This is a genomic window from Streptomyces celluloflavus, from assembly GCA_000720995.1.
In the GTDB taxonomy this organism is placed as follows: Bacteria; Actinomycetota; Actinomycetes; order Streptomycetales; family Streptomycetaceae; genus Streptomyces; species Streptomyces celluloflavus.
The window spans coordinates 284,346-341,848 of the sequence record JOEL01000004.1 but is presented as its reverse complement, the minus strand read 5'-3'; the positions used below and the strand labels follow the sequence as shown (position 1 = coordinate 341,848).

At 72.3% G+C, this 57,503-nt stretch carries 50 protein-coding genes and 1 riboswitch (2 of these 51 cut by a window edge); of the genes, 33 read left to right on the top strand and 17 right to left on the bottom strand.

Annotated elements, in window-relative coordinates; genetic code table 11:
• A protein-coding gene (locus tag IH09_RS06590) for an anthranilate synthase family protein (protein ID WP_052854989.1) crosses the window boundary here: on the bottom strand, window positions 1-75 show its beginning. It extends 1,887 nt beyond the left edge of the window; the window shows 75 of its 1,962 coding nt (coding positions 1-75); the start codon lies at window positions 73-75; its stop codon lies beyond the left edge, outside the window.
• A gap of 167 nt (window positions 76-242) precedes the next feature.
• Window positions 243-1,088, bottom strand: a complete 846-nt coding sequence (locus tag IH09_RS06585) for an alpha/beta fold hydrolase (RefSeq protein ID WP_240151075.1) — start codon at window positions 1,086-1,088, stop codon at window positions 243-245.
• A gap of 191 nt (window positions 1,089-1,279) precedes the next feature.
• On the opposite strand from IH09_RS06585, the gene IH09_RS06580 reads away from it, so the two are divergent.
• From IH09_RS06580 to IH09_RS39650, 3 genes are all read left to right on the top strand, one after another.
• Window positions 1,280-2,737: an aminotransferase-like domain-containing protein gene (locus IH09_RS06580; RefSeq protein ID WP_052854985.1), complete on the top strand. Its 1,458-nt coding sequence runs from the start codon at window positions 1,280-1,282 to the stop codon at window positions 2,735-2,737.
• A gap of 219 nt (window positions 2,738-2,956) precedes the next feature.
• Window positions 2,957-4,306: a class II 3-deoxy-7-phosphoheptulonate synthase gene (locus tag IH09_RS06575; protein ID WP_052854984.1), complete on the top strand. Its 1,350-nt coding sequence runs from the start codon at window positions 2,957-2,959 to the stop codon at window positions 4,304-4,306.
• 164 nt (window positions 4,307-4,470) lie between these two features.
• On the top strand, window positions 4,471-4,767 hold the full coding sequence (locus IH09_RS39650; RefSeq protein ID WP_052854981.1) for a (2Fe-2S)-binding protein: 297 nt from the start codon (window positions 4,471-4,473) through the stop codon (window positions 4,765-4,767).
• A 31-nt stretch (window positions 4,768-4,798) separates the two neighbouring features.
• Here IH09_RS39650 and bfr read toward each other — a convergent pair whose 3' ends face one another.
• On the bottom strand, window positions 4,799-5,275 hold the full coding sequence (gene bfr, locus IH09_RS06565) for a bacterioferritin (protein ID WP_052854979.1): 477 nt from the start codon (window positions 5,273-5,275) through the stop codon (window positions 4,799-4,801).
• Between the two features lie 146 nt (window positions 5,276-5,421).
• Here bfr and IH09_RS06560 point away from each other — a divergent pair, with 146 nt between their 5' ends.
• The gene (locus IH09_RS06560; RefSeq protein ID WP_052854977.1) at window positions 5,422-6,054 is read left to right on the top strand and encodes a sulfite oxidase-like oxidoreductase; all 633 of its coding nucleotides are present in this window, start codon (window positions 5,422-5,424) and stop codon (window positions 6,052-6,054) included.
• 52 nt (window positions 6,055-6,106) lie between these two features.
• On the opposite strand, the gene IH09_RS06555 is transcribed toward IH09_RS06560, so the two are convergent.
• The 5 genes from IH09_RS06555 to thiO all read right to left on the bottom strand — a co-directional run bounded on the left by IH09_RS06555 (window position 6,107) and on the right by thiO (window position 11,508).
• Window positions 6,107-7,006 carry a deoxyribonuclease IV gene (locus IH09_RS06555; protein WP_052854976.1) on the bottom strand — a complete coding sequence of 300 codons (900 nt, stop codon included), beginning with the start codon at window positions 7,004-7,006 and terminating at the stop codon, window positions 6,107-6,109.
• 30 nt (window positions 7,007-7,036) lie between these two features.
• The gene (pknB, locus tag IH09_RS06550) at window positions 7,037-9,016 is read right to left on the bottom strand and encodes a Stk1 family PASTA domain-containing Ser/Thr kinase (RefSeq protein ID WP_052854973.1); all 1,980 of its coding nucleotides are present in this window, start codon (window positions 9,014-9,016) and stop codon (window positions 7,037-7,039) included.
• A 219-nt stretch (window positions 9,017-9,235) separates the two neighbouring features.
• Window positions 9,236-10,030 carry a thiazole synthase gene (locus tag IH09_RS06545; protein WP_052854970.1) on the bottom strand — a complete coding sequence of 265 codons (795 nt, stop codon included), beginning with the start codon at window positions 10,028-10,030 and terminating at the stop codon, window positions 9,236-9,238.
• Between the two features lie 9 nt (window positions 10,031-10,039).
• Window positions 10,040-10,255 carry a sulfur carrier protein ThiS gene (gene thiS / locus IH09_RS06540; protein ID WP_052854966.1) on the bottom strand — a complete coding sequence of 72 codons (216 nt, stop codon included), beginning with the start codon at window positions 10,253-10,255 and terminating at the stop codon, window positions 10,040-10,042.
• Entirely contained in the window at window positions 10,252-11,508 is a 1,257-nt protein-coding gene (gene thiO / locus IH09_RS06535) for a glycine oxidase ThiO (RefSeq protein ID WP_190233215.1), read from the bottom strand. The genes thiS and thiO overlap by 4 nt, the downstream gene beginning before the upstream one ends.
• A riboswitch (TPP riboswitch) is annotated at window positions 11,506-11,617 on the bottom strand. It overlaps the preceding gene by 3 nt.
• A gap of 154 nt (window positions 11,618-11,771) precedes the next feature.
• Here thiO and IH09_RS06530 point away from each other — a divergent pair.
• The 5 genes from IH09_RS06530 (at window position 11,772) to IH09_RS06510 (ending at window position 16,674) form a co-directional block, all read left to right on the top strand.
• Entirely contained in the window at window positions 11,772-13,013 is a 1,242-nt protein-coding gene (locus IH09_RS06530; protein WP_052854962.1) for an FAD-dependent oxidoreductase, read from the top strand.
• A gap of 157 nt (window positions 13,014-13,170) precedes the next feature.
• Window positions 13,171-13,536, top strand: coding sequence for an Rv2175c family DNA-binding protein (locus IH09_RS06525; protein WP_052854959.1), 366 nt, complete (start codon window positions 13,171-13,173; stop codon window positions 13,534-13,536).
• Between the two features lie 125 nt (window positions 13,537-13,661).
• Window positions 13,662-14,312, top strand: a complete 651-nt coding sequence (gene thiE, locus IH09_RS06520) for a thiamine phosphate synthase (protein WP_052854957.1) — start codon at window positions 13,662-13,664, stop codon at window positions 14,310-14,312.
• Between the two features lie 262 nt (window positions 14,313-14,574).
• Entirely contained in the window at window positions 14,575-15,492 is a 918-nt protein-coding gene (metF, locus tag IH09_RS06515; protein WP_052854955.1) for a methylenetetrahydrofolate reductase [NAD(P)H], read from the top strand.
• 36 nt (window positions 15,493-15,528) lie between these two features.
• Entirely contained in the window at window positions 15,529-16,674 is a 1,146-nt protein-coding gene (locus IH09_RS06510) for a hypothetical protein (RefSeq protein ID WP_052854953.1), read from the top strand.
• A gap of 157 nt (window positions 16,675-16,831) precedes the next feature.
• On the opposite strand, the gene IH09_RS06505 is transcribed toward IH09_RS06510, so the two are convergent.
• The 3 genes from IH09_RS06505 to IH09_RS06495 all read right to left on the bottom strand — a co-directional run bounded on the left by IH09_RS06505 (window position 16,832) and on the right by IH09_RS06495 (window position 20,039).
• On the bottom strand, window positions 16,832-18,370 hold the full coding sequence (locus tag IH09_RS06505; RefSeq protein ID WP_190233214.1) for a phytoene desaturase family protein: 1,539 nt from the start codon (window positions 18,368-18,370) through the stop codon (window positions 16,832-16,834).
• A 50-nt stretch (window positions 18,371-18,420) separates the two neighbouring features.
• Entirely contained in the window at window positions 18,421-19,041 is a 621-nt protein-coding gene (locus IH09_RS06500; protein ID WP_052854951.1) for a DUF4126 domain-containing protein, read from the bottom strand.
• A 383-nt stretch (window positions 19,042-19,424) separates the two neighbouring features.
• Window positions 19,425-20,039, bottom strand: a complete 615-nt coding sequence (locus IH09_RS06495) for a TetR/AcrR family transcriptional regulator (protein ID WP_052854949.1) — start codon at window positions 20,037-20,039, stop codon at window positions 19,425-19,427.
• A gap of 315 nt (window positions 20,040-20,354) precedes the next feature.
• Here IH09_RS06495 and IH09_RS06490 point away from each other — a divergent pair, with 315 nt between their 5' ends.
• The 3 genes from IH09_RS06490 to IH09_RS06480 all read left to right on the top strand — a co-directional run bounded on the left by IH09_RS06490 (window position 20,355) and on the right by IH09_RS06480 (window position 22,551).
• Window positions 20,355-20,840 carry an SAV_6107 family HEPN domain-containing protein gene (locus tag IH09_RS06490; RefSeq protein ID WP_052854947.1) on the top strand — a complete coding sequence of 162 codons (486 nt, stop codon included), beginning with the start codon at window positions 20,355-20,357 and terminating at the stop codon, window positions 20,838-20,840.
• Window positions 20,841-21,127: 287 nt separating this feature from the next.
• Window positions 21,128-21,883 (top strand): methyltransferase, encoded by a 756-nt coding sequence (locus IH09_RS06485; RefSeq protein ID WP_052854945.1) that lies wholly within the window; start codon window positions 21,128-21,130, stop codon window positions 21,881-21,883.
• 257 nt (window positions 21,884-22,140) lie between these two features.
• Window positions 22,141-22,551: a DUF3040 domain-containing protein gene (locus IH09_RS06480; RefSeq protein ID WP_052854943.1), complete on the top strand. Its 411-nt coding sequence runs from the start codon at window positions 22,141-22,143 to the stop codon at window positions 22,549-22,551.
• Between the two features lie 515 nt (window positions 22,552-23,066).
• Here IH09_RS06480 and IH09_RS06475 read toward each other — a convergent pair.
• The 4 genes from IH09_RS06475 to IH09_RS06460 form a co-directional block, all read right to left on the bottom strand.
• A complete protein-coding gene (locus IH09_RS06475) occupies window positions 23,067-25,502 on the bottom strand; it encodes a transglutaminaseTgpA domain-containing protein (protein ID WP_052854940.1) in 2,436 nt (811 codons plus the stop codon).
• Between the two features lie 181 nt (window positions 25,503-25,683).
• Window positions 25,684-27,102 (bottom strand): DUF58 domain-containing protein, encoded by a 1,419-nt coding sequence (locus IH09_RS06470; protein ID WP_110952107.1) that lies wholly within the window; start codon window positions 27,100-27,102, stop codon window positions 25,684-25,686.
• A complete protein-coding gene (locus IH09_RS06465; RefSeq protein WP_052854939.1) occupies window positions 27,102-28,124 on the bottom strand; it encodes an AAA family ATPase in 1,023 nt (340 codons plus the stop codon). The genes IH09_RS06470 and IH09_RS06465 overlap by 1 nt, the downstream gene beginning before the upstream one ends.
• Before the next feature lie 288 nt (window positions 28,125-28,412).
• Window positions 28,413-28,973: a beta-class carbonic anhydrase gene (locus IH09_RS06460; RefSeq protein WP_052854936.1), complete on the bottom strand. Its 561-nt coding sequence runs from the start codon at window positions 28,971-28,973 to the stop codon at window positions 28,413-28,415.
• Window positions 28,974-29,469: 496 nt separating this feature from the next.
• Between IH09_RS06460 and rsmH the strand changes: the two genes are divergently transcribed.
• The 16 genes from rsmH (at window position 29,470) to IH09_RS06380 (ending at window position 47,404) form a co-directional block, all read left to right on the top strand.
• Complete coding sequence (rsmH, locus tag IH09_RS06455; RefSeq protein WP_052854934.1) at window positions 29,470-30,429, top strand: 16S rRNA (cytosine(1402)-N(4))-methyltransferase RsmH; 960 nt, start codon at window positions 29,470-29,472, stop codon at window positions 30,427-30,429.
• A complete protein-coding gene (locus IH09_RS06450; protein WP_052854933.1) occupies window positions 30,426-30,911 on the top strand; it encodes a septum formation initiator family protein in 486 nt (161 codons plus the stop codon). Before rsmH ends, IH09_RS06450 begins: the two co-directional genes overlap by 4 nt.
• 117 nt (window positions 30,912-31,028) lie before the next feature.
• Window positions 31,029-33,050 carry a peptidoglycan D,D-transpeptidase FtsI family protein gene (locus IH09_RS06445; protein ID WP_052854931.1) on the top strand — a complete coding sequence of 674 codons (2,022 nt, stop codon included), beginning with the start codon at window positions 31,029-31,031 and terminating at the stop codon, window positions 33,048-33,050.
• An 18-nt stretch (window positions 33,051-33,068) separates the two neighbouring features.
• Complete coding sequence (locus tag IH09_RS06440) at window positions 33,069-34,787, top strand: UDP-N-acetylmuramoyl-L-alanyl-D-glutamate--2,6-diaminopimelate ligase (RefSeq protein ID WP_052854929.1); 1,719 nt, start codon at window positions 33,069-33,071, stop codon at window positions 34,785-34,787.
• Window positions 34,788-34,849: 62 nt separating this feature from the next.
• Window positions 34,850-36,283 (top strand): UDP-N-acetylmuramoyl-tripeptide--D-alanyl-D-alanine ligase, encoded by a 1,434-nt coding sequence (locus tag IH09_RS06435; RefSeq protein ID WP_052854928.1) that lies wholly within the window; start codon window positions 34,850-34,852, stop codon window positions 36,281-36,283.
• Window positions 36,284-36,288: 5 nt separating this feature from the next.
• Window positions 36,289-37,353 carry a phospho-N-acetylmuramoyl-pentapeptide-transferase gene (mraY, locus tag IH09_RS06430; RefSeq protein ID WP_052854925.1) on the top strand — a complete coding sequence of 355 codons (1,065 nt, stop codon included), beginning with the start codon at window positions 36,289-36,291 and terminating at the stop codon, window positions 37,351-37,353.
• Between the two features lie 20 nt (window positions 37,354-37,373).
• Window positions 37,374-38,768 carry a UDP-N-acetylmuramoyl-L-alanine--D-glutamate ligase gene (gene murD, locus IH09_RS06425; protein WP_052855122.1) on the top strand — a complete coding sequence of 465 codons (1,395 nt, stop codon included), beginning with the start codon at window positions 37,374-37,376 and terminating at the stop codon, window positions 38,766-38,768.
• A 58-nt stretch (window positions 38,769-38,826) separates the two neighbouring features.
• Entirely contained in the window at window positions 38,827-40,167 is a 1,341-nt protein-coding gene (gene ftsW, locus IH09_RS06420; RefSeq protein ID WP_052854923.1) for a putative lipid II flippase FtsW, read from the top strand.
• A 6-nt stretch (window positions 40,168-40,173) separates the two neighbouring features.
• Entirely contained in the window at window positions 40,174-41,262 is a 1,089-nt protein-coding gene (murG, locus tag IH09_RS06415; protein WP_052854921.1) for an undecaprenyldiphospho-muramoylpentapeptide beta-N-acetylglucosaminyltransferase, read from the top strand.
• Between the two features lie 22 nt (window positions 41,263-41,284).
• Entirely contained in the window at window positions 41,285-42,112 is an 828-nt protein-coding gene (locus IH09_RS06410; protein WP_052854919.1) for an FtsQ-type POTRA domain-containing protein, read from the top strand.
• A gap of 283 nt (window positions 42,113-42,395) precedes the next feature.
• The gene (ftsZ, locus tag IH09_RS06405) at window positions 42,396-43,649 is read left to right on the top strand and encodes a cell division protein FtsZ (RefSeq protein ID WP_052854917.1); all 1,254 of its coding nucleotides are present in this window, start codon (window positions 42,396-42,398) and stop codon (window positions 43,647-43,649) included.
• A gap of 13 nt (window positions 43,650-43,662) precedes the next feature.
• On the top strand, window positions 43,663-44,439 hold the full coding sequence (gene pgeF / locus IH09_RS06400) for a peptidoglycan editing factor PgeF (protein ID WP_110952099.1): 777 nt from the start codon (window positions 43,663-43,665) through the stop codon (window positions 44,437-44,439).
• The gene (locus IH09_RS06395; RefSeq protein ID WP_052854912.1) at window positions 44,420-45,139 is read left to right on the top strand and encodes a YggS family pyridoxal phosphate-dependent enzyme; all 720 of its coding nucleotides are present in this window, start codon (window positions 44,420-44,422) and stop codon (window positions 45,137-45,139) included. Before pgeF ends, IH09_RS06395 begins: the two co-directional genes overlap by 20 nt.
• Before the next feature lie 123 nt (window positions 45,140-45,262).
• Complete coding sequence (locus IH09_RS06390; RefSeq protein ID WP_052854910.1) at window positions 45,263-45,883, top strand: cell division protein SepF; 621 nt, start codon at window positions 45,263-45,265, stop codon at window positions 45,881-45,883.
• 71 nt (window positions 45,884-45,954) lie between these two features.
• Window positions 45,955-46,248 (top strand): YggT family protein, encoded by a 294-nt coding sequence (locus IH09_RS06385; protein WP_052854907.1) that lies wholly within the window; start codon window positions 45,955-45,957, stop codon window positions 46,246-46,248.
• Window positions 46,249-46,297: 49 nt separating this feature from the next.
• Entirely contained in the window at window positions 46,298-47,404 is a 1,107-nt protein-coding gene (locus IH09_RS06380; protein WP_052854905.1) for a DivIVA domain-containing protein, read from the top strand.
• A 259-nt stretch (window positions 47,405-47,663) separates the two neighbouring features.
• Here IH09_RS06380 and ileS read toward each other — a convergent pair whose 3' ends face one another.
• On the bottom strand, window positions 47,664-50,816 hold the full coding sequence (ileS, locus tag IH09_RS06375; RefSeq protein WP_052854903.1) for an isoleucine--tRNA ligase: 3,153 nt from the start codon (window positions 50,814-50,816) through the stop codon (window positions 47,664-47,666).
• A gap of 599 nt (window positions 50,817-51,415) precedes the next feature.
• On the opposite strand from ileS, the gene IH09_RS06370 reads away from it, so the two are divergent.
• The 5 genes from IH09_RS06370 (at window position 51,416) to IH09_RS06350 (ending at window position 56,537) form a co-directional block, all read left to right on the top strand.
• Window positions 51,416-52,390 (top strand): TraR/DksA family transcriptional regulator, encoded by a 975-nt coding sequence (locus IH09_RS06370; RefSeq protein ID WP_052854901.1) that lies wholly within the window; start codon window positions 51,416-51,418, stop codon window positions 52,388-52,390.
• Between the two features lie 118 nt (window positions 52,391-52,508).
• Entirely contained in the window at window positions 52,509-53,117 is a 609-nt protein-coding gene (gene lspA, locus IH09_RS06365; RefSeq protein ID WP_052854899.1) for a signal peptidase II, read from the top strand.
• Window positions 53,118-53,208: 91 nt separating this feature from the next.
• Entirely contained in the window at window positions 53,209-54,150 is a 942-nt protein-coding gene (locus IH09_RS06360; RefSeq protein WP_052854897.1) for an RluA family pseudouridine synthase, read from the top strand.
• Between the two features lie 120 nt (window positions 54,151-54,270).
• The gene (locus IH09_RS06355) at window positions 54,271-55,866 is read left to right on the top strand and encodes a Na+/H+ antiporter (protein WP_052854895.1); all 1,596 of its coding nucleotides are present in this window, start codon (window positions 54,271-54,273) and stop codon (window positions 55,864-55,866) included.
• Between the two features lie 59 nt (window positions 55,867-55,925).
• On the top strand, window positions 55,926-56,537 hold the full coding sequence (locus tag IH09_RS06350; protein ID WP_172451258.1) for a dienelactone hydrolase family protein: 612 nt from the start codon (window positions 55,926-55,928) through the stop codon (window positions 56,535-56,537).
• A gap of 135 nt (window positions 56,538-56,672) precedes the next feature.
• Here the strand turns inward: IH09_RS06350 and IH09_RS06345 are convergent, their stop codons facing one another.
• Window positions 56,673-57,503 carry the 3' portion of a thioredoxin domain-containing protein gene (locus IH09_RS06345; protein ID WP_052854889.1) on the bottom strand. 111 nt of this gene lie beyond the right edge of the window, so 831 of the gene's 942 nt are visible here — the last part of the coding sequence; the start codon falls outside the window, past its right edge — the gene reads right to left on this strand; its stop codon occupies window positions 56,673-56,675.

Here is a 57,503-nt window from a genome sequence, read left to right as displayed (position 1 = left end):
GGGATCGAGCAGGCGCTGGACGAGGGCGGCGGTATCGGTGCGGGGGACGGCGGGAGCGGCGGGTGCGCGGTGCATGGCAGGTTCCTTCCGGGAGGGGAGGAACGGCCGCCGTACGACAGAAGGCCGCCCCTCGGGGCGGCCTTCGCGATGTCAGTGGTGCGCGCGCGAATCAGTGGGCCGCCGGATGAGCGGTCCACCACCAGTTCATGCTCATGACCGGTTGCGCGTACATGAGCGGAACTTTACCCGACGCCCGGCGCCGGGGCGGGGGACGGACGCAGACCGGCCAGAAAATCGGCCAGTACCGCGTCGAAGGCGGTGGGCTGTTCGAGGTTGGGCAGATGGGCGGCGTCCTCGATGACCGCGAGCGCGGCACCCGGGATGCGCCGGTGCAGGAATTCCGCGTCGGCGACCGGTGTGTAGGTGTCGTCCCGCCCGACCACCACCAGCGTCGGCACCACGATCCGCCCCAACAGCCCGGTGTAGTCGGGGCGTTCGGCCCGGCCGCGGAGCGCGGCGGCGGCGCCCTCGGGCGGGGCGGCGAGCATCATGCGGCGGACGTGCCCGGCGACCTCCGGCTGCCGCGCGATGTTCTCCGGCGCGACCATCTTGTCCAGTACCTCGTCGGTGTAGCCGCCCATGCCCTCGCGCAGCAGCCGGTCGGCGAGGGCGTTGCGCCGCGCCTTGCCCTCGGCGCTCTCGCCCTGCGCGAAGGTGTCGGCGAGGACCAGTCCGCGCAGCCGCTCCGGGAAGAGCCGGGCGAACTCCAGGGCGATCTGGCCGCCCATCGACAGCCCGCCGAGCACGATCCGTTCGGCCCCGAGGCCCAGTACGTCCAGCAGCCCGGCGATATCGCGGGCGAACGTCTCCAGCGGTGTGACGCCGGGGACGACGGTCGACGCGCCGTACCCCCGCAGATCAGGCACGATCACCCGCCATCCGGAACCCGGTCGCGCCGCGCCGAACGCCGCGGTCTGCGGCGCCCACATCGTCCGGTCGAAGGGATGCCCGTGGACGAGCACCAGCGGTGCCCCGGTGCCCCGGTCCTCGTACCCGACGGTGATTCCCCCGACGGCAGCCGTGCTCAACGCAACTCGCCTCATTCGCCTGGTTGTTGACGACGGCGCCGGAGGCCGGCGCCGTCGTGTGGCCCTTGACGTCCGATGCTAGGAGGCGCACACTCTCGGTGCAATAAAAACATTGCTCTCGGAGCAATGTGGGGGCAATGGGCGGGACCGGGCGGAACGCGAGAAGGACCCGGAAGGAAGAGGGGCGGATCATGAGCGCGGAGGACTACCGGCGCATCGCCGACGCCGTCGCGGCGGACATCACCGCCGGACGGCTGCGCCCCGGCGACCGCCTCCCCACCCAGCGCGCCTTCGCCCGCGCGCACCGCATCGCCAACTCCACCGCCACCCGGGTCTACCGCGAGCTCGCCCGCCGCGGCCTGACCGTCGGCGAGGTCGGCCGCGGTACGTATGTGCGCGCCGCCCGGCACGCACCGGGCCCCGCGCTCGCCGAACCGGCGCCCGCGGGCACCGTCCCCGTCAACCTCGAACTCAACTACCCCGTCGTCCCCGAACAGTCCGCCCTGCTCGCCGCCGGCCTCGCGCCCCTGCTGCGGCCCGACGCCCTCGGCGCGGCCCTGCGCCCGCTCGCCCCGGCCGGCACCCCCGCCGCCCGCACCGCCGCCGCGGCGCTGCTGAGCGGCCCGGCCCTGCGCCCGGACCCCGACCACCTCCGCTTCGCCGGCAACGGCCGGCAGGCGATGGCCGGCGCGCTCGCCTCCCTCGTCCCGCCGGGGGGACGCCTCGGCGTCGAGGCGCTCACCTACCCGATGGTCAAGGGCATCGCCGCGCGGCTCGGCATCACCCTCGTCCCGCTGGCCACCGACGCGGACGGACTGCGCCCGGACGCGGTCCGCGCCGCCCACCGCGCCGCCCCGCTGCGCGCCCTCTACGTCCAGCCCACCCTGCACAACCCGCTCGGCGTGACGATGTCCGCCGGGCGCCGCGCCGAGCTCGCCGCCACCCTCGGCGAGCTGGACCTGTGGGCCGTGGAGGACGCGGTGTGGGCCTTCCTGCACCCGGACGGCGCGGCGGACGGGGGCGGGACGGCGGGCGGGGACCGTACGGGCCCGGGTGACACGGCCGGTCCGGACGCCACCACCGCCACCGCCCGCCCGCCGCTCGCCGCGCTCGCCCCCGACCGGACGATCCTCATCGACAGCCTGTCCAAACGGCTCGCCCCGGGCCTGACCGTCGGCCTCGCCCTGGCGCCCCCGGCGCACACCGACCGGCTCTCCGCCGCCCTGCGCTCCGGCGGCTGGACCGCGACCGGCTTCGCCCTGGAGGCGGTCACCCGCTGGCTGACCGACGGCAGCCTGGAGCGGATCGTCGCCGCCAAACGCCGGGACGCCGCCGTCCGCCAGGCGCTGCTCCGCGAGCGGCTGGCCGGCTTCCGCGTACACGCCGACCCGCGCGCCTACTTCGCCTGGTGGGAGCTGCCCGCCCGGTGGCGCGCCGAGACCTTCCTGGCGGCCGCCGCGCGCCACGGGATCGCCGTCACCCCGGCCGCCGCCTTCGCCGTCGCGGCGGAGGGTGCCCAGGGCGCGGGCCCGGCGCCGAACGCCGTCCGGCTCGCGCTCGCCGGGCCCGCCCATAAGCAGCTCGACCAGGCGCTGGCCACCCTCGCCGCGCTCGCCCACGGGACGCCCGACGACTCCCTCCCGGACTGACCGGGGCGGGACCGGCCGACGGAGCCGGGCGGACCGGCGGCGCAGGAACGGGCCGATGAGGCGTGCGGGACAGAAGAGGCTCCGGAGGCCGGGAACCCCGCGGTCCGGGGCCGTACGGAGCGCGGGCGGCGCCGAGGAGGCGGGTCCCGCCGAGTGGGCTGTGTCTCAAAGTCCGGGCGGAGAAAGGGCGGCTCCCGAGAACCCCGTAATGTTGGTCATGTGACCGTGAACGCTGAAATCCACGCCGGTGGCCACACCTGGCGAGACCTGCCCGCGGCGCAGCAGCCCGACTGGCCGGACCACGAGGCTCTGCGCGATGTGATCGCGGAGCTCGAGTCCTATCCGCCGCTCGTCTTCGCGGGCGAGTGCGACCAGCTGCGCGAGCGCCTGGGCGCGGTCGCACGGGGTGAGGCGTTCCTGCTTCAGGGCGGCGACTGCGCGGAGGCTTTCGACGCCGTATCCGCCGAGCACATCCGGAACAAGCTCAAGACGCTGCTCCAGATGGGCGCCGTGCTGACCTACGCCGGGTCCGTCCCGGTGGTCAAGGTCGGCCGGATCGCCGGCCAGTACAGCAAGCCGCGCTCCAAATCGACCGAGACCCGCGACGGCGTGACCCTGCCGACCTACCGCGGCGACTCCGTCAACGGCTTCGAGTTCACCGAGGCGGCCCGGATCCCGGACCCGCAGCGGCTGAAGCGGATGTACCACGCCTCCGCGGCGACCCTCAACCTCGTCCGCGCCTTCACCACCGGCGGCTACGCCGACCTGCGCCAGGTGCACGCCTGGAACCAGGACTTCGTGAAGTCCTCGCCCTCCGGACAGCGCTACGAGGCGCTGGCCCGCGAGATCGACCGCGCGATGAACTTCATGAAGGCGTGCGGGGTGGAGCCCGAGGAGTTCCGCACCGTCGAGTTCTTCTCCTCGCACGAGGCGCTGATCCTGGACTACGAGTCGGCGCTCACCCGCACCGACTCGCGCACCGGCAACCTCTACGACGTCTCGGGCCACATGGTCTGGATCGGCGAGCGCACCCGCCAGCTGGACGGCGCGCATCTCGAATTCGCCTCCCGGATCCGCAACCCGATCGGCGTCAAGCTCGGCCCGACCACCACGCCGCAGGAGGCGCTCACCCTCGTCGAGCGCCTCGACCCGGACCGCGAGCCGGGCCGGCTGACCTTCATCACCCGGATGGGCGCGGACAAGGTCCGCGACAAGCTGCCCGAGCTGGTGGAGAAGGTCACCGCCTCCGGTGCCAAGGTCGCGTGGATCACCGACCCGATGCACGGCAACACCTTCGAGGCCGCCTCGGGTCACAAGACCCGGCGCTTCGACGATGTGCTGGACGAGGTCAAGGGCTTCTTCGAGGTCCACAAGAGCCTCGGTACGCACCCCGGCGGCATCCACGTCGAGCTGACCGGCGACGACGTCACGGAGTGCGTGGGCGGCGGCGACGAGATCTTCGTCGACGATCTGCACCAGCGCTACGAGACCGCCTGCGACCCGCGGCTCAACCGCAGCCAGTCGCTGGACCTGGCGTTCCTGGTGGCGGAGATGTACCGCGATCAGTGAGGCCGTCCGGCGCTGACGGCGGCCGGTGACACACACGTGGGGCGCGGATCCTGTGATCCGCGCCCCACCGCGTTGTGGAGCACTCCGCGCGACAGGTAAGGTAAGGGTTACCTCACTCGCGATCATCCCGATCGGCGAGCCCAGTTCCTCCGGGGGTGAACCGCGTGTACGTCTGCTCCTGCTTCGGGATCACCGAGCAGCAGGTCCGTGACCACGCGGATACCGGCGCCTGTACGCCGCGCCAGATCGCCTCCGCCTGCAAGGCCGGGACCGACTGCGGCGGCTGCGTACGCCGCATCCAGGCGCTGCTCGGCCGTGGTGCGTGCCCCCGGCGCGAGCTCATCGAATCGGGTGCGTCCGAACCGCTGGGCGCCCAGCCGCCGGCCGTGGAGTTGCCGGTTGTGGCGGTGGCCGAAGTGGTGGCGGAAGCGGCGCCGGTGGGGCTTCCGGAAGCCGCCTAGGGCGTGTGCGGCCGGCCCGGCCGCTCTGTGATCAGCTCGGCTGCTCGATGACCTGGGCGATGTAGAGCGCTTCCCCGAGCTTCTCGATCAGTTCCAGCTGGGTGTCGAGATAGTCGATGTGGTGCTCCTCGTCCGCGAGGATGTCCTCGAAGATGTTCGCCGAGGTGATGTCCGCCTTGGCGCGCATGACCTCGATACCGCGCTTGAGCCGGTCGATCGCCTCGGCCTCGATCTGCCGGTCGGCCTGGAACATCTCGGTGACGGTCTGGCCGACGCGGACATGGAACAGGCGCTGGTAGTTCGGCAGCCCTTCGAGGAAGAGAATGCGGTCCGTCAGGATCTCCGCATGCTTCATCTCGTCGAACGACTCGGCGCGGGTGTATTTCGCGAGCTTCGTCCAGCCGAAGTTCTCCTGCATCTTCGCGTGCAGGAAGTACTGGTTGATCGCGGTCAGCTCGGCAGTCAGCTGCTCGTTGAGGAATTCGATGACCTCGGGGTCGCCCTGCATGGCAGCGGGCTCCTTCCGCGCGAGAACTGGGCAGGTGCCGCGCATCCTCGCACCGCCCCGGCGGACCGTCCAGTAAGTGCACACTTAGTACGAGTTGTCCCAATACCTTCCGCCCTGGTAACGGGCACCCCTTCCGGTCTGACAACATGGAGGACATGGGTCAGCCGGAAAGCCGCGAAGAGGAGCATCCTCAGCTGCCCCCGGGGCAGCGTCTTCAGCGAGGCTGGCCGGTCACGCATTACGGGCCGGTGCCGAAGTTCCGCCCCGACCGCTGGGAGTTCCGGGCGTTCGGCGCCACCGCGGACGGCGACAAACACTGCTGGACGCACGAGGAATTCACCGCGCTGCCCTATACGACGGTCGTCGCGGATATGCACTGCGTCACGAAATTCAGCATGCTGGGCGCCGAATGGGGCGGAGTGCGCACCCGCACCATCCTCGATCTCGCACCGCCCGCGCCCGATGTCACCCATGTGATGGTGTGGGCCGAGTACGGATTCAGCTCGAATCTGCGGCTGGCGGATTTCGCCGCGGAGAAGTGCCTCTTCGCCACCCACCGCTCCGGCGAACTGCTCACCGCCGAGCACGGTTTCCCGGTCCGGCTGATCGTGCCGCATCTCTACGCCTGGAAGGGCCCCAAATGGGTCCGCGGCATCGAGTACATGACGGCGGACCGCCGCGGCTTCTGGGAGGAGCGCGGCTACCACAATCTCGGCGACCCGTGGCAGGAACAGCGCTACTCCTACCAGGAGGAGCCGGGCGAGGGCCCGGAGCTCTGAACCCCGGGCCCGGCCCCCCGCCGGGAGACCGCCGCCCTCCGCGCGGCTCCGCTCAGCGCCCGCGCAACTCCTTCAGGCGCGCCACGTCCGCCGCGTGCCCCTCCTTGCCGCCCGGTGTCTCGATCACCAGCGGCACCCCCTCGGTCGCCGGGTGGACGAACAGCTCGCGGAACGGCTCCGCGCCGATGTGGCCGGCGCCGATGTTCGCGTGCCGGTCCTTGTGGGCGCCGGTCACGTCCTGGGAGTCGTTGGCGTGGATCAGCCGCAGCCGGCCCTCGCCCGCGACCTCCACCACCTCGTCCAGCAGCGCCTTCATCCCGCCCGGGGCCGCCATGTCGTGACCGGCCGCGAAGGCGTGGCAGGTGTCGAGGCAGATCCCGAGCCGGGGGTGCCGGTCCAGCGCGTCGAAGTACGGCCCGAGATCCTCGGCCCGTGCGCACAGCGACGCCCCCTGGCCGGCCGTCGGCTCCAGCAGCAGCCACGGGTCGTCGTCCCGCGTCAGCTCGTCGAGCAGTGGCCGCATCCGCTCCCCGACCTGTGCCAGCGCCTCCGCACGCGGCCGGCCGCCGGTCGCCGAGCCGGTGTGCACCACCACGCCGAGCGCGCCGATCTCCCGCCCGCGCCGCAGCGAGTGGCGCAGCGACTCGACGGACCTGTCCACGGTCGCCTCGGTGTGCGAGCCGAAATTGATCAGATACGGCGCGTGGACATACGCCGGAACGCCCTCCCGCGCACAGCCCGCCCGGAACGCCTCGTCCTGCTCGGGGCTGCCGGGCGGCGTCGCCCAGCCGCGCGGATTGGCCACGAAGACCTGTACGGTCTCGCCGCCCATCTCGCGGGCGTACGCGAGGCCGACCTTGGCCAGGCCGCCGGCCACCGGCACATGGCCGCCGACCGGATTACGGGTACGGGCGCGCGGCTCGGCGCGCTGCGGGGAGGGGGAAGTGCTCACCCTTTCAGGGTGCCAGGCGCCCCGCGGCCGCTACAGCGCGCCCTTGAGCTTGATGGTGATCTTGCTGCCCTTGGGGGCCTGGTCACCGCCGCCGACCGACTGCGTATCGACGGAGTCCTGCGGGAACAGGAGCGGCTTCTGCACCTCGACCTCGAAGCCGAGGTCCGTGAGCTGCCGCTTCGCGTCGTCGGTGCTCTTGCCGGTGACATCCGGGACGGTGATCATCTCCGGCCCCTTGGAGAGCGTGAGGGTGATCGTGTCGCCCTTGCCGAGCTTTTCGCCCTTGCCGGGGGACTGCTGGGCGACGGTGTCCTTCGCCTGCGGCGCGTAGACGGGCTCGTCCGCGAACTTCACCTGGAGACCGGCACCGGTCAGCGCCGACTCGGCGTCCGCGCGGGCCGCGCCCACCACATCGGGCACGTCCACCGGGGCGCCGCGGCTGATCGTCAGCGCCACCGCCGTGTCCGGCCGCCGCTTGCTGCCCGCGGCCGGGTCCGTACGGATCACCGACCCCTTGGCGACCTCGTCGCTGAACTCCCGGGCCTCGGTGCCCGGCGTCAGCCCGCGGTCCCGTAGTTCGCGCCGGGCGTCCGCGACCGGTGTGCCCGCCAGATCCGGGATCGCGACGACCTCCGGGCCGCGCGAGACGGTGAGGGTGACGGTGCCCGTCCCGCGGATGCGCTTGCCGTTCTCCGGGTCCGTGGCCATGACGTGGCCGCGCTCCACATTGGGGCTGTAACCGCGCACCACCTTCACCCGCAGCCCCTCGTCGCGCAGCGTCTGCTCGGCCTTGGCCTGCGGCAGGTCCAGAACAGCGGGGACGGTCGTGAACTGGCCGGCGTTTATGTACCAGACGCCCGCGCCGAGCCCGAGGACCAGCAGTACGGCGGCGATGAGGGTGGCGGTCCGGCGCTGCCGGAAGAGGCCGGTACGCGGCGCCGCGGCGGGCGCCGGGTGCAGCCGGGTGGTCCGCTCGGCGGGCGACGCCGCGGCGGCCGCCGGGAGCTCCAGCCTGGCGGTGCGGTTCAGCTCCGCGTCGGCGGGGGCCCCGGGCAGCCGGAGCTGCTCGGCACCGGTCCGCGGCAGCACACTGGTCCGCTCGGTGTCGTCCCCGTCCGCCGGGACGTCCTTCGCGTGCGGTGGCACGAGGTCGAGCTGCGCGTCGGTGAGCGCCGCGCGGGCGCCGCGGGCCCGGGACAGCAGCGCCACCGCGTCCTGCGGCCGCCGGGCCGGCTCCCGGGCGGTGGCCAGCGCCACCAGGCCGTCCAGCTCCGCCGCCAGACCGGGCACGGACTCCGACGGCGGCCGCACGTCCTCGTGCAGATGCTGGTAGAGGACCTGCGCCGCGGAGCCGCCGGTGTGCGGTTTGCCGCCGGTCAGCATCTCGTAGAGCACCACGCCGCAGGCGTAGACGTCCACGCGGGCGTCCGCGGTGCCGTTCTCGATCTGCTCGGGCGCCAGATAGGAGACGGTCCCCAGGACGGTGCCGGTGGTCGCGGTGGTGTTGTTGTCCACCGCGCGCACCAGACCGAAGTCGGCGACCTTGACCCGGCCGTCGTCGCCTATCAGGACGTTCTCCGGCTTCATGTCGCGGTGCACCAGCCCGGCGCGGTGCGCGGCGCCCAGGGCGGCGAGGATCGGCTCCAGGATGTCCAGCGCGGCCCGCGGCTGGAGCGCGCCCCGCTCGCGCAGTACGTCGCGCAGCGTGCACCCCGCGACGTACTCCATCGCCAGATAGACGTACGTACCGTCCGTGCCCTGGTCGAACACGCCCACCACGTTGGGGTGGGACAGCCGCGCGACCGACTTCGCCTCGCGGATGAACCGGTCGACGAACGCCCCGTCCACGGCGAGGGCCGGAAGCATCACCTTCAGGGCGAGCTCCCGGTCGAGCCGGGTGTCCACGGCCCGGTAGACCGTGGCCATACCGCCGGCGGCGATGCGGGCCTGGACGCGGTAGCGGCCGTCGAGCAGCCGGCCGACGAGCGGGTCCTGAAGGGTCGTATCCACGGCAGACGAGTCTACGAGGACCCGCCGGATCCCCGCCCGCCCGGCCACCGCCCCGCCCGTACTGAAGCCGAACGGTGACCGGAACACGACACGGGGCGCATGGACGGGGCGCCCGCCCGAGGGGGGCCGGGGCCGCTGTGACCTGCGGAACTCCGGTGGGAACTCCGGCAGGGCACGCGCCTCCGGGCCGGGGATTCCCCTGGCGACGGCCCGCCCTCCCTAGAACGCCGGGCGTTCCGGGTCCAGCTCCGCCACGCCCTCCGTCGGCGAGGACGCCCGCGCGAAATGGCGGCGCGGGATGCGGCCCGCGCGGTACGCCAGCCGGCCGGCCTCGACCGCGTGCCGCATCGCCCCGGCCATCAGCTCGGGCTCCTGGGCACGGGTCACCGCGGACGCCAGCATCACCGCCGCGCACCCCAGCTCCATGGCCAGCGCGGCGTCCGAGGCGGTACCGGCGCCCGCGTCCAGCACGACCGGGACGCCCGCCCGCTCCGTGATCAGCTCGAAGTTGTGCGGATTGCGGATGCCCAGCCCGGACCCGATCGGCGAGCCCAGCGGCATGATCGCGGCGCAGCCCACGTCCTCCAGCTTGCGGGCCAGTACCGGATCGTCGTTCGTGTAGGGCAGCACGGTGAAACCGTCGTCCACCAGGGTCTCGGCGGCGTCCAGCAGCTCGACCGGGTCCGGCAGCAGGGTGCGCTCGTCGGCGACGACCTCCAGCTTGACCCAGTCCGTGCCGAGCGCCTCCCGGGCGAGCCGGGCGGTGAGCACCGCCTCGCCCGCGGTGAAGCAGCCCGCGGTGTTCGGCAGCACCCGGATCGCGTGCCGCGCCAGCAGGGAAAGCACCGAGCCCTGTACGGCCGGATGCAGCCGCCGCATGGCGACCGTCGTCAGTTCCGTACCGGAGGCGAGCAGCGCGCGTTCCAGGACGCCGAGGCTGGGCGCACCACCGGTCCCCATGATCAGACGGGACCGGAAGGTGCGGCCGGCGAGAGTGAGGAGATCATCCGTCATGGCGGCGGATCAGCCTCCCTGGACCGCGGTGAGCACCTCGACGCGGTCGCCTTCGCCGAGCGGGGTGTCGGACCACCGGGTGCGCGGCACCACGGTCTCGTTGACCGCGGCGGCCACCCCGCCGGACGCCCGGGACAGCGTCGCGACCAGCCGGTCGAGGGTGAGGCCGCCGGGGATCTCGCGCACCTCGCCGTTGACGGAGACGGACACGGTGGGGGCGCTCATACGGACTCCTCCAGGACGCGGGTGCGCTGCGGCACCGGGGCGGGCACGGCGGAGAAGCGCGTGGGGGAGAACGGGCGGGCCGCCGCCGGGAGCTCTCCGGTGGTCAGCGCATCGGCCATCACGTCACCGGTGACCGGCGTCAGCAGCACACCGTTGCGGAAGTGGCCGGTGGCCAGCTGGAGACCGGGCAGCGCGGTCGGGCCGAGCAGCGGCGCGTTGTCGGGGGAGGTGGGACGCAGCCCCGCGCAGGTCTCGGCCAGCGGCAGTTCGGTGATGCCGGGGAGCAGTTCGTGCGCGTCCCGCAGCAGTTCGTAGACGCCGCCCGCGGTCACGGTGGTGTCCCAGCCCAGTTCCTCGCTGGTGGCGCCGAGGACCAGCTCGCCGTTCTCCCGCGGCACCAGATAGAGCGGGCCGCCGCGCACCACGGCCCGTACGGTGCGGGACAGGAAGGCGGCGCCGCCGGCCGGCGGCGCCGGCATCCGCAGCCGCAGTACCTGCCCCTTGACCGGGCGCACCGGCGGCAGCACCGCGTCGGGGACCCCGGCCAGCTGCCCGCTGCGGCTGCCCGCGGCCAGGACGACCTGACCGGCCGACAGCCGCGTCCCGTCGGCGAGTTCGGCGCCCGAGGCGCGTCCCCGGGCGACCGTCAGCCGCTCGGCCGAGGCGCGGTGGAAGACCACCCCGGCCCGCTCGCAGGCGATGAGCAGCGCGCCCGCCAGCCGGCGCGGATCGACCTGATGGTCGCCGTCCACCCGCAGACCGCCGCGGACACCGGGCGCCAGCATCGGCTCCAGCCGGCGGCACTCGCGCCCCGTCAGCCACTCCGAATCCAGCCCCGACCGGAGTTGCAGGGCGTGCAGTTCGCGCAGCAGGGCGCGGTCGTCGGCGTCCAGCGCGACGGCCAGCGTGCCGCACCGCCGGTAGCCGATGCGCCGCCCGCTCGCCTCCTCCAGCTCGGCGGTGAAGTCCGGATAGCGCCGCGCCGAGGCGAGGTTGAGACCCAGCAGGGTCTGCTCGCCGTAGTGGAGTTCGGTGACGGCGGCCAGCATGCCGGCCGCGATATGGGCGGCGCCGCCGCCCGGCGCCGGATCGACGACGGCCGTCCTCAGCCCCCGGCCGGCCGCCCGCCAGGCCGTGACCAGGCCGATGATGCCGCCCCCGATGACGAGCACATCGGCGTGCTGCCCGCCCGGGGGCGGTGGCGCGGCCGATGTCGATGATGTGGCGGTGGACGGTGTGACGGATGAATGCATGGGCGTCCAGCCCCTCCCTTCGCCGGCATGACCCGGATCAGGTTCGTACGGTCGGAGGCCGCCAGCCTCCCTCTCAGCCCGGTGCGTCCGGGCTCCCGCGAGTGCGTGTATCCCTCACCCTAATACGGGCCCGCGAGGCGCCGTAAGGGCGCGCCCGGCGGGCCCCGGCCGCGCGGCTCCGCGGTGACCGACGGTGACGCTGTGTCAGAGATCTCCTTGCGCGCTGCTGCTGGCGGCGAGACACACCGTCTTACAGTGATCGGGTGAGCGAGCAGAGCACGTCCTCCCAGGCCCCTGACCGCACGCCCCGCGTCGTGATCGTCGGCGCCGGAATCGCCGGTGTGCAGACCGCGGTCGCCCTGCGCGAACAGGGCTGGCGCGGCGCGATCACCCTGCTCGGCGGCGAGCCGCACCAGCCCTACGACCGCCCCCCGCTGTCCAAGGCGGTGCTGCTCGGCAAGGCCGAGGGCTCCACCTTCGACATCGACTTCGGCGCGCTCGGCATCGAGCTGCATCTGAGCCGGCCGGTCACCGCCCTGGTTCCCGGCGCCCGCACCGTCGAGACGGCCGAGGGCCCGGTCCCGTACGACTACGCGGTCCTCGCGACCGGCGCCGACCCGGTCCTGCTGCCCGGCAGCGCGGGGCTGCCCGGCGTCCACCTGCTGCGCACCCTCGACGACGCCGAGCGGCTGCGGCCCGTGCTGGCCGCCCGCCACGAGATCGTGGTCGTCGGGGCGGGCTGGATCGGCGCGGAGTTCGCGACCGCCGCGCGCGAGGCGGGCTGCGCGGTCACCGTCGTCGAGGCCGCCGACCGCCCGCTGGCCGGCGCCCTGCCCGCCGAGGTCGCCGCCCATATGACCGACTGGTACGCGGACGCCGGCGCCGACCTGCGCACCGGCGCCCGGGTCGCGGCCGTCGAGGCGGGCGCGGTCACCCTCGCGGACGGCACGACGCTGCCCGCCGACGCCGTGGTCGTGGGGATCGGCGCCCGGCCCGCCACCGGCTGGCTGGCCGGCTCGGACGTCGCGCTCTCGCCGCGGGACGGCTCCGTCCTGGCCGACGAATGGCTGCGCACCTCCGTCCCCGATGTGTACGCGGTCGGCGACTGCGCCTCCTTCCCGTCCGCCCGCTACGGCACCCGTCTGCTGGTCCACCACTGGGACAACGCCCTCCAGGGCCCCCGTACGGTCGCCGAGAACATCCTGCGCGGTGCGGCGGAGGGCATGGTCTACGACCCGGTCCCGTACTTCTGGTCCGAGCAGTTCGGCCGGTTCGTGCAGTACGCGGGCCACCACGGGGACGCCGACGAGCTGGTCTGGCGCGGTGACCCGGCCGGCGCCGCCTGGTCGGTGCTGTGGCTGCGGGGCGACCGGCTGGTCGCGCTGCTCGCCGTGGGCCGCCCGCGTGACCTGGCACAGGGGCGCAAGCTGATCGAGCGCGGCGCGGCCCTCGACCGGGAGCGGGCCGCGGACGCGTCCGTACCGCTGAAGACGGCGGCGCTTTAGGGCCTGTCGTCCGCACGGGCACGAGGTACGGGATGGCCTGCGGGGCGCCGCCGTGGCGCGGCGGATGGCACCGCGGGTGTCACCCGCCGGTGTGCCTCGGGCCGTCGACGGCGGTGCCCGGCTACCGGCTGTCAGTGCGAGATGGCACGCTTGTCCTGTGACCGAGATTGACGCAAACATCGATGGACTCGTCCCCGCCTGGCTCACCCTCCCCGACATCGCCGAAGAGATCGGCGTCGAGGTGACACGCGTCCGGCAGCTGGTCAAGGAGGGCCAGCTGATCGCGGTGCGCCGCGGCGAGAACAGGGCACTGCACGTGCCGGCCGATTTCATCAAGGACGGCAAGGTCGTCAAGGGCCTCGTCGGAACCTTGACCCTCCTGCGCGACGACGGCTTCGCCGACGAGGAGATGCTGGAGTGGCTCTTCACCACGGATGACACCCTGCCCGGCACCCCGGCGCAGGCGCTGCGCGAGAACCGCGGCACGGAGGTGAAGCGCCGGGCTCAGGCGCTCGCCGTCTGACCCGCACGGCGCGAGCGCGCCCTCAACAGCAACCGCATCAGCATCCGTAACCGCATTCGCATCCGAGGGGCGTACGGGCCGGAAGGCCCGGCCCGTACGCCGCCGACCTGGGGGGAAGCAGCCCGATGAGCACCGCACGACAGGCCCTGGCCGAGGCCCGGCTGTATCTGTGCACGGACGCCCGCAAGCGGCAGGGCGACCTCCCGCAGTTCCTGGACGCGGTGCTCGCCTCGGGCGTGGACATCGTGCAGCTCCGCGACAAGACCATGGAGGCGGCGGAGGAGCTCGCCCACCTCGAAGTCTTCGCGGACGCCTGCCGGCGGCACGGCAAGCTGCTGGCGGTCAACGACCGCGCGGACGTCGCCCACGCGGCCGGCGCCCCGGTGCTGCATCTGGGACAGGGCGACCTGCCGGTCCCGGCCGCCCGCGCCCTCCTCGGCCCGGAGGTCCTGATAGGCCGCTCCACCCACGCCGAGGCCGAGGTGGACGCCGCGGCCGCCGAAGCGGGGGTGGACTACTTCTGCACGGGACCGTGCTGGCCGACGCCCACCAAACCGGGTCGCCACGCCCCGGGCCTCGACCTGGTCCGCTACACCGCCTCGCGCGCCCCGCAGCGCCCCTGGTTCGCGATCGGCGGGATCGACGCCGGCAATGTGGACGAGGTGCTGGCCGCGGGCGCCCGCCGGATCGTGGTCGTCCGCGCCCTCACCGAGGCGGACGATCCGGGCGCGGCGGCGGCGGATCTGGCGCGGCGGGTCCGCGCCTCGGCGGAGTGAGCGGCGCATCCGGTGGCGGGACCTCCGGGCGTCCGGTGCGCCGGGCATCCACCTGGGCACCCTCCGCACGGGCACCCTCCGCACAAGCAGTGAAGGGACAATCCCGGCATCCGGGTCCTTGATCGCCGGCAGGGCTCGCATTCCGTCCTCGAATGACCAAGTGGTGATCCGGGCGTGTCCAACCCGTGGACACGAATCGGCCATACCAGGCATAACGCCGGTGCCGGTTTGAGTGTGCCCGGCCGGTGGTTAACCTGCCCATATGGCCCTAGGTACAGCTTCCACCAGGACTGATCACGCGCCGACCGTGCGCGAGCTGCTGGCTTCCGGCAAGCAGTCATACTCGTTCGAGTTCGCCGCCCCGAAGACCGAGAAGGGCGAGCGGACCCTGTGGAACGCCATCCGCCGGATCGAGGCCGTCTCCCCGACCTTCGTCTCCGTGACGTACGGAGCCGGCGGATCCTCCCGTGAGGGAACGGTGCGCGCCACCGAGCGCATCGCCACCGACACCACGCTCACCCCGGTCGCCCACCTCACCGCGGTGAACCACTCCACCGCCGAACTGCGCAACGTCATCGGCCAGTACGCCGACGCCGGTATCCGCAACATGCTCGCGGTGCGCGGCGACCCGCCCGGCGACCCGATGGGCGAGTGGGTGCGGCACCCCGAGGGCGTCACCTACGCGGCCGACCTGGTCCGGCTGATCAAGGAGTCCGGCGACTTCTGCGTCGGCGTGGCGGCCTTCCCCGAGATGCATCCGCGCTCCACGGACTGGGACGCCGACGTGGCGCACTTCGTCGCCAAGTGCCGGGCCGGCGCGGACTTCGCCATCACGCAGATGTTCTTCTATCCGGAGGACTATCTGCGGCTGCGCGACCGGGTCGCGGCGGTGGGTTGTTCGACGCCGATCATTCCGGAGATCATGCCGGTCACGAACGTGCGCCAGATCGAACGGTTCGCGCAGCTCAGCAACGCGGCCTTCCCGCCCGAGCTGGCGGAGCGCATCCTCGCGGTCAAGGACGACCCGGCGGCTGTACGCTCCATTGGCATCGAGTACGCGACCGAACTGTGTGCGCGCTTGATGGCCGAAGGCGTGCCCGGGTTGCACTTCATTACCCTGAACCACTCCACGGCGACCCTGGAAATCTACGAGAATCTCGGACTGCACCAGCAGTCCTGATGACGGTGGCCGGAAAGCGGCGAAAGAGGGGCGTATATGGGCTGGACGGTCCTCTACATCGCATTCGGCTTCGTCGGGCTGTGGCTGCTGAGTGAGGTCCTGCTCCAGCACAAGGCCCGGCTGCGCTGGCGGCTGCTCGCCTTCACCGGCTTCCTCGGGGTGGTGGCCGGCGTCATCATCCCGTCGGTCATCGTGATCGCCGTGGGTGCCGTCGCCTTCGCGGTCGGGCAGGTGAAGGTGACGCTCTCCTTCCGGCGGGGCTTCACGACCGGCTGGGCCCTGCGCCGCAAGCGGACGGAGAGCCGGCGGCGCAGGGCCCGCTCCGGGGGCGCCAAGGCACCCGCCGCCGAGCCGGCCCTCCAGGTCTCCGGCGTGGAAGCGGTGCCGCTCCCCGACGACGCCGGCCACGGCACCGACGAGCAGGGGACGTTCACCCAGCAGGACACCCCCCAGGACCACGGCGCCACCGAGAGCCAGGCGGACTTCCCCGGGCAGCACGGCCTGGACCAGGAGCCCTACCAGGGGCCGGGCCCGTACGGCGCGCACCACGGCTACCAGGGCCAGGACCCTTACCAGGACCAGGATCCGTACCAGGATCGCAGCGTCTTCGTACCGCAGAACTACCCGGACCAGGACGGCTATCCGCGCCCCGACGCCACCGCCGTCTACGCCCCGCAGCCGCTCCCCGACGAGACCGGGCAGTACGGCGTCTACAGCGCCGACGCCCGCCCCCCGCAGACCGGCCACCCCGGCTACGACGCCTACGGCAACGCCGCCGGTGCCAGCGACGGCAACGGCCCTGCGTACGGTGGCAGTTACGGCGCTCCCGCCGGGGAGCCGGACCCCTACGCGGGCCAGTACGGGACGTACGGCGACGGTCAGGGCGGGCAGCAGCCCTACGCCGACCCGTACCTCGGCGCCCAGCAGTACCCCGCCCCGTACGACCCGTACGCGCAGCCGGATCCGTACGGCCGGCCGCCGTACGTCCCGGAGCAGTACGACGGCCGGCCGGCCGACGGAACCGGGCAGCCCCAGGGGCAGCAGCCGGGCCAGGGCTATGTCGAGACCCCGCCCGGCGGGGTCTGGGTCCCGCAACAGCGCGACGCCGAGCCCCCGGCCGGACAGCCGCCCTACCCGCCGCACCAGCAACAGGGTTACGACGAGCAGCACTACCGCTACTGAGCCCGGTGCGCGGCCCGGCGGCGACAGGTCGCACGGGCCGGAGCACACAGGGGCTTCGTCCCCACCGCGGGCCGCGGCCGGCACGACCGGACCGGACGCCGGATGTCGTCCGGACCGGCGCCGGATCCCGCCCGCCGTCAGGTCCGGGGCCGGGCGCTCACGCCGACCCGTGCCAGTCGTCGCCGTTCACGATCAGGCCCGCGACGATCGCGCCGGACATCCCGACGTGCGCCAGCCCGCCGCCCGGATGCGACCAGCCGCCGACCGCGTAAAGCCCGGGTATCCGGGTGCGGTTGGCGGGCCGCAGGAAGCGGCCATCGGCGCCGGCCAGCGCCGGGCCCGGCACCGACTCGCCGTCCGCGGGCGGCAGGACCTCCCGCCACAGCACCCGCTCCCGCAACCCCGGAACCGCGGCCTCGGCGATCTCGGTCATCCGGTCCGCGAGGGCCTCGGCCTCCGCCGACCGGCCCGGCGCCCCCGGGACGTCCGGCCCGCCGGCCGGGACGGTCCCGGCGACCGTCGCCGTCAGCGTCACGGCCTCGTGGCCGTCGTCCGGGCGGCCGGTGGCGTCGTCCGGACGCAGCACCGTCACCGTCGGCCGGGCACACGGCACGCGCCGCCCCGGGCCGTCCCCGAACACACCGGCCAGCTCGGCCGCGCGGTCCGGGGTGTGGACGACCGTCCGGTGCGCGGCGTCGCCCGGCCGCGCCCCGCGCAGCGCGAGCACGACCGTGAACCGCCCCGGCGCACACTCCCCGGGCCGGGCGGCCGGACGGACGTCCTCCGCACCCCACGGCAGCCCCGCCCGCAACATCGCGGCCAGCCGGGCCGGTTCGACACCGGCGACCACCGTCTCCGCGTCGGCCACCCGGCCGTCGGCCAGCTCGACGCCCGCCGCCCGGCCGTCCTTCTCGGTGATCCGGGTGACCTCCGCGCCGAAGGTGAACTCCACTCCACGGGCCGCGCAGCGCTCGTACAGCGCGTCCGCCAGCGCCCGCATACCGCCGCGGACGTACCAACTCCCGAAGGTCTGCTCCATGTACGGCAGCACGGCGGCGCTCGCCGGCGCGTCGCGCGGATCGAAGCCGTACGCCAGCGCATGGCTCTCCAGCAGCGCGACGAGCCGGGGATCCGCCAGCTCGCGGGCGGCGACCTCGGCGAGGGTGGCGGTCGTGGGGCCCTTGCCGCGGCCGAACAGCCCGCGCCGGCGCACCGCCGGATACGGATCGCGGCCCAGCACCCGCCAGTCCTGCCACAGCGGCTCCTCCAGGAGCGGCCGCCGGGTGGCGTCCCACGCCTCGCGGGCGCGGCCCAGGAACGCGCTCCAGCGCTCGCCCGCCCCGGCGCCCAGCGCGCCGTCCAGGGCCGCGAGGACACCGGCCCGTGAGGCGTTCGGCAGGGACACATCGGTGCCGTCCGCGAAGACATGGCGGGCGGCGGGATCGACCTGCGACAGCTCGACGCAGCTCTCCAGCGGCTCGCGGCCGGTCTTGACGAACAGATCGCGGTAGACGGCGGGCAGATGCAGCAGACCGGGCCCCGTGTCGAAGGCGAAGCCGTCCCGCTCGAACCGCCGCAGCGCGCCGCCGTACGTCGCGCCGCGCTCGAACACCGCCACCCGGTGGCCCGCGACGGCCAGCCGGGCGGCGGCCGCCATCGCGCCCATCCCGGCGCCGATCACCGCAATCCGTGCCATGCCTGCGACTTTATCCGGGCCCACTGACAACGCCCGCGCGGGCGGTCGGCTCAGCCCGGCAGCGGCCCCGTGTCACCCGCCGCGGCCAGTCGTTTCTCCTGGCGCCGCTGTCGCCGTCGGCGCAGGTACCGGCGGATCCGCGACCAGAGGAAGATCACCAGTGCGATACCGCCGATCAGCAGCAGCGCCGCGATGATCGCCGCCAGCACCGGATGGAACACGGCGAAGGCGACGAGCCCGGCGACCCCCAGATCCTCGGCCAGGCTCAGCACGATGTTGCTCGCGGGCTCCGGCGAGGTGTTGACGGCGATCCGCGTGCCCGCCTTGACCAGATGGCTCAGCAGCGCGGTGGAGCCGCCCACCGCGCCCGCCGCCACCTCGGGCAGCGAACCGCTGTGCCCCGCCAGCAGCGCCGCGACGACCGCACCGGACACCGGCCGGATCACCGTGTGCACGGTGTCCCAGACCGAGTCGACGTACGGGATCTTGTCCGCGACGGCCTCACAGAGGAAGAGCACCCCCGCCACGATCAGCACATCGGGGCGCTGGAGCGCCGCGGGCACCTCGTCGGTGACCCCGGTGGCACCGAGCAGGCCGAAGAGCAGTACGACGGCGTAGGCGTTGATCCCACTCGCCCAGCCACTGGTGAATACCAACGGGAGTACGGACACGCGGGAAAGCGTAGGGCAGCGCTGGGGCGGTGTGCTCAGGTTTGAGTATCCGTACTCAGACGCCGAGATGAGTAGGTACGCGGATGGGCCGGGACCCGCCTGGAAGGAAGAGTGGTGATCACGGAAGGGACGCGGCACCGCACCGCCGGCACGGGGCGGCGGAACGGCGTGGCTCCCGGACGTGACGGGGGAGGTACGGGGGCTCCACGGGGGAAAACGGGGAGCACGGGGGAAGCGCTGTCCTGGTCGGATCGGTGGGGGAACGATCTGTGCCAGGGCAGCGCACTGCCGTGTGCGGACTCGGCGGCCGTCCGGCAGGCACCCCGCGGCGCGCGTCCCACGGGACAGCTCGCCACGGATCTCCCCGCGGTCGCCCGGTGCGGTTACACGTCCAGGCCGCTGACCCGCCCCTGGAGGAGCCGCGACAGCGCCGCGTGCACCTCGTCGATCGACCGGTCCGGCTGGTAGGACTGCCAGTCCAGGGCGGCCACCAGAACCATCCCGAACAGCGCAGAGGCGGTGAGCGGAATGTCGATCTCGTCGCTCAGCTCACCGTCGGCCACGGCCTCCCGCAGGACCTCCTCCACCACGGTGATGGCCCGTTTCCGCACCACCATCAAGGTGGACTGCCAGGCGCGGTTGGTACGCCACAGTTCGGCGACGTAGAGCTGGGTGAGTGCCGGGTAGCGGGAGATGAAGTCCAGGCCGGCCCGGATCATCGCGTCCAGGGCGTCGATGCGGCGGCCGCCCCGGTCGGCCACCTCGTCGGAGGCCGCCTGCAGGGAAGTCGCCAGCAGCTCGATGCCGTGCCGCAGCAGTTCCTCGAAGAGAACGTTCTTGCTCGCGAAGTTGTAGTAGACGGTGCCCTTCGCGACGCCCGCCCGCTCGGCGATCTCGTCCACCGTGGTGGAGGAGAAGCCCTGTTCGGCGATGAGCGTGACCGCCGCCTCGAAGAGTCTGCGTCGGGTGGCGTCGCGGCGTGTAGTGGAGCTGTCCATAGGGGCGATTGTGCCGGTCCCGGCTGTGTACGCGTGCACAGGACCGGCTCCGGAACAGGTCCTCCCCGGCGCCCGTAGGCGGTTTGTCGCACCCCGCGGCGGCCGCCGTGCCGGACCGCCGCGCGGCCGGTGCCGTCCACGGCCGCGCGGCCACGGGTCGCGGAGCGGCGTGAGCGGCACCGCGAGCCACCCGGAGTCATTCCGTAGCCATTCCGTCTTTCCGGCGAAAGAGCAGGTCAGCGCCGATTGTCAGTGGTACCCGCCACGATGGGGTCAGACGGTCCCGAACCGGCATGCGACAACAGGAGGTTCGTCATGGCAGTTCGTTCCACGGCGGGCAGTTCCGCTGCGTACGGTCCCCCGAGCGATGTCCATCCCGTCCGGCGGCGGACGGCGGCACCGCCCGCCGCCCTCGCCCTGCTCGCCCAGGCCCGGCACGGCCTCGACGAAGCACCGACCCTGCCCACCTCCAACGAACGGTTCGCCACCGCCCATCTGGCCGCGCTGCGCACCGCGGCCGCCGTTCTCGCCGTCCGCGCCAGGCCCGAGACCGCACCGCGCCGCAGACAGCGCATCCGCAGCGCCTGGGAGGTCCTGCCGGAGGTCGCTCCCGAACTGGCCGAGTGGAGCGCCCTGTTCGCCTCCGGCGCCGATCGCCGGGCCAAGGCGGAGGCCGGCATAGCCGGCGCGGCCACCCGCCGCGACGCCGACGACCTGCTCCGCGACGCCGCCATGTTTCTGCGCCTCGTCGAACGGCTGCTGCTGCTCCCGCCCGCCCTGCCACCCCAGCGGGCGGGCTGAGGAGCGGCGGGCGGCACCCGGCACGGTCGTGCGGCCGGGGATGCCCGTCGTGCGGCCGGTGCCGGGGTGCGCGGCGGCCCGTGGCGGCATCCCGTACAGGCGCGCGGCGGAGCGGGCCTCACGCAGGGGCACCCTTATGGGCACCCGCGCGGGGCACTCCGGTGCCCGGCCAGCCGGCAGGACGCCTGATGGCGGCCCATGCGGCGCCGCAGACGGCGGACGGCGCGGAACGCAATAGGGTGGTAGGCGCCTGAGTAGTTCATGCCCCCGTCGAGGAGCCACCCGCCGTGTCTGACCCGCTGCGCCCGCGCGCATCCCTTCGTACCGCCGTGGTCTGGGAGGTCCTCAAGGACGCCCTGGATCGCCGGGCCAAGGCCGCCGGGCGCGACGCCCTGGACGTCCTCGACACCGGAGGCGGCACGGGTAACTTCGCCGTGCCGGTGGCCGGCCTCGGCCACCGCGTCACCGTCGTCGACCCCAGCCCCAACGCCCTCTTCGCCCTGGAGCGCCGGGCCGGGGAGGCGGGCGTCGCCGACCGGGTACGCGCCGTCCAGGGTGACGCCCACGGCCTGTTCGACGTCGTCGAGCGCGGCGGCTACGACGCCGTCCTCTGCCACGGCGTGCTGGAGTACGTCGACGATCCGGCCGAGGGCGTCCGCAACGCCGTCGCCGCACTGCGCCCGGCCGGCACCCTGAGCCTGCTCGCCGCGGGCCTGGGCGGCGCCGTGCTGGCCCGCGCCCTCGCCGGGCACTTCACCGAGGCCCGCCAGGCACTCACCGACCCGGCCGGACACTGGGGCGCCGGCGACCCGGTGCCGCGCAGGTTCACCGCCGACCAGCTCGCCGGCCTGGTCTCCGGCGCCGGCCTGGAGGTCGGCGCCGTACACGGCGTCCGGGTCTTCGCCGACCTGGTCCCCGGTGTGCTCGTCGACGCCGAGCCGGGTGCCATGGAGGCCCTGCTGAAGCTGGAGGCGGCCGCCGCCGAGCAGCCCGCGTTCCACTCCGTCGCCACCCAGCTGCACGTCCTCGCCGAGCGCGACTGACCCGCACGGCCGCACGGCTACCGCGTGCGGTCGGCCACAGGCCACCCGATCAGCCCCTTCTCCCCGTATGATCGGGATACGACGTTCCGGCATGACGGACAGGCGGGTGGGGAATGCACGCAGCATCACCACCGGCCGCCGCAGCGGCCCGGACAGTGAAATGGCGTAGAGGGGCGGGTTTCACGGGGGCGATTCCCTGCCTATCCTGAAAGGGTCGCACCCGGTCGCCCCCCGCGACCGACGAGTAGGAGGACTCCGTGCCGCTCTCGGAGCACGAGCAGCGCATGCTCGAGCAAATGGAGCGAGCGCTGTACGCCGAAGATCCCAAGTTCGCGACAGCGCTTGAGGGAAGCGGGCTGCGCACGTACACCCGGCGACGGGTTTACCAAGCGGTCGTCGGCTTCCTGGTGGGAATCGCACTGCTCATGGCCGGAATGGTCGCGCAGCAGATCTGGATCAGCGTGGTGGGTTTCCTCGTCATGCTCGGCTGTGCGGTACTCGCCGTCACCGGATGGCGCAAGGCGCCCAAGCCGGGTGAGCAGCAGCCGGGCACGGCCTCCCGGGGTGCCGGCGGTGCCCCGTCGAGCCGCCAGGCCGGGCAGAAGCGCACGATGATGAACCGCATCGAGGACCGCTGGCAACGCCGCCGGGACGAACAAGGCCACTGAGTCCGCCGCCGGCTCACCGGTTCCACCAGCCCCTTTTCGCCAGTTTTCGCAGCGCGCCACCGTCCGCCACACGGGGTGGGAGAGCCCCGAGCGGGACACCACCGAACCGGACAGCTCCTCGGCGGGACGCGCACCGGTTTTACGCATATTGACGTGATGCGGCTGCCCGACAGGATCGGCGGCCGCATCACGCTGTGGTGGGGGAGGGGGCGGAATCGGGTGCCCCCGGTGTACGGGTTCCGCGGTCCGGTCGGTCGGGGGCCGGGGCGCCCGTGGCCCGGGGCCAGGAATCTCGCGAGCCCTCCTCCGGCCAGGGCTGCCCTAGGGCGTGGCGTGTCGTCACAGCGGCGTCTTTCGCCCGAAGGGCGGGTCCCCGCAGTGTCTGGTGCGGTGCATCGCACGGCGGAGGGCCGCCCTAATGCCGGGTGTATCGGGGTGGTCCCGACAACGCCGCGTGGGGGTGCCTCCCAGCGGTAGCTGGGGGAGTGCCGGGCGCCGGGGCGGGCACGGCGTGCCTAGGCCCGCCGCCGTTCCCGGCGGAGGGTGACTGCCGCGCGGCGGGCGGCGGTGACCGGGCGGCTGTTGGCGCAGCGGAGACGGAGGGCGCTCCACCGGGCGGCGAGGGCCCAGCGCAGGCGTGCCGCGGAGCGGGGGGCGAGCAGTGCGCGCAGGCGCAGCGGGCGGGAGGCCCCGGCGTGCAGTGCGGTCCGTACCCGCTGTACGTCCGTGACCAGGCCGGTTACCGGGTGTGGCCGTGGCGCGTACAGGACCTGCTCGACCGCGGCCGCCACCCGGTGGGCGGCGTCGGCGGCCTCCGGCGGGAGTTCCCCGACGCGCACGATGCGGGCGGCCGCCTTGCGCGGGGTGAGCGAACCGTCCGGCAGGATGCCGAAGTCCCAGCCGGTGTCGAGCAGCTCGCGCCAGGCGGCGAGGGCGGCGGCGGCCGGGTCCCCGTCCGTGCCGTCGGCCGTCAGCCGCCGGGAGCGCGTACGGACACGCCACAGCAGGGGGAGCGCGGGCAGCAGCAGGACGAGCAGTGCGGCGAGCGCGATGCCGGTGACGGCCCAGGGGGACGGGCCGCCGTCCGACGGGCCCGCGTCCGACCGGGCGGGCGGGGCCGGACAGCCGGCCGCCCCGGACCGCTGGTGGCCGGGGCCGCAGGACGGGGTCGCGGACGGGCCGGCAGCGGGGGCCGAGGGGCGCGACGGCTGCTGCGCCGGCGGGGCGGCGGCGCCGGAGCGGGCATCGTCGCCGAGGGTGTAGTCCGGGGTGCTGCCACGGCTCGGCGTCGGCTCGAAGCGCGTCCAGCCGACGCCCTCGAAGTACAGCTCGGGCCAGGCGTGCGCATCCTTGAGACCGACCGAGGTCGTACCGTCCTGCTGCCTGGTCCCCGGGGTGAAGCCGACCGCGACCCGGGCGGGTATGCCCAGCGTCCGCGCCATCGCCGCCATCGTGAAGGAGAAGTGGACGCAGAAGCCCTCCTTCTGCTCCAGGAACCGCACGATGGCCTCGGAACCGCTGCCGGCCTGGACCTCCGTGTTGTAGCTGAAGCCGCCGTTGAGCGAGAACCAGTCCTGGAGCTTGACGGCCTTGTCGTACGCGGTCCGGGCGCCGTACGTCACCTTCCGCGCCGTGTCGTGCACCACCGTGGGCAGCGAGTCCGGCACCTTGGTGTACTCGCGCAGCAGCTCCGCGGGCGGCGGCGGGGCCGTGGCCAGCTGATGGGCGGTGGGCCGCACCAGCAGGCTCTCCACCTGGTACTGCACACCGCGGGTGTTCTGCCCGCGGTCGCCGACGAGCGTGCGGCCCGCGGGCTCGAAACGCCAGCGCCCGGGGATGTCCACCTTCGCGGCCGGGTAGGGGAGCGGCAGCCAGTTCTGGGCGTACCACTCGGCGGTCGAGATGGAGGTGTTCACCCTGAGGGTGTGCACCGCCGGGGAGAGACCGGGCGGGTCCGGCAGCCGGTCCGGGACGTCCGTGACGGTACGTTCGGACGGCTTCCAGGCCGTGCCGTCGAACTGGTCCAGGGCGACGATCCGCAGATACATGTCGCGGGTGTTATCCGTGGTCGTGCGGTAGTTGAGGACTTCCCTGTCGGCGGGCTGGTTGAGGCTGTTCTGGAGCGAGACCAGGGGGTTCACGGCGGAGATCGTGCCGCCCCCACCACCGGCGCTCTCACCGCCTGTCGGCGGGCCCAGCAGACCGCCGCCGAGCGAGGGCAGCGCGGCGGGCACCACCAGCGCGATCCCGAGCACCACCGCGCCGATCCGGTGGCCCGTACGTACCGGGGCGAACGCCGCCCCGCCGGGCCCGGCAGGGCGGCTGCGGCCGGTGTCCGGCCGGTCCGCACCGGGGCTGCCGCCGAACATCCGGCCCCATTGGGAGAGCCGGTCGCGGCCCTCGGCGAGGAGGAGCAGCAGATAGCCGGCCGCCGCGACCAGGAACCACAGCCAGCCCGCGCCGCCCGGGGAGAGCCCCGCCGCCACCGAGTACAGCGCGAGCAGCGGCAGCCCGGCGGGGGCCGCGGCGCGGTAGGTGACCGCCAGCGCGTCCACGCACAGGCCGATGACCAGCACACCGGCGACCAGCAGCAGCCGGATGCCGGGGGTGAGAGGTGCGGGGATGGCGTACCGTCCGACGTCCGAGGCGCCCTGCTGCACCAGTCGGCCGAACTCCGCGACGGCCTCCGGCCCCGGCAGCACCCAGGCGATCGCCTGGCCGCGGGTGAAGACCAGGGTCAGCAGCAGCACGGCGACCAGCGCCTGCGCCGCGAGGGCCAGCGGTCTGACCGGCGACATCCGGCGGGCCGCCGCGCCCACGCCGCTCACGATCGCCAGCATGACCGCCGCCTGGTACAGCCAGTCGAACGGTTCCACCAGCGGCAGCAGTGCGCAGGACGCGCTCAGGGTCGCCACCGCCGCACACAGTGCCAGCCGCGCCCGGCCGTTCATGCTCATGCCTCACTTCGCTCGGGACCGCGCACCCGGGAGCCGCGCCGGCCGCCGGTCCATCCGCCGGGCGACGGCGCGCCGCGCCGGGCCGCGGCGTATCCGCCCACACCCCGCCCACCGGTCACACGCCCACCGGCCGGGCCCACGCCCCGGGGCACGCCCCCACCCGCCGAACCCCCGCTCATGCACCGCCCCCCGCCGCCGACCTCTCCGCGGCCCGCCCCGCCGGTTTCGGCACGGTGGCCGGGCCCGCCGGGGGACCGCTGTGCACCGGCTGCTCCGGGCCGGTCCCGGCGCGGTCCGTGGCACGCCAGAGGTCGGGAAGCGAGGCGCCGGGCGCCACCGGCAGCGCCGTCCAGCCCGCCTCGCGCAGTATCCGGAGCGGGCCGGCCACCGGTATCCGGGGGTGCGGACCGGGGAACCGTATGCCGCCGATGCCCTGCGTCCAGGCGTCGCCGTCCAGGACGAACGCGACCGCCGCGCCGCTGCGCTGCCGCATCCGTCCGGCCACCGTCGCCTGCTCCTCGTCCAGCTCGCCGAAGAAGGCGATCAGCAGCCCCTCGTCGCCGCCGCGCAGCACGTCGTACGCCGCCAAGAGCCCCTCCTCCTCGGAGTGCGTCACGTTGGCGAGGGTGTCCAGCAGCAGGCCCGCCGTGTCGGCGGACCCGGCGCCGCCCGTACCGTCGGGGCCCGGCACCGAGGTGCCGGTGTCGGTCAGCAGCCGTACGGACAGTCCCCGCTCCAGCAGGTGCACCGCCGTCGACGCGGCGCCCGCCACCGCCCACTCGAAGGCGGAGTCGGGCCCGGCGCCCCGGTGGGCCGTGCGGCGAGTGTCCAGCAGTACCGTGCAGCGCGCCTGCCGCGGCTGCTCCTCCCTGCGGACCATCAGCTCACCGTGGCGGGCGGTGGACCGCCAGTGGACCCGGCGCAGATCATCGCCGTGGCGGTAGCCGCGCGGGATGATGTCGTCCTCACCGGCCAGCGCGAGCGACCGCTGCCGCCCGTCGCCGTACCCCGACGTCTCGCCCGTCGGCCGGACCGGCGGCAGGGGTTCGGTCCGCGGCACCACCGTCAGGGTGTCGGAGGTGCTGAAGGAGCGGGTCAGCTCGCACATCCCGAACGGGTCCGAAAGCCGCAGCTGCAACGGCCCCAGCGGATAGCGGCCGCGCAGGTCGGAGCGGACGCGGTAGGACACCTCGCGGGCGCCGCCGGCCTCCACCCGGTCCAGGACGAAGCGCGGCCGGGGCCCGAGGACGTAGGGCACCCGGTCCTGGAGCATCAGCACACCGGTGGGCAGCCGGGAGACGTTCTCGATCCGCAGCTGGACCTTGGCCTCGGCCGCCGCGGGCACCCGGGCGGGGGAGAGCGTCCGGCCGCCCGCCACCCGGTAGCGGGTGCGGTGCAGGGCGAGGACACAGACCAGCGGCAGCGCCGCGAGCAGCAGCCCGACCCGCAGCAGATCCGCCTGCCCCAGGAGATAGGAGCAGACCGCGGCGGCCAGCCCGGCCGCCAGGAACGACCGGCCGCGGGTCGTCAGCCCCCCGAGGGCGGCCCGCAGCCCGCTCCGCTCCGGCGTGCTCCCGCTCCCCCCGCCGGACATCACAGCCCCCGTACGCCGGGCGGCCGCCGGCCGCGGGTCTGCCGCCACTGCTGTGCGGACGGGTCGGGGACCGGGGTGCGGTGCAGGATCTCCAGCACGATCTGCTCGGCCGTACGGCGGTTCAACTGGGCCTGGGCGGTGGGCAGCAGCCGGTGGGCGAGCACCGCCACCGCCAGCGACTGCACATCGTCCGGCAGCGCGAACTCCCGGCCGGCGAGCGCCGCGGCGGCCTTCGCGGCCCGCAGCAGGTGGAGCGTGGCCCGCGGCGAGGCGCCCAGCCGCAGCTCGGGATGGCCGCGGGTGGCCACCACCAGGTCCACGGCGTATCTGCGCACCGCCTCGGCGACATGGACCTCACGTACCGCGTCGATCAGCTTGAGGATGTCGTGGGCGTGCGCGACCGGTTTGAGGTCGTCCAGGGGAGAGCCGGCGCCGTGCACGCCCAGCATCCGGAGCTCGGCGTCCGGGCTGGGATAGCCGATCGACACCCGCGCCATGAAACGGTCCCGCTGGGCCTCGGGGAGCGGATAGGTGCCCTCCATCTCCACCGGGTTCTGGGTGGCGACGACCATGAAGGGGCTGGGCAGCTCATAGGTCTGCCCGTCCATCGTGACCTGGCGCTCCTCCATCGACTCCAGGAGGGCGGACTGGGCCTTGGGCGAGGCGCGGTTGATCTCGTCGCCGATCACGATCTGGGCGAAGATCGCGCCGGGCTTGAACTCGAAGTCCTGCCGCTGCTGGTCGAAGACGCTGACGCCGGTGATGTCCGACGGCAGCAGATCGGGCGTGAACTGGATGCGCTGCACCGAGCAGTCGATGGACCGGGCCAGCGCCTTGGCGAGCATCGTCTTGCCCACGCCCGGCACGTCCTCGACGAGCAGATGCCCCTCGGCCAGCAGCACCGTCAGGGAGAGCCGTACGACCTCCGGCTTGCCTTCGATCACACCCTCGACCGACCGGTGAACCCGCTCAGCTGTGGTGGTCAGATCACTGAGGCTCGCTCGTTCGTCATACGTCGTCACCCGGCCCTCCTCGGCCCTTCCCCACGCTCCCGGAGAAGCGGGGGACACCCCATCCATGGGCCGGTGCCCGCTGTACCGCGGACCCGGCCCACCCCGACATACACGTCGTGCCCGGCCAGGGCCCGCACAACGTCACCCACGCATTGTTGCCGTCCCCGCGGCTTCGCGTCATGGCCTGTGGATAACTGGTGCCGATATGTCCCGGCCCTCCCCGGCCCCCTGGTGAATCCGGCCGCCCGCGCGAACCGGCCCGTGCGGTTCCTCGTCCGCACGGGCCGGTTCCGGGCGTCACCGCCGCGGGCTGATCTCCCGCAGCAGACCTGTCGTCACGTCGAAGACGAAGCCGCGGACATCGTCCGTGTGCGGCAGGAAGGGGGAGGTGCGCACCCGCTGTATGGACTGCCGCACGTCCTCGTCGAGGTCCTTGAACGCCTCGACCGCCCAGGTGGGCCGCTGTCCGACCTCGGCCGCCAGATCGTGGCGGAAGTCCTCGGTCAGACTCAGCAGACCGCAGTCGGTGTGGTGGATCAGCACGACCGAGCGGGTGCCCAGGGCGCGCTGGCTGATCGTCAGGGAGCGGATGATGTCGTCGGTGACCACACCGCCCGCGTTGCGGATGGTGTGGCAGTCGCCGAGCTCCAGGCCCAGCGCGGCGTGCAGGTCGAGCCGGGCGTCCATGCAGGCCACCACGGCGACCTTGAGGACGGGCCGGGCATCCATGCCGGGGTCGGTGAAGGCGGCGGCATAGCTCTCGTTCGCCTCGATCAGACGGTCGGTGACCGTGCCACCGGTACGCGCGGCGGCGCTGTCATCGGGCGGGGGCAGCGGCTGCGAGGCAGGTATAGGCATGCGTTCACGGTAATGGCCGGTGGCCCGTCCGGCTGCACGGGAAGCCCGGCACGACGGTCAACTTCACCCCTTGTGAGGTAACCCACAGGTGCCTTCGTGAGGCCGCCGTACGGGTGACCGGGCCGCGCGAAAGCCGTCACGGGACGCGCGGAACCGGTTGATTGACCGGGACACCCGGTGGACTAAAGTGGCGCGAAGTGGGAGGCGTGACGCTCTCCTTGGATCCCGAATCACCCGCGTGCGCGAACCCGTACGTACGGCTCGGCCTCCTCCCGCTCCCCGGTCTTCCGACGGCACTTCCCCGTCGGCGGAGGGCCACTTCCCCTTCAGAGCGGGCGGGGACCAAGCGGTACGTGCGGCCATTCCCCCAGCCAGCGGCCGGGGCCCCACCTGCCGCCCACCCCATCGGAAGGCACATGAGCGAGCGCAGCGAGCGAATCAGGAAGAGGTGCGCGCTCTGCGAATGCGGGCCCGCCGAGCGCGGCGAGGCCGGCGCATGAGCGGCAACACCCGTCACGTACCCGTCATGCTCCAGCGCTGTCTGGACATGCTCGCCCCCGCCCTCGCCGAACCCGGGGCGGTCGTCGTCGACTGCACCCTCGGCCTCGGCGGACACAGCGAGGCGCTGCTCGCCACCTTCCCGGCGGCCCGCCTCGTCGCCCTCGACCGCGATCCGGTCGCACTGCGGCTCGCGGGGGAGCGGCTGGCCCCCTACGGCGAGCGCGCCACCCTGGTGCACGCCGTCTACGACGAACTGCCCGAGGTCCTCGACCGGCTCGGACTGCCACGCGTCCAGGGCGTCCTGTTCGACCTCGGCGTCTCCTCCATGCAGCTCGACGAGGCCGAGCGCGGTTTCGCGTACGCGCAGGACGCGCCGCTGGACATGCGGATGAACCAGACGACCGGGATCAGCGCCGCCGACGTCCTCAACACCTACGCGCCCGGTGACCTCGTCCGGATCCTGCGCTCCTACGGTGAGGAGAAGCAGGCCAAGCGGATCGTCGAGGCGGTCGTCCGCGAACGCGCCAAGGAGCCCTTCACGAACAGCGCGCGGCTGGTCGAGCTCATCCGCGACGCGCTGCCGCAGGCCGCCAAGCGCACCGGCGGCAACCCCGCCAAACGCACCTTCCAGGCCCTGCGCATCGAGGTCAACGCCGAACTGGCCAGTGTGGAGCGCGCCATCCCGGCCGCCGTGAAGTCCCTGGCGGTCGGCGGCCGGATCGCTGTCCTCTCCTACCAGTCGCTGGAGGACCGCATCGTCAAGCAGGTCCTCGCGGCCGGCGCGGCCAACACCGCACCGCCCGGCCTGCCGGTCGTCCCCGAGCGCTACCAGCCCCGGCTACAACTGCTCACCCGGGGCGCCGAACTCCCCACGGAGGAGGAAGTCGCCGAGAACCGGCGCGCGGCCCCCGCCCGGCTGCGCGGCGCACAGCGCATCCGCGAGGACATCGCGTGAGCGCCCAGGGGCGGCCGCGCGGGAGGCAGGGACGCCTCTCGGCGCTCTTCCCCTCCGGCGCCGGCACCGCGGCGCGTACGCCCTTCGTACTCCTGGTCGTCGTCCTGCTCGGCTCCGGGCTGATTTCGCTGCTGCTGCTCAACTCCGCGCTCAACCAGGGATCGTTCGAGCTCAGCAAGCTGGAGAAGAAGACCGACGAGCTGACGGACGAGCAGCAGGCGCTGCAACAGGAAGTGGACTCCTACTCCGCGCCGGGCGGGCTCGAACGGCGGGCCCGGGAGCTGGGCATGGTGCCGGGCGGCACCCCGGCGTTCCTGAACCCGGACGGTACGGTCCGCGGCAAGCCGAGCGAGGCCACGTCCGGGCCGGCGCCGATGAGCTTCCGGGTCCGGCCGCTGCTCACGGGCCCGTCCGCGCTGCCGGGCACGGCGGGCGCTCCGGGTGCCGGGGCCGCCCTCTCTCCGACGACCTTCGGCAGGTGATCCCGTGACGCGCGAGGCCGCCGACCCCTACGACACCTGCGCAGCCCAGGCCCCAGGCGTTCCCGCAGCCACCACCCGCGGTCCAGCCATCCCCGCGCACGCCCCGGAGAACGCGGTATGACCGAGCCCAAGGACCCCCGCCGCCGCGTCCCGCGCCCGGCCCAGCGCGGCCCGCAGCGCCCGGCCGCCCGCCCCTCGGCGAAAGCGGCGTCCGGCAAGCGCACCGCGTCCGGGGCCGGCCGCTCCGGACCCGCGGCGGCCCGGCGCCCCGCCCCCCGCTCCGGACGCCCGCGCTCCGGTGCCGCCCCCTTCCGCCTCGGCAGCCCGCGTCCCCGGCTGCGGCTGGTCGCGCTCGCGCTGACGCTGGTGATGCTGGTCTTCGTCGTCCGGCTCTTCCAGGTGCAGGCCGTGGACGCCGGGGCGTACGCCGCGAAGGCCAACGAGAACCGCTACGTCCCGGTCAAGCTCGCCGCCGAGCGCGGCACGATCACGGACCGGGACGGGGTGGCCCTGGCCACCTCCGTGGACGCGTACGACATCACCGCCGACCCCAGCCTGCTGGCGCCCGACAAGACCAAGATCGAGGACGCGCCGCAGCAGGCCGCGGCGCTGCTCGCGCCCGTCCTCGGCGAGGACCGGGCCACCCTCGCCAAAAAGCTCGGCAACGCCCGGACGCGCTACGTCGTGCTCGCCCGGCAGCAGACCCCGCAGGTCTGGAAGCAGATCAAGGACCTCCGCAAGGTCCTCGACCGCAAGGCCGCCGCCGCACCCCGGCAGGCGCCCCGCCCCAACGTCCTGGTCGGCGTCTTCGCCGACAAGCACAGCAAGCGCGTCTACCCCAACCAGGACCTCGCGGCCGGTGTCGTCGGCTTCGTCAACAACGAGGGCAAGGGCGCCGGCGGCCTGGAGGCACGGCTCGACGAGAGCCTCGCGGGCAAGGACGGCAAGCTCGTCTACGCCCAGTCCGGCGGCCGCCGGGTGCCCACCGGCGACACCCAGGAGCACCCCGCCGTCCCCGGTACCGGCGTCACGCTCACCCTCGACCGCGACATCCAGTGGGCGGCCCAGCAGGCCATCACGCAGCAGGTCGAGAAGTCCAAGGCCGACCGCGGTTACGTCGTCGTCCAGGACACCCGGACCGGCGAGATCCTGGCGCTGGCCAACTCACCCGGCTTCGACCCCAACAACGTCGCGAAGGCGGACCCGGCCGCACTGGGCAACGCCGCGCTCACCGACGCGTACGAACCGGGCTCCACCAGCAAGCTGATGTCGATGGCCGCCGTCCTGGAGGAGGGCGCCGCCACCCCCGCGACCAAGGTCACCGTGCCCAACCGGCTGCACCGCGGCGACCGGCTGTTCGCGGACGACATCGACCACGCCACCTGGCACCTCACGCTCAACGGCGTGCTCGCCAAGTCCAGCAACATCGGCACGATCCTCGCCGTCGGCCAGCTCGGCAAGACGCAGCAGGAGACCAACCAGGTGCTCTACTCCTACCTGCGGAAGTTCGGGATCGGGAAGCCGACGGGGCTCGGCTTCCCGGGGGAGACGGCCGGCATCCTGGCCGAGCCGCAGAAGTGGAACACCTCGCAGCAGTTCACCATCCCGTTCGGCCAGGGGCTGTCCCTCAACGCCGTCCAGGCCGCGTCGGTCTACTCCACGATCGCCAACGGCGGCGAGCGCGTCGCCCCCACGCTCGTCCGCGGCACCACCGGGCCCGGCGGCCGCTACACCCCCGCGCCGGAGCCCGCCAAGAACCGCGTGGTCAGCAAGAAGACCGCGGCCACCCTCGCCACCATGCTCGAATCGGTGGTCGACGACCGGGAGGGCACCGGAGCGAACGCGAAGATCGACGGATACCGTGTCGGGGGCAAGACCGGCACGTCCAACAGGGTGGACCCCAAGACCGGCCGCTACCACGGCTACACGGCTTCCTTCGCCGGGTTCGCGCCCGCCGACAAGCCCCGTATCACGGTCTACTGCGCCGTCCAGAATCCCACCAAGGGCAGCTATTTCGGCGGTCAGGTCTGCGGCCCGATCTACCAGAAGGTCATGGAGTTCGCGCTCAAAACCCTCCAGGTTCCGCCGAGCGGCAGCCAGCCCCCGAGGCTGCCGGTCACCTTCAAGCCAGGCGAATGAAATCGAGGCAACACCGCCGTGACGACCATCACCCCCGGCCCCGGGAACCATTCCCCGCAGCAGCCCTCACTTCGCCCCGGAGCCGTTGTGCCCGGTACGCTCACCGCCGTGTCACAAGCTGATCAGTCCCCAAAAACCCGGAACGCCGAGAAGGAGGGCCCCGGCACATACCCGGGCGCACCCCGCCCCGAGCGGGTCCGCCCGACCCGCCTGGCGGATCTCGCCGCACAGCTGGGCACCCCGGCTCCGGCCGCGGGCGGGCCCGATGTCCAGGTCACCGGCATCACGCACGACTCCCGGGCGGTCCGTCCCGGTGACGTCTACGCCGCGCTGCCCGGCGCCCGTCTGCACGGCGCCGACTTCGTCGCCCAGGCCGCCGACCTCGGCGCCGCCGCGATCCTGACCGACCCGGCGGGCGCGGACCGCGCCGCGGCGACCGGTCTGCCGGTCCTCGTCGTCGAGAACCCGCGCTCGCGGATGGGCGCGCTGGCCGTCTCGATCTACGGAGCGCCGGGCGAGGACCTGCTCCAGATCGGCATCACCGGCACCTCCGGCAAGACCACCACCGCCTACCTCATCGAGGGCGGGCTGCGGGCGGCCGCCGCGAAGTCGGACGGCGCGCCGACCGGCCTGATCGGCACCGTCGAGACCCGGATCGGCGGTGAGCGCATGAAGTCCGAGCGCACCACCCCCGAGGCCACCGACCTCCAGGCGCTCTTCGCCGTCATGCGCGAGCGCGGCGTCCGCGCGGTCGCCATGGAGGTCTCCAGCCACGCGCTGGTCCTCGGCCGCGTCGACGGCTGCGTCTTCGACGTCGCGATCTTCAACAACCTCAGCCCGGAGCACATGGAGTTCCACTCCGGCATGGAGGACTACTTCCAGGCCAAGGCCCAGCTGTTCACCAGGGCCCGCAGCCGCGCCGGTGTCGTCAACCTCGACGACGAGTACGGCAGGCGGCTGGCCGACGGCGAGTCCGAGGTCCCGGTCACCACCTTCTCCGCCGAGGGCCACCCGGACGCGGACTGGCGGGCCGCGGACGTCGAGGTCGGCGCGCTGGGCTCGACCTTCACCGTGCACGGTCCGGACGGCCGGACGCTGCGCGCCGCCTCCCCGATCGCCGGCCCGTTCAACGTCGCCAACGCGCTCGCCGCCATCACCGCGCTGATCGTCGCGGGGATCGACCCGCAGACCGCCGCCGACGGCGTCGCGGCGGTCCCCGGCGTCCCCGGCCGCCTGGAGCGCGTCGACGCCGGCCAGCCCTATCTGGCGGTCGTCGACTACGCCCACAAGACCGACGCCGTCGAATCGGTTCTCCGCGCGCTGCGCAAGGTCACCGAGGGCAAGCTGCACGCCGTCCTCGGCTGCGGCGGCGACCGTGACCCGCACAAGCGCGTCCCGATGGGTGCCGCGGTCGCCCGGCTCGCCGACACCGCCGTACTGACCTCCGACAACCCCCGTTCCGAGGACCCGCTCGCGATCCTCGCCACCATGCTCGCGGGCGCCGCCGAGGTGCCCGTCCACGAACGCGGCACCGTGCTGGTCGAAGAAGAGCGGGCCGCCGCCATCGCCGCCGCCGTCGCCCGTGCCGAGCCCGGCGACACCGTGATCGTCGCGGGCAAGGGCCACGAGCAGGGCCAGGACATCGCCGGAGTGGTCCGCCCCTTCGACGACCGCCAGGTGCTGCGCGAGGCCATCGAGGCTTCCTTGACGTCACAGCAGCCGAACCACCAGGGATGACACACCGCCATGCGCGCACAACCCTTCTGTTGGTACCTCCTGCCCCCCGCCGGGGGTGACCTGTGATCTCCCTGTCCCTAGCCGAGATCGCGAGAATCGTCGGCGGGCAGCAGCACGACATACCGGACGCCGGGGTCCAGGTCACCGGGCCCGTCGCCAAGGACTCCCGCGAGGTGCGCCCCGGCGGCCTGTTCGTGGCCTTCGCCGGGGAACGCGTCGACGGCCACGACTTCGCGCGGCGCGCGGTCGAGGCGGGCGCGGTGGCCGTACTGGCGGCCCGCCCCGTCGGCGTCCCCGCGATCGTCGTCGACGACGTGGTCGGCGCGCTCGGCGCGCTCGCCCGCACCGTCGTCGAGCGGCTCGGCGCCACCGTCGTCGCCCTCACCGGCTCGGCCGGCAAGACCAGCACCAAGGACCTGATCGCCCAGCTCCTGCAGCGGTGCGGTCCGACCGTCTGGCCGGAGGGCAACCTCAACAACGAGATCGGGCTGCCGCTGACCGCGCTGCGTGCCGAGGCGGACACCCGGCACCTCGTCCTGGAGATGGGTGCCCGCGGCGTCGGCCACATCCGCTACCTCGCCGAGCTGACCCCGCCCAGGATCGGCGTGGTGCTGAACGTCGGCACCGCGCACATCGGCGAGTTCGGCGGCCGCGAGCAGATCGCCCAGGCCAAGGGCGAACTGGTCGAGGCGCTGCCCGAGGACGGACTCGCGGTCCTCAACGCGGACGATCCGTACGTACGCGCCATGGCGCCCCGTACGAAGGCCCGTACGCTCCTGTTCGGCGAGGCCGCGGACGCCGACGTACGTGCCGAGAATGTCCGGCTCACCGCCCAGGGCAGGCCCGCCTTCACGCTTCACACACCCTCCGGGTGCGGCGATGTGACGATGCGGCTGTACGGTGAGCACCACGTGTCGAACGCGCTTGCCGCGGCCGCCGTCGCCCATGAGTTGGGCATGCCCGCAGACGAGATCGCCGTGGCGCTCTCCGAAGCCGGCACGCTCTCCCGCTGGCGGATGGAGGTCACCGAGCGCGCGGACGGCGTGACGGTCGTCAACGACGCCTACAACGCGAATCCCGAGTCCATGCGAGCGGCGCTGCGAGCGCTGGTCGCGATGGGCACGGCCGCCAGGACAGCAGGCGGTCGTACGTGGGCGGTGCTCGGTGAGATGGCCGAGCTGGGCGGGGACGCGCTCGCCGAACACGACGCGGTCGGACGGCTGGTCGTCCGGCTCAACGTCAGCAAGCTCGTGGCAGTCGGCGGCAGGGAAGCGGCCTGGCTCGACATGGGCGCCAAGAACGAGGGTTCGTGGGGTGAGGAGTCGGTGCACGTGTCCGACGCGCAGGCGGCGGTCGACCTGTTGCGCAGCGAGCTGCGACCGGGAGACGTCGTGCTGGTGAAGGCGTCCAGATCGATGGGTCTGGAGCGGGTCGCCGCAGCATTGCTTGACGACGAGGGCGTACTGGGCGCTGAGGGCGGGGCCGCAGCCCGATGAACTCGATGAAGCAGATCCTCTTCTCCGGAATGATCGGGCTCTTCCTGACCCTGATCGGTACCCCGGTGCTGATCAAGCTGCTGGCCAAGAAGGGCTACGGTCAGTTCATCCGCGATGACGGACCGCGGGACCACCACAGCAAGCGCGGTACCCCCACCATGGGTGGTATCGCCTTCATCCTGGCCACGATCATCGCGTACGCGCTGACCAAGGTCATCACGAGCAGCGACCCCACCTTCTCCGGTGTGCTGGTGCTCTTCCTGATGGCGGGCATGGGTCTGGTCGGCTTCCTCGACGACTACATCAAGATCGTCAAGCAGCGTTCGCTGGGTCTGCGGGCCAAGGCCAAGATGGCCGGCCAGCTGATCGTCGGTATCGCCTTCGCGGTGCTCTCCTTGCAGTTCGCGGATCTGCGCGGACAGACCCCGGCCTCCGACCGGCTGTCCTTCACCCAGGACTTCGGCTGGCAGATCGGCCCGGTGCTCTTCGTGATCTGGGCGCTGTTCATGATCCTGGCGATGTCCAACGGCGTGAACCTCACCGACGGCCTCGACGGCCTGGCCACCGGCGCCTCGGTGATGGTCTTCGGCGCGTACACGTTCATCGGTATCTGGCAGTACCAGGAGTCCTGCGCCAACCAGATCACCGCGGGACCCGCCTGTTACGAGGTCCGCGATCCACTCGACCTGGCGGTCGTCGCCTCGGCGCTGATGGGTGCCTGCTTCGGCTTCCTGTGGTGGAACACCTCACCCGCCAAGATCTTCATGGGTGACACCGGTTCGCTGGCACTGGGCGGCGCGCTCGCCGGCCTGGCCATCTGCTCCCGTACCGAGATGCTGCTGGCCGTCCTCGGCGGACTGTTCGTGCTCATCACCATGTCCGTGGTGATCCAGGTCGGATCCTTCCGCCTCACCGGCAAGCGGGTCTTCCGCATGGCGCCACTTCAGCATCACTTCGAACTGAAGGGCTGGAGCGAAGTGCTGGTGGTGGTCAGATTCTGGATCATCCAGGGCATGTGCGTGATCGTCGGACTCGGCATCTTCTACGGCGGCTGGCAGGCGGCCAAGTGACCCCGCAGGACTTCTCCGGCATGCGCATCACCGTCGCCGGCCTCGGCGTGAGCGGCGTCCCCGCCGCCCGCGCCCTGGCCGGCCTCGGCGCCACCGTCACGGTCGTCAACGGCAGTGACGGCGAGCGGCAGCGCGCCGAGGCCGCCGAGCTCGAAGCGCTGGGCGTGACGGTCCGCCTCGGTGACGGCGACACCCTCCCCGAGGGCACCGAACTCGTCGTCACCACCCCCGGCTGGAAGCCCACCAGCCCGCTTTTCCGCGCCGCCGAACAGGCCGGTGTGCCCGTATGGGGCGACGTCGAGCTGGCCTGGCGGCTGCGCCGCCCCGACGCACCGCCGTGGCTCGCGGTCACCGGCACCAACGGCAAGACGACCACGGTCCGGATGCTGGCCGCCATCCTGGAGGCCGAGGGGCTGCGCACCGCCGCCGTCGGCAACATCGGCGTCCCGCTCGTGGACGTCGTCCTCTCGGACGAGCCGTACGACGTCCTGGCGGTCGAGCTCTCCAGCTACCAGCTCCACTGGGCGCCCTCCGTACGCCCGCACTCCGCCACCGTCCTCAACCTCGCCCCCGACCACCTCGACTGGCACGGCTCCATGGCGGCCTACGCCGCCGACAAGGGCCGTATCTACGAGGGCAACACCGTCGCCTGCGTCTACAACGCGGCGGACGGCGCGACCGAGGACCTGGTCCGCCGGGCCGACGTCGAGGAGGGCTGCCGGGCCATCGGCTTCACCCTCGGCACCCCCGGCCCCTCGCAGCTCGGTGTGGTCGAGGGCCTCCTCGTCGACCGCGCCTTCGTGGCCAACCGGCAGCAGCAGGCGCAGGAACTGGCCGAGGTCGCGGACATCACCCCCGCCGCCCCGCACAACATCGCCAACGCCCTCGCGGCCGCGGCGCTGGCCCGCGCCTTCGGCGTGCGCCCCACGGCGGTACGCGACGGACTGCGCGCCTTCCACCCGGACGCGCACCGTATCCAGCACATCGCGGACATCGGCGGCGTCGCCTACGTCGACGACTCCAAGGCCACCAACACCCACGCCGCCGAGGCGTCCTTGGCGGCGTACGAGCACATCGTCTGGATCGCCGGCGGCCTGGCCAAGGGCGCGACCTTCGACGAGCTCGTCCGGAAGTCGGCCGCGCGGCTGCGCGGCGTGGTGCTGATCGGCGCCGACCGGGCGCTGATTCGCGAAGCCCTGGCGCGACACGCCCCCGATGTGCCGGTGGCCGACCTCGACCGGACCGACACTGGGGCGATGCCCGAGGCGGTCCGGGAAGCGGCGCGGCTGGCCGAGCCCGGTGACACGGTCCTGCTGGCCCCGGCCTGCGCCTCGATGGACATGTTCGTGAACTACACCAAGCGGGGCGATGCCTTCGCCGACGCGGTCCGCGAACTGACCGCACCGGATCACTGACCGTTTCTCCCCGCTGCCGTCACCATCGGCGGCGAGCGCACCCGTGGAGGGGACGAGAATGACGGCCCGATCGGCGAAGGCGGCCTCACCGAGACCGGCGCGCCGGCCCTCCACGGGGCGGCCGCCGCGCGGCGGCCGCGTCTTGGGTGGTCCCCGGCGCTTGTACGTACAGGCGAAACGCGCCTGGGACCGGCCGCTGACCGCCTACTATCTCGTCCTCGGCGGCAGCCTCCTGCTCATCGTGCTGGGGCTGGTGATGGTCTACTCGGCCTCCCAGATCAAGGCCCTTCAGTACGGTCTGGCCCCGTCGTACTTCTTCCGCAAACAGCTGCTCGCCGCCGTCCTCGGCGGCGGACTCATGCTGGTCGCCGCCCGGATGCCCGTCAGGCTGCACCGCATGCTGGCCTACCCGCTGCTCGCGGGCTCGGTGTTCCTGATGTGCCTGGTGCAGGTGCCGGGTATCGGGGTCGCCGTCAACGGCAACCAGAACTGGCTCAACCTGGGCGGCGCCTTCCAGATGCAGCCCAGCGAGTTCGGCAAACTCGCGCTGGTCCTGTGGGGCGCTGACCTGCTGGCCCGCAAGCACGACAAGAAGCTGCTCGCGCAGTGGAAGCATCTGCTCGTACCGCTGATCCCGGTCGCCTTCCTGCTGCTCGGTCTGATCATGCTCGGCGGCGATATGGGCACCGCGGTCATTCTCACGGCGGTCCTCTTCGGGCTGCTGTGGCTGGCCGGCGCCCCCACCCGGCTGTTCGTGGGGGTGCTCTCCGTCGCGGGCGTGGTCGCGGCGCTGCTGATCAAGACGAGCGCCAACCGGATGTCCCGGCTCGCCTGCATCGGGGCCACGGATCCGGGCCCCAGCGATCAGTGCTGGCAGGCTGTACACGGTATTTACGCGCTGGCTTCCGGCGGATTCTTCGGTTCCGGGCTGGGCGCGAGTATGGAAAAATGGGGTGAACTCCCGGAACCGCACACCGACTTCATCTTCGCCATCGCAGGCGAGGAACTGGGCCTGGCGGGGACGCTGTCGGTACTCGCCCTCTTCGCGGCTCTAGGCTATGCGGGTATCCGCGTGGCCGGACGCACGGAGGACCCCTTCGTGAGGTACGCCGCGGGAGGTGTGACCACCTGGATCATGGTGCAAGCCATGATCAATATCGGTGCGGTGCTCGGCCTGTTGCCGATCGCCGGTGTCCCGCTCCCGCTGTTCTCCTTCGGGGGTTCCGCCCTGCTGCCGACGATGTTCGCCGTCGGGCTGCTGATCGCCTTCGCGCGTGACGAGCCCGCCGCACGGGCGGCGTTGGCCATGCGGCAACCGGTTTTCGGCAGGAAACCGGCTGGGGTGAGATGGAAATCGATGAGACGGCGCGTGAAGAAGCGACCGTCCGGAGAGCGGTGAATTTCGGTGCATGTCGTACTCGCCGGTGGGGGGACCGCCGGCCACATCGAGCCCGCGCTCGCCCTCGCGGATGCCCTGCGCAGGCAGGACCCGACCGTGGGGATCACGGCACTGGGCACGGAGAAGGGACTGGAGACCCGGCTCGTTCCCGAGCGGGGCTACGAGCTCGGTCTGATCCCGGCCGTACCGCTGCCACGCAAGCCCACCCCCGAACTGATCACCGTCCCCGGGCGGCTGCGCGGCACGATCAAGGCCGCCGAGCAGATCCTGGAGCGCACGAAGGCGGACTGCGTCGTCGGCTTCGGCGGCTATGTGGCGCTGCCCGGCTATCTGGCGGCCAAGCGGCGGGGCGTGCCGATCATCGTCCACGAGGCCAACGCCCGTCCCGGCCTGGCCAACAAGATCGGCTCGCGGTACGCCAAGTTCGTCGCCGTCAGCACCCCGGACAGCAAGCTGCGCGGTGCCCGCTATGTCGGGATTCCGTTGCGCCGCACCATCGCCACGCTGGACCGCGCGGCCGTCCGCCCCGAGGCGCGGGCCGCCTTCGGCCTCGACCCCAACCTCCCGACGCTGCTGGTGTCCGGCGGTTCCCAGGGCGCACGCCGGCTCAACGAGGTCATCCAGGCCGCCGTGCCCGCGCTCCAGCGCTCCGGCATTCAGGTACTGCACGCGGTCGGCCCGAAGAATGAACTGCCGCACGTGGACAACATGCCCGGTATGCCGCCGTATGTCCCGGTACCGTATGTGGACCGGATGGATCTCGCGTACGCCGCGGCCGACATGATGCTCTGCCGTGCGGGCGCGATGACCGTCGCCGAACTGTCCGCCGTCGGGCTCCCGGCCGCCTTCGTCCCGCTGCCCATCGGCAACGGCGAACAGCGGCTCAACGCCCAGCCGCTGGTCAACGCCGGCGGCGGTCTGCTGGTCGACGACGCCCAGCTGACGCCGGAGTGGGTGCAGAACACCGTGCTCCCGGTCCTGGCCGATCCGCACCGGCTGTACGAGATGTCCCGCGCGGCCTCCGAGTTCGGCCGCCGGGACGCCGACGAGCTGCTGGTCGGCATGGTGTACGAGGCGATCGCGCAGAGCAAGTAGCGACGAGAGAGAGCAGGGGAGCGTGGCCGGACCGACGACCGCGAAGCGCGGCGGGAAGAAAGCGTCGCGGTCCGGTCCGCCCCCTTCGACGGCGTCCCGCACACGGCGGTTCCCGCGGCTGCGCCGTCTCTTCCGCGTCTTTCGTGCACCGGGCCGCAGTGGTCTGATCATCATCTCGATCCTCGTGGTGCTGCTCGGCGCGTTCGGCGTCTGGACCCTCTACGGTTCGGACTGGCTCCGCGTCGAGCACGTCAAGGCCGAGGGCACCGAGGTCCTGACACCGGATGAGGTCATCGAGGCGGCGCAGGCCCCGATGAACGCGCCGCTGGTCTCCGTGGACACCGACGCGATGGCCCGACGGCTGCGCGCACGGCTTCCGCGCATCAAGACCGTTGACGTCGTGCGATCCTGGCCGCACACCATCGGTCTCGAAGTGACCGAAAGGACACCGGAACTCCTGATGAGATCGGGCAAAAAGTTTGTCGAAGTGGACGCCGAAGGTGTCCGTTTCGCCACTGTCCCGGCCGCTCCCAAGGGTGTTCCCTTTCTGGAAATGGCGGCGTCGGACTCCCCGAGCCTGCACCGGTTCGGCACCGACCGGCTGCGGCGCGCGGCGGCCGACGTCGCCGGGGAGCTGCCCGCGCCCCTGCGCAAGGACGTGCGGACGGTCCGCGTACGGTCCTACGACTCCCTCACCCTCGAACTGACGGGGGGCCGTACGGTCGTGTGGGGCAGCAGCGAACAGGGCGCCGAGAAGGCCAAGGTGCTCACCGCGCTGCTGAAAGCGGCACGTGATGCGCGCCACTTCGACGTCTCGGTGCCCAGTGCCCCGGCGACGTCGGGGAGTTGACGTACGTCACCGCAGGCCAGCACCCTGGATGGCTACCACTATGGGTGATCACATAGGGTGAAAAGAAAAACGGGAGGTTCGGCGTGTTCGTTGAACGCGCGCCACTTGTCGACTTAGTGTCTCGTTCCAAAGGGACTATGGAACCCAGGAACACAGGCACAGGTAACCCTAAACTTCAACGTTAGGGTTCGGGTCGGCGATACGGACCGTCCCATCGGCATCAGTCGGCGTCCACACGGAATGTGAGGCGACGACACGTAACTCGAGGCGAGAGGCCTTCGACGTGGCAGCACCGCAGAACTACCTCGCAGTCATCAAGGTCGTCGGCATCGGCGGCGGTGGCGTGAACGCCATCAACCGGATGATCGAGGTCGGGCTCAAGGGCGTCGAGTTCATCGCGATCAACACCGATGCGCAGGCGTTGCTGATGAGCGACGCCGACGTCAAGCTCGACGTCGGCCGCGAAATGACGCGCGGACTCGGCGCCGGCGCCAACCCGGATGTGGGCCGCAAGGCGTCCGAGGACCATCGCGAGGAGATCGAGGAGGTCCTCAAGGGGGCCGACATGGTCTTCGTGACCGCGGGAGAGGGCGGCGGCACCGGCACCGGCGGCGCGCCCGTCGTCGCCAACATCGCCCGCTCGCTGGGCGCCCTGACGATCGGTGTGGTCACCCGGCCGTTCACCTTCGAGGGCCGCCGCCGCGCCAACCAGGCCGAGGACGGCATCGCGCAGCTGCGCGAAGAGGTCGACACCCTCATCGTCATCCCCAACGACCGGCTGCTGTCCATCTCGGACCGTCAGGTGAGCGTGCTCGACGCGTTCAAGTCGGCGGACCAGGTGCTGCTGTCGGGTGTCCAGGGCATCACCGACCTGATCACCACGCCCGGCCTGATCAACCTCGACTTCGCCGACGTCAAGTCCGTGATGTCGGAGGCCGGCTCGGCGCTCATGGGCATCGGCTCGGCGCGCGGCGACGACCGCGCGGTGGCCGCCGCGGAGATGGCGATCTCCTCGCCGCTCCTGGAGGCGTCCATCGACGGCGCCCGCGGTGTGCTGCTCTCCATCTCCGGCGGTTCGGACCTCGGTCTCTTCGAGATCAACGAGGCCGCGCAGCTGGTCAGCGAGGCCGCGCACCCCGAGGCCAACATCATCTTCGGTGCGGTCATCGACGATGCGCTGGGCGACGAGGTCCGGGTCACGGTCATCGCCGCGGGCTTCGACGGCGGTCAGCCGCCGGCCCGCCGCGACGCGTCCGCCGGCCTGTCCGCCGCGAAGCGGGACGAGCCCGTACCGGCCCCGAGCCGTCCGGTCACCCCGGCCGAGCCGCGGACGTCGGCCTTCGGCGGCCTCGGTGCGGTGCCCGTACGGGACGCCGGCGCATCGGCCGCGGAGCGCGGCGGAGCGTCCGGACCGGCCGACAGCTCCGTGCTGGGCGAGGTGCCGGCACCCCCGGCGAACACCCCGCAGGTTCCCCAGGCCCGTCCGTATACGGACACCGCGGCCGAGGAACTGGACGTACCCGACTTCCTGAAGTAGCCGAAGCACGCAAGTGATAGGACAACAGCACCACGAGAGCGGCGCGCACTTCGCCTTCACCGACAGGTGGGGCGGGGTGAGCGCCGCTCCGTTTGAGCAGCTCAATCTCGGCGGCGCGGTCGGCGACGACCCGCGGGCGGTACGGACCAACCGCGAGCTCGCCGCCCGGGACCTCGGCCTCGATCCGGCGTCGGTCGTCTGGATGCACCAGGTCCACGGCCGGGACGTGGCGGTGGTCGACGGGCCGTGGCGTACGGACGACATCCCCTGTGTGGACGCGGTGGTGACCGCCCGTCGGGGACTCGCCCTCGCCGTCCTGACCGCGGACTGCACTCCCGTTCTCCTCGCCGACCCGGTCGCCGGGATCGCGGGGGCCGCGCACGCGGGCCGGCCGGGGCTGGTCGCCGGGGTCGTCCCCGCGGCGGTCGAGGCGATGGCCGCACTGGGCGCGGAGCCGGCCCGGATCGTGGCCCGCACCGGACCCGCGGTCTGCGGGCGGTGTTACGAAGTGCCCGAGGCGATGCGCTCCGAGGTCGCCGTGGTGGTCCCGCAGGCGTGGTCGACGACCAGTTGGGGCACCCCGGCGGTGGATGTCACCGCGGGGGTACGGGCCCAGCTCGCCGCGGCGGGGGTATCGGTCCGTGAGGATTCCCACGTCTGCACGCGGGAATCGGCGGACCACTTCTCTTATCGGCGCGACCGCACCACGGGGCGGCTCGCGAGCTATGTATGGGTCGGGGACACCCCCGCCGAAGGTGGGGGGCTGAGCCATGACGGACCGCAGAACTGAACTGGCCGAGAACCTGGCGCGGGTGGAGGACCGTATCTCCACCGCGTGCGCCAAGGCCGGCCGGCCGCGGGACGAGGTGACCCTGATCGTGGTCACCAAGACCTATCCGGCGAGCGATGTCCGGCTGCTCGCCGAGCTGGGAGTGCGGCACGTCGCGGAGAACCGCGATCAGGATGCGGCGCCAAAAGCCGCAGAATGCGCTGATTTGCCGCTTACTTGGCACTTTGTTGGTCAACTGCAGACGAACAAGGTACGTTCTGTGGCCGGTTATGCCGGAGTTGTGCAGTCGGTCGACCGGGCCAAGCTCGTCACGGCGCTCTCCAGGGAAGCCGTCCGGACCGGGCGTGAGCTGGGTTGCCTGATCCAGGTGGCGCTTGACGCCGGGTCGGGGGAGCGGGGCGATCGCGGCGGGGTGGCACCGGACGGCGTCGCCGCGCTCGCCGAGGCGGTGACGGCGGCCCAAGGTCTGCGCCTGGACGGTGTGATGACGGTCGCACCGCTGGCCGGACCGTACGCCGGCCGCCAACTCGCCGCTTTCGAGCGGCTGATGGAAATCTCGTCCGACCTGCGCACGGCCCATCCTGCTGCCAACATGGTGTCAGCGGGCATGAGCGCGGACCTCGAAGACGCCGTGGCGGCCGGGGCGACACATGTGCGCGTCGGCACTGCGGTACTCGGAGTCCGACCACGGCTCGGGTAACGTCGCCAAGAAGTCGGACCACAGCACAAAATATGGTCATTCCCGCAAACATGTGGGCGGACCGAGTGGATCCAAGGCGCCCGGTGACGGAGCCGATCCACCACAGAGCGGAGGACGCAGAGAATGGCCGGCGCGATGCGCAAGATGGCGGTCTACCTCGGCCTCGTGGAGGACGATGGGTACGACGGCCGGGGTTTCGACCCCGACGACGAGTTCGAGCCCGAGCTTGACCCGGAGCCGGACAGGGGGCGGCGTCAACAGCACCAAGTGCAGGCCGAGACACGCCCGGAGCGGGAGGAACCGGTCCGGGCCGTGCAGCCTCCGGCGCAGCGCGAGCCCGCTTCGCTCGCCGCGGAAAGCGGACGACCCGCCCGAATCGCCCCCGTGGCATCCATCACACCCGACCGCCCGAATCTGGAGAAGAACGCACCGGTGATCATGCCCAAGGTTGTGTCCGAGCGGGAGCCCTACCGCATCACCACACTGCACCCCCGGACCTACAACGAAGCCCGTACCATCGGGGAACACTTCCGTGAGGGCACTCCGGTGATCATGAATCTCACGGAGATGGACGACACGGACGCGAAGCGACTTGTCGACTTTGCCGCCGGACTCGTCTTCGGTCTGCACGGCAGTATCGAACGGGTGACGCAGAAGGTGTTCCTGTTGTCGCCTGCTAACGTCGATGTCACGGCGGAGGACAAGGCCCGTATCGCAGAGGGCGGGTTCTTCAACCAGAGCTGAGACGCAACACCGGGCACACCGAGGCCGCGAGGCCAACACAGAAGCAAGGCAAGGGGAGAGGGACGCGCGAGATGAACGTCGCTGGTCAGGTGATCTATATCGCGCTGTACTGCTTCCTGATCGTGTTGATCTTCCGGCTGGTGATGGACTATGTCTTCCAGTTCGCCCGTTCATGGCAACCCGGCAAGGCGATGGTGGTCATTCTGGAGGCCGCCTACACTGTCACTGATCCGCCACTCAAGCTTCTGCGGCGGGTCATCCCGCCGCTGCGTCTCGGGGGCGTGGCGCTCGACCTGTCCTTCTTCGTATTGATGATCATCGTGTACATCCTGATCACCGTCGTGAGGTCGGTGTTGTTGGTGTGAACGATACGGTCTTGCCGATTGCCGACGACTACGTTGAGGTGAAGTAGAGATGCCGTTGACCCCCGAGGACGTGCGGAACAAGCAGTTCACGACCGTCCGCCTCCGAGAAGGCTATGACGAGGACGAGGTCGATGCCTTCCTCGATGAGGTCGAAGCCGAACTGACCCGTCTTCTGCGGGAGAACGAGGACCTGCGCGCCAAGCTGGCCGCCGCCACGCGTGCCGCCGCGCAGAACCAACAGCAGCAGAACATGCGTAAACCGGATCCGCAGGATCAGCAGCAGCAACAACGCCAAGGGGCTCCGGTGCCCGCTGCCATATCCGGTCCGCAGCCGGTCCCGCAGCAGCAGGGGATGGGTGGACCTCCCCAACTGCCCGGCGGTGCACCCCAGCTGCCCCCCGGCCCTGGTGGCCATGGCCCGCAGGGTCCGCACGGACCCGGTCCGATGGGCCCCGGCGGTCCGCTCGGTGGCCCGATGGGCGGCCAGATGGGCGGCCCCGGCGGTCCGCAGCAGCTGCCGCAGGCGCCCCAGCAGAGCGGCCCCGGCGGCGACAGCGCGGCCCGCGTGCTGTCCCTGGCGCAGCAGACCGCCGACCAGGCGATCGCGGAGGCCCGTTCCGAGGCCAACAAGATTGTCGGCGAGGCGCGTAGCCGTGCCGAGGGCCTGGAGCGGGACGCCCGCGCCAAGGCCGATGCGCTGGAGCGGGACGCGCAGGAGAAGCACCGCGTGGCGATGGGCTCGCTGGAGTCCGCCCGCGCCACGCTGGAGCGCAAGGTCGAGGACCTGCGTGGCTTCGAGCGCGAGTACCGCACACGGCTGAAGTCGTACCTGGAGAGCCAGCTGCGTCAGCTGGAGAACCAGGCCGATGACTCGCTCGCCCCGCCGCGGACCCCGGCGACCGCTTCGCTGCCGCCGTCGCCGTCGATGGCGTCGGCCGGTGCGCCGAGCATGGGTGGCGGTCACTCCATGGGCGGCGGCCCGTCGATGGGCGGCCATGGCGGTCCGTCCGGCGGCGCTCCGTCGTACGGCGGCCAGCAGCAGATGTCGCCCGCGATGACCCAGCCGATGGCACCGGTGCGGCCGCAGAGCCCGCAGCCGATGCAGCAGGCGCCGTCGCCGATGCGCGGCTTCCTCATCGACGAGGACGACAACTGACGTCCGCGCAGCGCGCATAGTCGGCAATCAGGGCCGGGCCCCGAGGGAACATTCCTCTCGGGGCCCGGCCCTTTTGCATGCCGGGCGGCCGGCGGTTGGCGGACGGGAGACCGTGCGGCGGACCCTTGGTCCGGACGCGGTGGTGGGGACGGTGAAGCCCCCCGGCACGGGAAGTGCCGGGGGGCTTCGTATGGCGTCGGGCCGCGGTGGCGGCGACGTGCGCGGCCGTTACGGCGTCACCGTCAACACGGCAAGGTGACTACGCCTTGCGGAGCTGGAAGGTGAGAGCCAGGCCCTCGTCCGTGAAGGGCTCGCCGTAGCCGGTGGTGTCCTCGCCGGTGGCGCCGTGTTCGTCCACGAACGCGGTGGCGAGCACCTCGTCGGAGATCAGACCGGCGTGGTCGGCCAGTGCCGTACGCACCTCGTCGTCGGTGGACCGCCAGCGCAGCGCGATCCGGTCGGCGACGTCCAGACCGCTGTTCTTACGGGCCTCCTGGATCAGCCGGATGGCGTCGCGGGCCAGGCCCGCCCGGCGCAGCTCCGGGGTGATCTCCAGGTCCAGGGCGACGGTGGCCCCGGAGTCGGAGGCCACCGACCAGCCCTCGCGCGGGGTTTCGGTGATGATGACCTCGTCGGGGGCCAGCGTGACGGTCTCGCCGTCGACCTCGACGCTCGCCGTACCGTCGCGCAGTGCGAGCGAAAGCGCCGCGGCGTCCGCGTCGGCGACGGCCTTGGCGACCGCCTGGACGCCCTTGCCGAACCGCTTGCCCAGGGCACGGAAGTTCGCCTTCGCGGTGGTGTCGACCAGGGAACCTCCCACCTCCGAGAGCGAGGCGAGGGAGGAGACGTTGAGCTCCTCGGCGATCTGCGCGCGCAGGTCCGCGGAGAGTTCCGCGAAGCCCGCGGCCGCGACCAGCGCGCGGGACAGCGGCTGACGGGTCTTCACACCGGACTCGGCGCGGGCCGCCCGGCCCAGCTCGACCAGCCGGCGCACCAGCAGCATCTGCGTGGACAGGGTCGCGTCGGTGCGCTCCAGGTCGGCGACCGGCCAACTGGAGAGGTGGACGGAGTCCGGGGCGTCCGGGGTGACCGGTACGACCAGGTCCTGCCAGACCCGCTCCGTGATGAACGGGGTGAGCGGCGCCATCAGCCGGGTGACCGTCTCGATGACCTCGTGCAGCGTGCGCAGCGCCGCCGCGTCGCCCTGCCAGAAACGGCGGCGCGAGCGGCGGACGTACCAGTTGGAGAGGTCGTCGACGAACGCGGACAGCAGCTTGCCGGCCCGCTGGGTGTCGTACGCCTCAAGGGACCGGGTGACCTGGTCGACCAGGGTGTTCAGCTCGCCGAGCAGCCAGCGGTCCAGCAGCGGGCGGTCGGCGGGGGCCGGGTCGGCCGCGGACGGTGCCCACTGGGACGTACGGGCGTAGAGCGCCTGGAAGGCGACGGTGTTCCAGTACGTCAGCAGGGTCTTGCGGACGACTTCCTGGATGGTGCCGTGGCCCACCCGGCGGGCGGCCCAGGGCGAACCGCCGGCCGCCATGAACCAGCGGACCGCGTCGGCGCCGTGCTGGTCCATCAGCGGGATCGGCTGGAGGATGTTGCCCAGGTGCTTGGACATCTTCCGGCCGTCCTCGGCGAGGATGTGGCCCAGGCAGACGACGTTTTCGTAGCTCGACTTGTCGAAGACGAGGGTGCCGATCGCCATCAGGGTGTAGAACCAGCCGCGCGTCTGGTCGATGGCCTCCGAGATGAACTGCGCCGGATAGCGCTTCTCGAAGAGCTCCTTGTTGCGGTACGGGTAGCCCCACTGCGCGAACGGCATCGAACCCGAGTCGTACCAGGCGTCGATGACCTCGGGGACGCGGGTCGCGGTCCCCTGGCAGGTCGGGCAGGCGAAGGTGATGTCGTCGATGAAGGGGCGGTGCGGGTCCAGCTCCGACTGGTCGGTGCCGGTCAGCTCGGTGAGCTCGGCGAGCGAGCCGACGCAGGTGAGGTGGTCCTCGGCGCAGCGCCAGATGGGCAGCGGGGTGCCCCAGTAGCGGTTGCGGGACAGCGCCCAGTCGATGTTGTTGTTCAGCCAGTCGCCGAACCGGCCGTGCTTGACCGAATCCGGGAACCAGTTGGTGTTCTCGTTCTCCCGCAGCAAGGCGTCCTTGACCGCGGTGGTGCGGATGTACCAGGACGGCTGGGCGTAGTAGAGGAGCGCGGTGTGGCAGCGCCAGCAGTGCGGGTAGCTGTGCTCGTACGGGACGTGCCGGAAGAGCAGGCCGCGGGAGTCGAGGTCGGCCACGAGCGCCTCGTCGGCCTTCTTGAAGAACTGGCCGCCGACCAGCGCCAGCCCCTCCTCGAAGGTGCCGTCCGGGCGGACCGGGTTGACCACCGGCAGGCCGTACGCCTTGCAGGTCTTGAGGTCGTCCTCACCGAAGGCCGGGGCCTGGTGGACGAGGCCGGTGCCGTCCTCGGTCGTGACGTACTCGGCGTTGACGACGAAGTTGGCGCCCTCCAGCTCGATGAGGGAGAAGGGGCGCTCATAGGCCCAGCGCTCCATCTCGCGGCCGGTGAAGGACCGGCCGGTGGCCGTCCAGCCCTCGCCGAGGGCCTTCGCCAGCAGCGGCTCGGCGACGATCAGCTGCTCGGTGCCGTCGGTGGCGACGACATAGGTGACGTCGGGGTGCGCGGCGACCGAGGTGTTGGACACCAGTGTCCAGGGGGTGGTCGTCCAGATCAGCAGCGCGGCCTGGCCGGCCAGCGGGCCCGAGGTCAGCGGGAGGCGGACGAAGACCGAGGGATCGACGACCGTCTCGTAGCCCTGCGCCAGCTCGTGGTCCGACAGGCCGGTGCCGCAGCGCGGGCACCAGGGGGCGACGCGGTGGTCCTGGACCAGCAGGCCCTTGTCGAAGATCTCCTTGAGCGACCACCACACCGATTCGATGTAGCCGGGGTCCATGGTGCGGTACGGGTCGTCGAGGTCGGTCCAGTAGCCCATGCGGGTCGTGAGCTCGGCGAAGGCGTCGGTGTGCCGGGTCACCGACTCACGGCACTTGGCGTTGAACTCGGCGATGCCGTACGCCTCGATGTCCTTCTTGCCGTTGAACCCCAGCTCCTTCTCCACGGCCAGCTCGACCGGGAGGCCGTGGCAGTCCCAGCCGGCCTTGCGGTCGACGTGGTAGCCCTGCATCGTGCGGAACCGGGGGAAGACGTCCTTGAAGACGCGCGCCTCGATGTGGTGGGCGCCGGGCATGCCGTTGGCGGTCGGGGGACCTTCGTAGAAGACCCACTCGGGCCGTCCCTCGGACTGCTGGAGGGTACGGGCGAAGACCTTCTGCTCCTGCCAGAAATCGAGCACGGCGTGCTCAAGGGCGGGAAGGTCTACCTGGGCGGGCACCTGGCGGTACTGGGGCTGCGGACTCATCGGGGCTTCCTCCGGCGGACACCTGCTGCGTTCTCCGTCCGGAGGGACGAGAACTCGCGCTCCCGCGGTACCACCCTCCTTGGCGGTGCCGCTGCACCGCCCCCTCATTGGGGTCGCGCTGCCGGTTCTACTCGCCTCCGGGATGACCCGCGGGCTTTCTTCCGGCGACTCCGGGGTGATCTTCACGTCGTGCACGCCCCCGGGCTCACACCGTCCCCGGGTCGCTGTCGGCTGCGTACGACGCTACTCGTCCCATCAATGCCTCTCGCTGCGCCCAGTGTACGGGGCCGGGGTGACAGCGGCCGACCGGTTTTCCGGGTGCGCGGGGCGCGGGGCCGGGCGGCGGTGCGGAGCGGCCGTCATGACCCGAATGGCGAGACACCGGGGGCCGGAGTGTGCGGGGCGGCCGGTGTCCCCTCGCGGTGGCGGATTACCGGGCGGGGAGCCGGGAACAACGGAGGCGGACCGGGCTTCGGGGCCGGGCGGCGGGTGCCGGCGGGCGGTGCGTCCCGTTGCCGCGTGCCGTGTGGCGATTTATCGTTCCCGTCACGATTCGCGAACAAGATCACCTAGATCATATACGTGAAGGGGTCGCGGCCATGGTGGCGAAAAAGACCGCCGCGAAGAAGAGCACGACGCCCGCCGGGAAGGACGCCGCGAGGAAGGCCGCGCCCGGTGGGCAGCGGCACGCGACCACGGCGGCGGGCGCCGGGGAGGAAGCGGCGCACGGTACGGCGGCCCCCGGCCAGGCTCCGGCGGAGAGTACGGCGAAGAAGGCCCCGGTCAAGAAGGCCCCGGTCAAGAAGGCCCCGGTCAAGAAGGCCCCGGTCAAGAAGGCCCCGGCCAAGAAGAGCCCGGCCAAGAAGGCTCCGGCGGCTAAAGCCCCGGCAAAGGCCCTGGCTGAGAGGGCGGCCGGGACCGCCGCCGCCAAGGCCGCTCCGAAGGCCACCGCGGCCAAGGCGACCGCCGCAAAGACCGCACCGACCAAGACCACCGCCGCCAAGACCGCACCGACCAAGACCGCCGCCGCCAAGACCGCGGCATCGAAAACCGCGGCATCGAAGGCGGCACCGTCCAAGACGGCACCCTCCAAGACCGCGGCCGCCAAGGCGAAGAAGACGGGGGCCGGGAAGGCGGCGGCGAAGAAGGGCGCGGGGGCGGTACCGGCCGCGGCGCCGGACGAGCTCGCCGTCCGGCCCGGTGAGGACCCCTGGACGCCGGACGAGGTCGCCGCGGCGCGGACCGAGCTGATGGGCGAGGCGGTGCGGCTGCGCACCGAGATCGCCGCGTCCGAGACCGCCATCGCCGGGCTGATGCGGGACTCCGGCGACGGCGCGGGGGACGACGAGGCCGACACCGGCACCAAGAACATCACCCGGGAACACGAACTGGCGCTTGCCTCCAACGCCCGCGAGATGCTGGCGCAGACCGAGCGGGCGCTGGGGCGGCTGGACGCGGGCACGTACGGCCTGTGCGAGAACTGCGGCAAGCCGATCGGCAAGGCGCGGATGCAGGCGTTCCCGCGCGCGACGCTGTGTGTGGAGTGCAAGCAGAAGCAGGAGCGGCGCGCCTGACGGTGCCGCAGGCCGTCGCCGGACACCCGTACCGGCCCCGGCCATCAGCGTGTGCCGTACCCTCATGGTCAGCCAGGCGTGGCCTGGCCGCGGACTCAACGGGCTGAGGGACTCACACGTGGCAGAGGCGGAACGCATCACCGGTACGCCGGAATCCGAGCCGGGTTCCGGATCGGATCCCGCATCGGGAGCCGAAGGGGGACGGCCGGCGGAGCCGGAGCCGGAGCAGGGTGAGGGCCGGGGCAAACGCCGGATCCTGGCGCTGATCCTGGTCGCGGCCGTCGTGTACATGCTGGACCTGGGCAGCAAGATGCTGGTGGTCGCGAAGCTGGAGTACCACGCGCCCATCCAGGTCATCGGGACGCTGCTCCAGTTCGACGTGATCCGCAACCGCGGTGCCGCCTTCGGCATCGGCGAGGCGCTGACGATCTTCCTCACGATCATCGCGACGGTGGTGATCGTGGTGATCGCCCGCATCGCGCGCAAGCTGTACAGCCTGCCGTGGGCCATCGCCCTCGGGCTGCTGCTCGGCGGTGCCTTCGGCAACCTCACCGACCGGGTCTTCCGCTCGCCCGGCGTCTTCGAGGGCGCGGTGGTCGACTTCATCCGCCCGGCGCACTTCGCGGTCTTCAACCTCGCCGACTCCGCGATCGTCTGCGGCGGCATCCTGATCGTGATCCTCTCCTTCCGCGGGCTCGACCCCGACGGCACGATTCACAAGGACTGACGGGCCGGGCGGCCGCCTTCCAGGGCCGGGCCGGGCGGGCCCCGGGGCGGACCCGGGAAGGGCACCGCGGCGGGACTGCCATACTCGTGGGGTGAGCACCGTTCCCGAGATCCGCACCCTGCCCGTACCGGACGGCCTGGAGGGCGAGCGCGTCGACGCCGCGCTGGCCCGCATGTTCGGCTTCTCCCGTACGAAGGCGGCCGAACTGGCCGCGGCCGGGAAGGTCCGGGTCGACGGGTCCGAGGTGATGAAGTCCGAGCGGGTACAGGGCGGCGCCTGGCTGGAAGTCGAGATGCCGGCGCCCGCGGCGCCCGTGGAGATCGTCGCCGAGCCCGTCGAGGGCATGGAGATCGTGCACGACGACGACGACATCGTCGTGATCGTCAAGCCGGTCGGCGTCGCCGCGCACCCGAGCCCCGGCTGGAGCGGCACCACGGTCATCGGCGGTCTCGCCGCGGCCGGCTACCGCATCTCCACCTCCGGCGCGGCCGAGCGGCAGGGCATCGTGCACCGCCTCGATGTCGGCACCTCGGGGCTGATGGTGGTCGCCAAGTCCGAGCGCGCCTACACCCTCCTCAAGCAGCAGTTCCGCGAGCGTACGGTCGACAAGCGCTATCACGCCCTCGTCCAGGGCCACCCGGACCCGATGAGCGGCACCATCGACGCCCCCATCGGCCGGCACCCGCAGCACGACTACAAGTGGGCCGTGACCGCCGAGGGCAAGCCGTCGGTCACGCACTACGACCTGATCGAGGCGTTCCGGGCGGCCAGCCTGCTCGACATCAAGCTGGAGACCGGCCGCACCCACCAGATCCGGGTGCACATGTCCGCGCACCGCCACCCCTGTGCCGGTGACCTGACCTACGGTGCCGACCCCACGCTCGCCAAGCGGCTCGGGCTCACCCGCCAGTGGCTGCACGCCGTGCGGCTGGGCTTCGAGCACCCCTCCGACGGCAGCTGGGTCGAGTTCGAGAGCTCCTACCCCGACGACCTCCAGCGCGCCCTGGACACCGTCCGGGACGAGAGCGCCTGATACCGCGGTGGCCGGGCGCCGGTCCGGCCACCCGCGGCACCGGCCGCGACGGATATTGACCGGTGTCGTGGCAGGCTTGGGGCGGAAAACGATCGAAACCGACCCCGGAGCGTAGCCACCGTGGACCAGCTGGCCCTGATGTTCGTTCTTCTCCTCGGGGCTGTGGTCATGGTCCCGGTCGGTGACCGGCTGGGGCTTCCCTCACCGGTGCTGATGACCCTCTTCGGGGCCGTGCTGGCGCTGCTGCCGTTCGTACCCAACGTCGAGGTGCCGCCCGAGTTCATCCTGCCGCTGGTGCTGCCACCGCTGCTCTACGCCGCCGTGCAACGCACCTCCTGGCGGCAGTTCACGGCCAACCTCCGGCCGATCCTGCTGCTCGCCGTCGCCCTCGTCTTCGCCACCACGGCCGCCGTCGCCGCGGTCGCCCAGGCCGTCGTGCCCGGTCTGCCGCTGGCCGGCGCGGTGGTGCTCGGCGCGCTGGTCGCCCCGCCCGACCCGGTCGCCGCGACCGCCGTCGCCGGCAAGCTCGGACTGCCCCGCCGGATGGTCTCCATCCTGGAGGGCGAGGGGCTGTTCAACGACGTCACCGCGATCGTGCTCTACCACGTCGCGCTCGCCGCGGCCGTCAGCGGCACCTTCTCGGCCCCCGCCGCGGTCGGTTCGCTGGTGCTGTCCGCGGTCGTGGCCATAGCGGTCGGGCTGGTGCTCGGCTGGGCCGCCAACAAGCTGATGGGGCGGCTCGGCGACCCGACGCTGCAGATCGGCCTGACGCTGCTGGTGCCGTTCGTCGCGTACGTACTCGCCGAGGAGTTCCAGGGATCCGGGGTGCTGGCGGTGCTGACCAGCGCACTCTTCCTGGCCGAGTACGCCGTCGACGCCGACGACGTGATGGGCCGGCTCGCCGGATACACCTTCTGGGAAGTCGTCGACACCCTCGTCACCGGCGTCGCCTTCGGGCTGATCGGCCTGGAGATGCACAACATCTTCGGCACCGCGTCCGGGCGGTGGGCCGAGATGCTCGGCGCGGCCGCGGCCGTCGTCGGCGTGGTCGTCGCCGTCCGCCTGCTGTGGCTGCTGCCCGCCGCCTGGCTGGCCAAACGGATGCACAAGCGCCGCGACTACGACGAGGACATCCCGCTGAGCTGGCGCGAGACGGTCATCATGTGGTGGTCCGGGATGCGCGGAGTGGCCTCGGTGGCGCTGGCGCTGGCCATCCCGTACACCATCGACGGCGGTACGGACTTCCCCGCCCGCGACGAGATCCTCTTCATCGCCTTCGCGGTGGTGCTCACCACCCTGGTCGTCCAGGGCCTGACCCTGCCCTGGCTGGTGCGCAAGCTCCGGGTGCGGGCCGACACCGATGCCGAGGACGCGCTGGAGCGGGAGCTGGCGATCCGGGTGATCAAGGCGTCCAAGCGGCGGCTGCGGGAGATCATGGAGGTCGAGGAGCTGCCCGAGGAGATCACCGACCAGCTGTCCCGGCGCGCGTACGACATCGGCGCCCGGATCTCGCCGGAGATCATGGACGACGAGCGGCGCGAGCACTTCGAGAAGCGGATCACGCGGATGAAGAAGGTGCAGCGCATCCAGGGGGAGATGCTCTCCGCGGCCCGGCACGAGGTGCTCGCCGCGCGCAGCGAACCGGGCGCGGACCCGGAGATCGTGGACCGGGTGCTGCGCCATCTGGACATGCGCAGCCTGCGCGCCACGCAGTGAACGGCACTGTCAGTGGCGGCTGGCACGATGAGGGAACTGTGAACGAACCCCAGGGAGTGATGTCAGTGCCGGCCTCCACCGAGTCCGCGGCCAGCGGTTCTTCGACGATTGTCCTGTTCCACTCGGTGTGCGGACTGCGCCCCGCGGTGCACGCGGGGGCGGACCGGCTGCGCGCCGCCGGGCACGAGGTGATCGTCCCCGATCTGTTCGACGGCCGGACCGCCGACTCGGTGCAGGACGGGATGGCCATCAAGGACGCCATCGGCAAGGAGGAGCTGCTCAAGCGGGCCGTCCTGACCGCCGCGCCGTACTCCGACCGCGGTCTGGTCTACGCGGGCTTCTCCTTCGGCGGTTCGGTCGCGCAGAATCTGGCGCTGGCGGACGAGAAGACCCGCGGTCTGCTCCTGCTGCACGGCACCTCCGACATCGCGGAGGACGCCGTCGCCGACGACCTCCCGGTGCAGCTGCACGTCGCGGACCCGGATCCGTACGAGCCGCACGACTGGCTGAACGCCTGGTACCTCCGGATGCGCCGGGCCGGCGCGGACGTCGAGGTCTTCCGCTACGCCGGCGCCGGCCACCTCTACACCGACCCCGAACTGCCGGACTACGACGCACAGGCGGCGGAGCACACCTGGCGGGTGGCGCTGGGGTTCCTGGCCGGGCTGTAGCGGCGGGCGCCGGGGCCGGCGCACCGGCCCCGGCCCCGGCGTTCCCCAGGAATCCCCGGGGCCGGGCCCCGGGGATTCCCGGACATCCCGGGGAGCGCGCCCGCCCGTTTCCCCGTACGGCACCCGCGGTGCGCTCTACCGGGTCGGCTCGCCCTCGCGGATCCCCTTCCCGCCGCCGCTCTCCTTGTCCTTGGCGCCGTCCTTGCCGCCGTTCTTGTCCGCGTCCGGAGCGGTCCCCTTCGCCGGGCCGAACTCCTTGTCGATCATCTTCTTGAAGTTGGCCTGCGCGAGCTGGTTGTACTGCTCCTGCGTCATCTGCTGCTGCGGCACCTCGGGAATCACCAGCTTCTTGTCACCGTGCATGAAGGTCGGCGTGCCCTTGACCCCCTTGCGGCCGAACAGCGCGGTCATCTCCGTCACCCAGCGGTTGTAGGTGCCCTGCTCGACCGCCGTCTCGAACGCCTTGTTGTTCTTCAGGGCCGGTACCTCGGCGGCGACCTTGAGCAGTTCGGCGTTCTTGCCGTAGACGTCCTCGCGCTCATCGGGGTGGTACTTGGCGGAGTACAGCGCCGCCTTGTACTTCAGGAAGGCGTCCTGGCTGATGTTCAGCGCCGCGCCGAGCGCGTTCAGCGCCTTCTTGGAGCCCTCGCCGCCGCCCATGCCGTCGATGAAGGTGTACATGGTGAAGCGGACCTTGTACCGGCCGTCCTCGATGTCCTTGAGCAGGGCCGGGCCGGTGCTCTGCTCGAACGCCGCGCACGCCGGGCAGCGCACGTCCTCGAAGACCTCCAGGGTCTCCTTGGCGTTCTTGTCGCCGATCAGGATCTCGGTGCCGTTCTCGCCCTGGGTGTGCGCCGGTGCGACGAGCTTGGCCTCCTTGGCGGCCTCCCAGCCGGTGGGCTCGTTCGCCTTCAGCACGGCGTAACCGATCCCGCCGGCGATCGCCAGGACGCCGACCACCGCGCC

What these genes read in the sequence shown, in the direction of transcription:
- IH09_RS06495 (WP_052854949.1), bottom strand. Translation starts at nt 20,039, where the DNA reads ATGGACAGCTCCACTACACGCCGCGACGCCACCCGACGCAGACTCTTC.
- IH09_RS06380 (WP_052854905.1), top strand. Translation starts at nt 46,298, where the DNA reads ATGCCGTTGACCCCCGAGGACGTGCGGAACAAGCAGTTCACGACCGTC.
- IH09_RS06490 (WP_052854947.1), top strand. Translation starts at nt 20,355, where the DNA reads ATGGCAGTTCGTTCCACGGCGGGCAGTTCCGCTGCGTACGGTCCCCCG.
- IH09_RS06560 (WP_052854977.1), top strand. Translation starts at nt 5,422, where the DNA reads ATGGAGGACATGGGTCAGCCGGAAAGCCGCGAAGAGGAGCATCCTCAG.
- bfr (WP_052854979.1), bottom strand. Translation starts at nt 5,275, where the DNA reads ATGCAGGGCGACCCCGAGGTCATCGAATTCCTCAACGAGCAGCTGACT.
- mraY (WP_052854925.1), top strand. Translation starts at nt 36,289, where the DNA reads ATGAAGCAGATCCTCTTCTCCGGAATGATCGGGCTCTTCCTGACCCTG.
- thiE (WP_052854957.1), top strand. Translation starts at nt 13,662, where the DNA reads ATGAGCACCGCACGACAGGCCCTGGCCGAGGCCCGGCTGTATCTGTGC.
- IH09_RS06395 (WP_052854912.1), top strand. Translation starts at nt 44,420, where the DNA reads ATGACGGACCGCAGAACTGAACTGGCCGAGAACCTGGCGCGGGTGGAG.
- IH09_RS06350 (WP_172451258.1), top strand. Translation starts at nt 55,926, where the DNA reads ATGTCAGTGCCGGCCTCCACCGAGTCCGCGGCCAGCGGTTCTTCGACG.
- IH09_RS06580 (WP_052854985.1), top strand. Translation starts at nt 1,280, where the DNA reads ATGAGCGCGGAGGACTACCGGCGCATCGCCGACGCCGTCGCGGCGGAC.
- ileS (WP_052854903.1), bottom strand. Translation starts at nt 50,816, where the DNA reads ATGAGTCCGCAGCCCCAGTACCGCCAGGTGCCCGCCCAGGTAGACCTT.
- IH09_RS06445 (WP_052854931.1), top strand. Translation starts at nt 31,029, where the DNA reads ATGACCGAGCCCAAGGACCCCCGCCGCCGCGTCCCGCGCCCGGCCCAG.
- IH09_RS06505 (WP_190233214.1), bottom strand. Translation starts at nt 18,370, where the DNA reads ATGGCACGGATTGCGGTGATCGGCGCCGGGATGGGCGCGATGGCGGCC.
- IH09_RS06370 (WP_052854901.1), top strand. Translation starts at nt 51,416, where the DNA reads ATGGTGGCGAAAAAGACCGCCGCGAAGAAGAGCACGACGCCCGCCGGG.
- IH09_RS06475 (WP_052854940.1), bottom strand. Translation starts at nt 25,502, where the DNA reads ATGAACGGCCGGGCGCGGCTGGCACTGTGTGCGGCGGTGGCGACCCTG.
- IH09_RS06390 (WP_052854910.1), top strand. Translation starts at nt 45,263, where the DNA reads ATGGCCGGCGCGATGCGCAAGATGGCGGTCTACCTCGGCCTCGTGGAG.
- IH09_RS06545 (WP_052854970.1), bottom strand. Translation starts at nt 10,030, where the DNA reads ATGACGGATGATCTCCTCACTCTCGCCGGCCGCACCTTCCGGTCCCGT.
- thiS (WP_052854966.1), bottom strand. Translation starts at nt 10,255, where the DNA reads ATGAGCGCCCCCACCGTGTCCGTCTCCGTCAACGGCGAGGTGCGCGAG.
- rsmH (WP_052854934.1), top strand. Translation starts at nt 29,470, where the DNA reads ATGAGCGGCAACACCCGTCACGTACCCGTCATGCTCCAGCGCTGTCTG.
- IH09_RS06460 (WP_052854936.1), bottom strand. Translation starts at nt 28,973, where the DNA reads ATGCCTATACCTGCCTCGCAGCCGCTGCCCCCGCCCGATGACAGCGCC.
- ftsW (WP_052854923.1), top strand. Translation starts at nt 38,827, where the DNA reads ATGACGGCCCGATCGGCGAAGGCGGCCTCACCGAGACCGGCGCGCCGG.
- thiO (WP_190233215.1), bottom strand. Translation starts at nt 11,508, where the DNA reads ATGCATTCATCCGTCACACCGTCCACCGCCACATCATCGACATCGGCC.
- IH09_RS06385 (WP_052854907.1), top strand. Translation starts at nt 45,955, where the DNA reads ATGAACGTCGCTGGTCAGGTGATCTATATCGCGCTGTACTGCTTCCTG.
- IH09_RS06470 (WP_110952107.1), bottom strand. Translation starts at nt 27,102, where the DNA reads ATGTCCGGCGGGGGGAGCGGGAGCACGCCGGAGCGGAGCGGGCTGCGG.
- metF (WP_052854955.1), top strand. Translation starts at nt 14,575, where the DNA reads ATGGCCCTAGGTACAGCTTCCACCAGGACTGATCACGCGCCGACCGTG.
- murD (WP_052855122.1), top strand. Translation starts at nt 37,374, where the DNA reads ATGCGCATCACCGTCGCCGGCCTCGGCGTGAGCGGCGTCCCCGCCGCC.
- IH09_RS06510 (WP_052854953.1), top strand. Translation starts at nt 15,529, where the DNA reads ATGGGCTGGACGGTCCTCTACATCGCATTCGGCTTCGTCGGGCTGTGG.